The organism is Pseudomonas gingeri (assembly GCF_013385635.1).
GTDB classification, from domain to species: Bacteria; Pseudomonadota; Gammaproteobacteria; order Pseudomonadales; family Pseudomonadaceae; genus Aquipseudomonas; species Aquipseudomonas gingeri_A.
In genome coordinates, this window is sequence record NZ_JACAPR010000021.1 from 154,376 (window position 1) to 211,360 (window position 56,985).

56 protein-coding genes (1 of these 56 running past the window's edge) are annotated in these 56,985 nt (G+C 64.3%); 24 read left to right on the forward strand and 32 right to left on the reverse strand.

What is annotated here, in order from left to right:
* Window positions 1-297: 297 nt before the first annotated feature.
* Window positions 298-1,194, reverse strand: a complete 897-nt coding sequence (locus tag HX851_RS25030) for a LysR substrate-binding domain-containing protein (protein ID WP_177059366.1) — start codon at window positions 1,192-1,194, stop codon at window positions 298-300.
* Between the two features lie 59 nt (window positions 1,195-1,253).
* Window positions 1,254-2,021: a sulfite exporter TauE/SafE family protein gene (locus HX851_RS25035; protein WP_177065467.1), complete on the reverse strand. Its 768-nt coding sequence runs from the start codon at window positions 2,019-2,021 to the stop codon at window positions 1,254-1,256.
* An 82-nt stretch (window positions 2,022-2,103) separates the two neighbouring features.
* Here HX851_RS25035 and HX851_RS25040 point away from each other — a divergent pair, with 82 nt between their 5' ends.
* Window positions 2,104-2,988, forward strand: a complete 885-nt coding sequence (locus tag HX851_RS25040) for a LysR family transcriptional regulator (protein WP_177059370.1) — start codon at window positions 2,104-2,106, stop codon at window positions 2,986-2,988.
* Between the two features lie 104 nt (window positions 2,989-3,092).
* On the forward strand, window positions 3,093-3,440 hold the full coding sequence (locus HX851_RS25045) for a cupin domain-containing protein (protein WP_017126724.1): 348 nt from the start codon (window positions 3,093-3,095) through the stop codon (window positions 3,438-3,440).
* Window positions 3,441-3,520: 80 nt separating this feature from the next.
* On the opposite strand, the gene HX851_RS25050 is transcribed toward HX851_RS25045, so the two are convergent.
* From HX851_RS25050 to HX851_RS25060, 3 genes are all read right to left on the reverse strand, one after another.
* Window positions 3,521-4,987 carry a hypothetical protein gene (locus HX851_RS25050; protein ID WP_177065469.1) on the reverse strand — a complete coding sequence of 489 codons (1,467 nt, stop codon included), beginning with the start codon at window positions 4,985-4,987 and terminating at the stop codon, window positions 3,521-3,523.
* A 151-nt stretch (window positions 4,988-5,138) separates the two neighbouring features.
* A complete protein-coding gene (locus tag HX851_RS25055; protein ID WP_177059374.1) occupies window positions 5,139-7,406 on the reverse strand; it encodes a type III effector HrpK domain-containing protein in 2,268 nt (755 codons plus the stop codon).
* A gap of 79 nt (window positions 7,407-7,485) precedes the next feature.
* Entirely contained in the window at window positions 7,486-8,022 is a 537-nt protein-coding gene (locus tag HX851_RS25060) for an RNA polymerase sigma factor (RefSeq protein ID WP_177059376.1), read from the reverse strand.
* Window positions 8,023-8,270: 248 nt separating this feature from the next.
* Here HX851_RS25060 and sctW point away from each other — a divergent pair, with 248 nt between their 5' ends.
* The 14 genes from sctW to HX851_RS25130 all read left to right on the forward strand — a co-directional run bounded on the left by sctW (window position 8,271) and on the right by HX851_RS25130 (window position 21,161).
* Window positions 8,271-9,365, forward strand: a complete 1,095-nt coding sequence (gene sctW / locus HX851_RS25065; RefSeq protein ID WP_177059385.1) for a type III secretion system gatekeeper subunit SctW — start codon at window positions 8,271-8,273, stop codon at window positions 9,363-9,365.
* On the forward strand, window positions 9,365-11,467 hold the full coding sequence (gene sctV / locus HX851_RS25070) for a type III secretion system export apparatus subunit SctV (protein WP_177059387.1): 2,103 nt from the start codon (window positions 9,365-9,367) through the stop codon (window positions 11,465-11,467). Before sctW ends, sctV begins: the two co-directional genes overlap by 1 nt.
* Window positions 11,468-11,485: 18 nt before the next feature.
* Window positions 11,486-12,445, forward strand: a complete 960-nt coding sequence (locus tag HX851_RS25075) for an FHA domain-containing protein (protein WP_177065471.1) — start codon at window positions 11,486-11,488, stop codon at window positions 12,443-12,445.
* Window positions 12,442-13,791, forward strand: coding sequence for a FliI/YscN family ATPase (locus HX851_RS25080; RefSeq protein ID WP_177059389.1), 1,350 nt, complete (start codon window positions 12,442-12,444; stop codon window positions 13,789-13,791). Before HX851_RS25075 ends, HX851_RS25080 begins: the two co-directional genes overlap by 4 nt.
* A gap of 2 nt (window positions 13,792-13,793) precedes the next feature.
* Window positions 13,794-14,237, forward strand: a complete 444-nt coding sequence (locus HX851_RS25085) for a type III secretion protein (RefSeq protein WP_177065473.1) — start codon at window positions 13,794-13,796, stop codon at window positions 14,235-14,237.
* A gap of 7 nt (window positions 14,238-14,244) precedes the next feature.
* The gene (locus HX851_RS25090) at window positions 14,245-14,802 is read left to right on the forward strand and encodes a type III secretion system HrpP C-terminal domain-containing protein (protein ID WP_256262462.1); all 558 of its coding nucleotides are present in this window, start codon (window positions 14,245-14,247) and stop codon (window positions 14,800-14,802) included.
* Window positions 14,799-15,530, forward strand: coding sequence for a type III secretion system protein (locus tag HX851_RS25095; protein WP_177059393.1), 732 nt, complete (start codon window positions 14,799-14,801; stop codon window positions 15,528-15,530). Before HX851_RS25090 ends, HX851_RS25095 begins: the two co-directional genes overlap by 4 nt.
* Complete coding sequence (locus HX851_RS25100; protein WP_177059401.1) at window positions 15,520-15,840, forward strand: FliM/FliN family flagellar motor switch protein; 321 nt, start codon at window positions 15,520-15,522, stop codon at window positions 15,838-15,840. Before HX851_RS25095 ends, HX851_RS25100 begins: the two co-directional genes overlap by 11 nt.
* Window positions 15,837-16,490 (forward strand): type III secretion system export apparatus subunit SctR, encoded by a 654-nt coding sequence (gene sctR, locus HX851_RS25105; protein ID WP_177059403.1) that lies wholly within the window; start codon window positions 15,837-15,839, stop codon window positions 16,488-16,490. Before HX851_RS25100 ends, sctR begins: the two co-directional genes overlap by 4 nt.
* Window positions 16,491-16,498: 8 nt before the next feature.
* Window positions 16,499-16,765 (forward strand): type III secretion system export apparatus subunit SctS, encoded by a 267-nt coding sequence (sctS, locus tag HX851_RS25110; protein ID WP_017126713.1) that lies wholly within the window; start codon window positions 16,499-16,501, stop codon window positions 16,763-16,765.
* Window positions 16,765-17,559 (forward strand): type III secretion system export apparatus subunit SctT, encoded by a 795-nt coding sequence (sctT, locus tag HX851_RS25115; protein ID WP_177065475.1) that lies wholly within the window; start codon window positions 16,765-16,767, stop codon window positions 17,557-17,559. Before sctS ends, sctT begins: the two co-directional genes overlap by 1 nt.
* Window positions 17,556-18,632 (forward strand): type III secretion system export apparatus subunit SctU, encoded by a 1,077-nt coding sequence (gene sctU / locus HX851_RS25120; RefSeq protein ID WP_177059407.1) that lies wholly within the window; start codon window positions 17,556-17,558, stop codon window positions 18,630-18,632. Before sctT ends, sctU begins: the two co-directional genes overlap by 4 nt.
* A 76-nt stretch (window positions 18,633-18,708) precedes the next feature.
* On the forward strand, window positions 18,709-19,671 hold the full coding sequence (locus HX851_RS25125; protein WP_177065477.1) for a type III secretion system chaperone: 963 nt from the start codon (window positions 18,709-18,711) through the stop codon (window positions 19,669-19,671).
* Window positions 19,662-21,161: a hypothetical protein gene (locus HX851_RS25130; protein ID WP_177065479.1), complete on the forward strand. Its 1,500-nt coding sequence runs from the start codon at window positions 19,662-19,664 to the stop codon at window positions 21,159-21,161. The genes HX851_RS25125 and HX851_RS25130 overlap by 10 nt, the downstream gene beginning before the upstream one ends.
* A 6-nt stretch (window positions 21,162-21,167) precedes the next feature.
* On the opposite strand, the gene HX851_RS25135 is transcribed toward HX851_RS25130, so the two are convergent.
* The 12 genes from HX851_RS25135 to HX851_RS25190 form a co-directional block, all read right to left on the reverse strand.
* Window positions 21,168-21,527, reverse strand: a complete 360-nt coding sequence (locus HX851_RS25135) for a type III secretion protein HrpV (protein WP_177059413.1) — start codon at window positions 21,525-21,527, stop codon at window positions 21,168-21,170.
* A 5-nt stretch (window positions 21,528-21,532) separates the two neighbouring features.
* Window positions 21,533-21,748, reverse strand: a complete 216-nt coding sequence (gene hrpT, locus HX851_RS25140) for an HrpT family type III secretion system protein (protein WP_177059415.1) — start codon at window positions 21,746-21,748, stop codon at window positions 21,533-21,535.
* Window positions 21,745-23,829, reverse strand: a complete 2,085-nt coding sequence (gene sctC / locus HX851_RS25145) for a type III secretion system outer membrane ring subunit SctC (RefSeq protein WP_177059417.1) — start codon at window positions 23,827-23,829, stop codon at window positions 21,745-21,747. Before sctC ends, hrpT begins: the two co-directional genes overlap by 4 nt.
* 1 nt (window position 23,830) lies before the next feature.
* Window positions 23,831-24,262, reverse strand: a complete 432-nt coding sequence (locus HX851_RS25150) for a type III secretion protein (RefSeq protein WP_177059419.1) — start codon at window positions 24,260-24,262, stop codon at window positions 23,831-23,833.
* Window positions 24,249-24,473 carry a hypothetical protein gene (locus HX851_RS25155; RefSeq protein ID WP_017126704.1) on the reverse strand — a complete coding sequence of 75 codons (225 nt, stop codon included), beginning with the start codon at window positions 24,471-24,473 and terminating at the stop codon, window positions 24,249-24,251. The genes HX851_RS25150 and HX851_RS25155 overlap by 14 nt, the downstream gene beginning before the upstream one ends.
* Window positions 24,474-24,569: 96 nt before the next feature.
* Window positions 24,570-25,145 (reverse strand): type III secretion system stator protein SctL, encoded by a 576-nt coding sequence (gene sctL, locus HX851_RS25160; protein ID WP_369680902.1) that lies wholly within the window; start codon window positions 25,143-25,145, stop codon window positions 24,570-24,572.
* Between the two features lie 22 nt (window positions 25,146-25,167).
* The gene (locus HX851_RS25165; RefSeq protein ID WP_177065481.1) at window positions 25,168-25,698 is read right to left on the reverse strand and encodes a type III secretion protein; all 531 of its coding nucleotides are present in this window, start codon (window positions 25,696-25,698) and stop codon (window positions 25,168-25,170) included.
* Window positions 25,695-26,498, reverse strand: coding sequence for a type III secretion system inner membrane ring lipoprotein SctJ (sctJ, locus tag HX851_RS25170; protein WP_177065483.1), 804 nt, complete (start codon window positions 26,496-26,498; stop codon window positions 25,695-25,697). Before sctJ ends, HX851_RS25165 begins: the two co-directional genes overlap by 4 nt.
* 8 nt (window positions 26,499-26,506) lie before the next feature.
* Window positions 26,507-26,761 (reverse strand): type III secretion system inner rod subunit SctI, encoded by a 255-nt coding sequence (gene sctI, locus HX851_RS25175; RefSeq protein ID WP_244861881.1) that lies wholly within the window; start codon window positions 26,759-26,761, stop codon window positions 26,507-26,509.
* Between the two features lie 162 nt (window positions 26,762-26,923).
* Window positions 26,924-27,958 (reverse strand): hypothetical protein, encoded by a 1,035-nt coding sequence (locus HX851_RS25180; RefSeq protein ID WP_177059440.1) that lies wholly within the window; start codon window positions 27,956-27,958, stop codon window positions 26,924-26,926.
* A 58-nt stretch (window positions 27,959-28,016) separates the two neighbouring features.
* On the reverse strand, window positions 28,017-28,343 hold the full coding sequence (locus HX851_RS25185; protein ID WP_177059442.1) for a type III secretion system major pilin HrpA: 327 nt from the start codon (window positions 28,341-28,343) through the stop codon (window positions 28,017-28,019).
* A 32-nt stretch (window positions 28,344-28,375) separates the two neighbouring features.
* Window positions 28,376-29,359 (reverse strand): sigma 54-interacting transcriptional regulator, encoded by a 984-nt coding sequence (locus tag HX851_RS25190; protein ID WP_177059451.1) that lies wholly within the window; start codon window positions 29,357-29,359, stop codon window positions 28,376-28,378.
* Between the two features lie 868 nt (window positions 29,360-30,227).
* Here HX851_RS25190 and HX851_RS25195 point away from each other — a divergent pair.
* The 3 genes from HX851_RS25195 to HX851_RS25205 all read left to right on the forward strand — a co-directional run bounded on the left by HX851_RS25195 (window position 30,228) and on the right by HX851_RS25205 (window position 34,743).
* Complete coding sequence (locus tag HX851_RS25195; protein ID WP_177065486.1) at window positions 30,228-30,725, forward strand: CesT family type III secretion system chaperone; 498 nt, start codon at window positions 30,228-30,230, stop codon at window positions 30,723-30,725.
* On the forward strand, window positions 30,722-32,890 hold the full coding sequence (locus HX851_RS25200) for a hypothetical protein (RefSeq protein ID WP_177065488.1): 2,169 nt from the start codon (window positions 30,722-30,724) through the stop codon (window positions 32,888-32,890). The genes HX851_RS25195 and HX851_RS25200 overlap by 4 nt, the downstream gene beginning before the upstream one ends.
* 230 nt (window positions 32,891-33,120) lie before the next feature.
* A complete protein-coding gene (locus tag HX851_RS25205) occupies window positions 33,121-34,743 on the forward strand; it encodes a methyl-accepting chemotaxis protein (RefSeq protein WP_256262463.1) in 1,623 nt (540 codons plus the stop codon).
* A 464-nt stretch (window positions 34,744-35,207) separates the two neighbouring features.
* Here the strand turns inward: HX851_RS25205 and HX851_RS25210 are convergent, their stop codons facing one another.
* The 7 genes from HX851_RS25210 to HX851_RS25240 form a co-directional block, all read right to left on the reverse strand.
* Window positions 35,208-36,437 (reverse strand): cytochrome c biogenesis protein DipZ, encoded by a 1,230-nt coding sequence (locus tag HX851_RS25210; RefSeq protein ID WP_177065489.1) that lies wholly within the window; start codon window positions 36,435-36,437, stop codon window positions 35,208-35,210.
* Window positions 36,438-36,530: 93 nt separating this feature from the next.
* Window positions 36,531-36,779, reverse strand: coding sequence for a DUF2790 domain-containing protein (locus tag HX851_RS25215; protein WP_177059459.1), 249 nt, complete (start codon window positions 36,777-36,779; stop codon window positions 36,531-36,533).
* Window positions 36,780-36,995: 216 nt separating this feature from the next.
* The gene (locus HX851_RS25220; RefSeq protein ID WP_177059461.1) at window positions 36,996-39,359 is read right to left on the reverse strand and encodes a DNA polymerase II; all 2,364 of its coding nucleotides are present in this window, start codon (window positions 39,357-39,359) and stop codon (window positions 36,996-36,998) included.
* A gap of 68 nt (window positions 39,360-39,427) precedes the next feature.
* Entirely contained in the window at window positions 39,428-40,411 is a 984-nt protein-coding gene (locus HX851_RS25225; protein WP_177065491.1) for a phosphoribosyltransferase, read from the reverse strand.
* A 60-nt stretch (window positions 40,412-40,471) separates the two neighbouring features.
* Window positions 40,472-41,008, reverse strand: coding sequence for a GNAT family N-acetyltransferase (locus HX851_RS25230; RefSeq protein WP_177065493.1), 537 nt, complete (start codon window positions 41,006-41,008; stop codon window positions 40,472-40,474).
* A 109-nt stretch (window positions 41,009-41,117) separates the two neighbouring features.
* The gene (gene mmsB, locus HX851_RS25235; RefSeq protein WP_177065495.1) at window positions 41,118-42,005 is read right to left on the reverse strand and encodes a 3-hydroxyisobutyrate dehydrogenase; all 888 of its coding nucleotides are present in this window, start codon (window positions 42,003-42,005) and stop codon (window positions 41,118-41,120) included.
* 13 nt (window positions 42,006-42,018) lie between these two features.
* Entirely contained in the window at window positions 42,019-43,542 is a 1,524-nt protein-coding gene (locus HX851_RS25240) for a CoA-acylating methylmalonate-semialdehyde dehydrogenase (protein WP_177059471.1), read from the reverse strand.
* Window positions 43,543-43,687: 145 nt separating this feature from the next.
* Between HX851_RS25240 and HX851_RS25245 the strand changes: the two genes are divergently transcribed.
* Window positions 43,688-44,635, forward strand: coding sequence for a LysR family transcriptional regulator (locus HX851_RS25245; RefSeq protein ID WP_017126687.1), 948 nt, complete (start codon window positions 43,688-43,690; stop codon window positions 44,633-44,635).
* Between the two features lie 22 nt (window positions 44,636-44,657).
* Here HX851_RS25245 and HX851_RS25250 read toward each other — a convergent pair whose 3' ends face one another.
* The 7 genes from HX851_RS25250 to yfiR all read right to left on the reverse strand — a co-directional run bounded on the left by HX851_RS25250 (window position 44,658) and on the right by yfiR (window position 49,972).
* Complete coding sequence (locus HX851_RS25250; RefSeq protein WP_177065497.1) at window positions 44,658-44,909, reverse strand: BrnA antitoxin family protein; 252 nt, start codon at window positions 44,907-44,909, stop codon at window positions 44,658-44,660.
* Complete coding sequence (locus tag HX851_RS25255; RefSeq protein ID WP_369680903.1) at window positions 44,887-45,144, reverse strand: BrnT family toxin; 258 nt, start codon at window positions 45,142-45,144, stop codon at window positions 44,887-44,889. Before HX851_RS25255 ends, HX851_RS25250 begins: the two co-directional genes overlap by 23 nt.
* A 429-nt stretch (window positions 45,145-45,573) precedes the next feature.
* Complete coding sequence (locus HX851_RS25260) at window positions 45,574-45,858, reverse strand: hypothetical protein (RefSeq protein ID WP_017126684.1); 285 nt, start codon at window positions 45,856-45,858, stop codon at window positions 45,574-45,576.
* A gap of 515 nt (window positions 45,859-46,373) precedes the next feature.
* Window positions 46,374-47,495 carry a GNAT family N-acetyltransferase gene (locus tag HX851_RS25265; protein WP_177059477.1) on the reverse strand — a complete coding sequence of 374 codons (1,122 nt, stop codon included), beginning with the start codon at window positions 47,493-47,495 and terminating at the stop codon, window positions 46,374-46,376.
* A 125-nt stretch (window positions 47,496-47,620) separates the two neighbouring features.
* Window positions 47,621-48,124: an outer membrane lipoprotein YfiB gene (gene yfiB / locus HX851_RS25270; protein ID WP_177059479.1), complete on the reverse strand. Its 504-nt coding sequence runs from the start codon at window positions 48,122-48,124 to the stop codon at window positions 47,621-47,623.
* 4 nt (window positions 48,125-48,128) lie between these two features.
* The gene (gene dgcN, locus HX851_RS25275) at window positions 48,129-49,400 is read right to left on the reverse strand and encodes a diguanylate cyclase DgcN/YfiN (RefSeq protein WP_177059489.1); all 1,272 of its coding nucleotides are present in this window, start codon (window positions 49,398-49,400) and stop codon (window positions 48,129-48,131) included.
* On the reverse strand, window positions 49,397-49,972 hold the full coding sequence (gene yfiR, locus HX851_RS25280) for a regulatory sequestration protein YfiR (RefSeq protein WP_177059492.1): 576 nt from the start codon (window positions 49,970-49,972) through the stop codon (window positions 49,397-49,399). Before yfiR ends, dgcN begins: the two co-directional genes overlap by 4 nt.
* A 321-nt stretch (window positions 49,973-50,293) precedes the next feature.
* Between yfiR and HX851_RS25285 the strand changes: the two genes are divergently transcribed.
* From HX851_RS25285 to HX851_RS25300, 4 genes are all read left to right on the forward strand, one after another.
* Window positions 50,294-51,145, forward strand: a complete 852-nt coding sequence (locus tag HX851_RS25285; protein WP_177065499.1) for a sugar phosphate isomerase/epimerase family protein — start codon at window positions 50,294-50,296, stop codon at window positions 51,143-51,145.
* A 12-nt stretch (window positions 51,146-51,157) separates the two neighbouring features.
* Entirely contained in the window at window positions 51,158-52,216 is a 1,059-nt protein-coding gene (locus HX851_RS25290) for an isopenicillin N synthase family dioxygenase (protein ID WP_177059496.1), read from the forward strand.
* 37 nt (window positions 52,217-52,253) lie between these two features.
* On the forward strand, window positions 52,254-53,042 hold the full coding sequence (locus HX851_RS25295) for an ABC transporter substrate-binding protein (protein WP_177065501.1): 789 nt from the start codon (window positions 52,254-52,256) through the stop codon (window positions 53,040-53,042).
* Between the two features lie 275 nt (window positions 53,043-53,317).
* The gene (locus HX851_RS25300; protein ID WP_177059500.1) at window positions 53,318-54,859 is read left to right on the forward strand and encodes an amino acid ABC transporter permease/ATP-binding protein; all 1,542 of its coding nucleotides are present in this window, start codon (window positions 53,318-53,320) and stop codon (window positions 54,857-54,859) included.
* Window positions 54,860-54,982: 123 nt separating this feature from the next.
* Here HX851_RS25300 and recD read toward each other — a convergent pair whose 3' ends face one another.
* A protein-coding gene (recD, locus tag HX851_RS25305; RefSeq protein ID WP_177065503.1) for an exodeoxyribonuclease V subunit alpha crosses the window boundary here: on the reverse strand, window positions 54,983-56,985 show its 3' portion. It continues 85 nt past the right edge of the window; 2,003 of the gene's 2,088 nt are visible here — the last part of the coding sequence; its start codon lies beyond the right edge, outside the window; the stop codon is at window positions 54,983-54,985.

A 56,985-nucleotide genomic window follows, 5' to 3' on the forward strand; every position in this document is an offset into this window, starting at 1 on the left:
GCTCCTACAGGGGGGGCGGGGGCACAACAATCATCGGTGTTGCACCGCCGAACTGTGGGAGCCGGCTTGCCGGCGATGGCGTCCGTTCGGGCAATGCATGGCTTATGGGCCTCATCGCTGGCAAGCCAGGCCCCTAAAGGGGCCGTGTGTGCCTTAACTGATCGGTATTATCCACAGGGGGCTGCCTTTATTCAGTGGGACTTGTGAGAACGATGAGCGCTCCGTGTGGGAACGATCAGGCGTGTGGAACGGCGCAGCCATTGGGTCGTTACCATTCTGCGCGTGGGAACGCTCCGGTCAGTTGGCATAGCCCGCCAGCTTGCCCTGGATAAAATCGAGAAAGCACTGGATGCGCAGCGCCAGTTGCGAGTTGCGGTAGTACACCGCATGGATCGGCTGGCGATAGCCGCTGTTGGCCTCGGGCAGGATCACTTGCAGGCGGCCGGAGCGGATGTCCTGGTGGGTCATGAAGTGCGACAGGCAGGCAATGCCCTGCCCTTCCAGTGCCAGCTGGCGCAGGGTCTCGCCGCTGGAGGCGCTGATGCCCGGCTGGATCTGCCAACGATCACCCTGGGCATGACGCAGCGGCCAGTGGTTGAGGCTCTCGGTCTGGGTGAAACCGAGCAGCGTGTGCGCGGATAATTCACTGACACTGGCCGGCACGCCATGGCGCTCCAGGTAAGCAGGGCTGGCGAGGATATTGAGCGGGCTACTGCCCAGCGAGCGGGCGTGCAAGGTCGAGTCCGCCAGGTTGCCGATACGGATGGCGATATCGGTGCTCTGCTCCAGCAGGTCGATGATCAGGTCATTGCTGTTGAGCTCCAACTGGATATCCGGGTACAGGCTGCGGAACTCGGCGATATACGGCACCACCGCATGCAGCATGAACGGCGACGCGGCGTTGATGCGCAGGCGTCCGGCCGGTGTCTGCTGGCGCAGGGACAGACGCTCTTCCAGCTCGTCCATCTGCTCCAGGATCTGCTTGGCCCGCTCGAAGAAGAACTTGCCTTCCTCGGTCAAGTCCATGCGCCGCGTGGTGCGGTTGATCAGCGTGGTGTCGAGCTTGGCTTCCAGCCGCGACAGGCTGCGACTGACCGCCGACGGCGTCTGGCCGACCTGCTCCGCCGCCGCCGAAATCGAACCGCACTCGATCACGCAGACAAAGATCTGCAACTCATCGGATCTGGCTTTCACCTTGGCCCCTCATCTGGAAACAGGCCTGATAGTAGCCGTATGCGGGGTAAAAGGAACCACTAGCCGCTGATCAACAAGTGCCCGCCGAGCAGCCCCATGCCGATGAAGAACACCCGCTTGAACAACACGGCACTGATCCGCTGGCGCAACCATTGGCCCAGCCACATGCCGAGCAGCGCCGGCACCAGCGCCAGCAGCGAGGCACCGAGCGCGCCCTCGCCCAGGGCGCCGCGCCAGAACAACCCTGCCGCCAGGGCCAGGGTCGAGACCGTGAACGACAGGCCCAGCGCCTGCACCAACTGATCCTTGTTCAATCCCAGGGCTTGCAGGTAAGGCACCGCCGGAATCACGAACACGCCGGTAGCCGAGGTGATCACGCCCGTCACCACGCCGCACAGCGGCCCCAGCCAGCGCTCGGTGCGGCTGCCCACTCGCAGGGTCGGCAGGAACAATCCGCAGCCGGCGTACAACAGCAAGGCCGCGCCCAGCCCTCGCACCGCCCAGCCGCCGCTCTCGACGCCACCGAGCCACAGGGTGCCGGCCGCCGTACCGAGGAAAATCGCCAGCAACAACAGCCACAGGCGCTTGAGCAGCTCCGCCAGGTGCCCGCCTATCGCCAGTTGCCAGACATTGGTCAATGTCGCCGGAATGATCAGCAAGGCCGCAGCCTGCGTCGGAACCATAGCCAGGCCGAGCAAGCCCATGGCGACCGTCGGCAGCCCGAGGCCGATCACCCCCTTGACCGTACCGGCCAGCAGAAAGGTGCCCAGCACCAGCAGGGAAAGGGCCAGGCCCAGTGTTTGGTAGAACTCGATATAAGTATTCATGGGCCCATGCTGAACCCGATCAATCCGTTTGAAAATCTGCGATTACCTGAGCTAGCCTCTGTCATAACAAGAGGCTGAAACCATGCACTTCGACCTGACCGACCTGCGCCTGTATCTGAATATCCTCGATGCCGGCAATATCACCGCCGGCGCGGCCCGCAGCCATTTGTCCCTGGCGGCGGCCAGTGCGCGGATCAGAGCGCTGGAAACTTCCCTCGGCACGCCGTTTTTTCAACGCGGTCGCCGCGGCGTTACACCCACTCCGGCGGGCAAGGCCCTGGCACAACATGCGCGGCTGATCCTGCAACAGAGCGAGCGCCTGCGCCAGGACCTGGCCGACTACGCCAACGGCGTCAAAGGCCAGGTACGCCTGCTGTGCAACACCACCGCGCTCAGCGAATACCTGCCGGAACGCCTCGCCGACTTTCTGCGCGAACACCCGCCCATCGATATCGACCTGCAGGAATTGCCCAGCCTGCGCATCGTCCATGCCATCAGCCAGGGTGCCGCGGAACTGGGCATCGTCTCCGATGCCGTGGACACCCGGGATTTGCAGACCCGACCCTTTCACGACGATCCGCTGGTGCTGGTGATTCCCCGCGACCACCCCCTGGCCGAGATCGACCAGCCGCGCTTCAGCGATGCCTTGCGTCATGAGCAGATCGGCCTCGCTGCCAGCAGCGCGCTGGCGGTGTACCTCGAAGAACAGGCGTTGCACCTGGGCCTGCGCCTGCAACTGCGCATTCGGGTCGACAGCTTCGACGCGGTGTTGCGCATGGTCGCCCGCGGGGCCGGTCCGGGGATCGTGCCCCAGGCCACTCTCGACCGCTGGCCGGCCGATGCGCGACTCCTCAGTCGCCCGCTGCCCGAACCCTGGGCCCGGCGCAAACTACTGTTGTGCGCGCGCTCGTTCGAACACCTGCCGTCTTATGCCCGAACCCTGGTGGATGCGCTGACGCCGCCATGATGTCGTGCGCGCATGGACAGGTGGATGTCGACCCTGGACATTCGCCGGGTCGCCGCGACCGCTAGGGTGCAGGCTTCATTCAGAACCTGCGCCCGGAGCCCAGCATGTCCAATCCACCGATTACCGTTCTGCGCGACACCCACCCGCTGCCAGTGCTCGATGCCTGCAAGTGGGAAAAGCTCGAAGGCGACCCGCACACCGTCAACCTCAACGCCTACACCAGCGAAGACGGCAGCAAGATCATGGGCACCTGGATCTGCACCCCGGGCAAATGGCGGGTCGAATACGTGAAGTGGGAATATTGCGACTTCCAGGAAGGCTACTGCGTGATCACGCCCGATGGCCAGGAGCCGATCCACCTCAAGGCCGGCGACAAGTTCATCATCGAGCCCGGCATGAAAGGCACCTGGGAAGTGGTCGAGACCGTGCGCAAGTACTTCGTCTTCGCCTGAGACCTGCGACGGATAACCGCTACAGATAAAAAAGCCCCCGGCTGCGTTGGCAACCGAGGGCTTTTTCATTCAGCGGCGGATCAGACCTGCGAGCTCGGGTTGGGGTTGGTGCTACTGCTCGCCACGGCGTTGGTCTGGGTCGGCGCCGGGGTGTTGACCGGCGCGGTGGCGTTGGCGGTCGCCGCGGGACGACGACGCAAGGTATTGATCGCGCCTGCCAGCATGTCGGCCCCGGACGCGGCGGCATCGCCAATTCCGTCCATCGCGCTGCTCACACTCTGCTTGGCCCCGGCATAGCCCGAACTGATCTGCTTGCCGGCGGATTCGGCCGTGGACGCCACCTTGGACGGCACGTCCTCCTGCAATACCTTGACCGCATGATCGCTGGCCGGGCCGGCCAGGGTCGAGGTCACGCTGAGGCCGGCAAAGGCCAGGGCCGACATGCCGAGGTTGGTTGCCTGGTCCACCGCGACCTTCGCCACGGGCGAGAAACCGGCCCGGGTCGCGGCTTCCTTGACCAGGCCACGGACCTGGGACGCCACGGCGAAACCACCGCCCAGGGCCAGGCCGTTGTTCGCCAGGCTGGTCATGGTGGCGGCACCGGCGATGGCTTTCAGGCCGTCGGTCATGACATCCAGCGGCAACTTGGCCATGCGCTTGGCGCCATTGATCAGCGGGTCGCGGGTCGGATTGCAGTCCTTCAGCGTCTCGTACTGTTTCTTCCAGTCCTGGCGCCCGAACAGGTACTCGGGACCGGCGCGGTGGGCCCGCGTGTCATGCCCACGCATGATGCTGGCGAAACCGGCACCCGCGGCCATGCCGCCCAGCGCGGACATGCCGGTATCCACCGCCGCCGCGGTCTTCGGCCCCGAAGTCGCGGTCAGGGTGGTATTGAGCACACCGCGCACCGCGTTGCGCAGGGAAAAGGTCTGGGTCGCCACGGCGTTCTGCAGTGTCTGCGTGCCGAGGTTTTCCGAAGCCTTGGCTTTCTGCGCATCCTGCATCACCGGTTCGAGTTCTTCAGCCGGGGCCTTGAGCCAGAAGGTGTCATGGGTCGCTTTCGACAACAGGCCGCCACCGACCACGTCCGCCGCACCGGAGAACGCGCCGGAGAGAAAGCCGCCATAGGCCGGACTGTGGGCCGCATCGGCCGAGATATCCGGCACACGGTCGAGCACCACCGAGGCGACGCCAAACGGAATACCGCCCACCGCGCCCTGGGCCGGCACCGCGACCCGGTCCATGCGCGCGGCCTTGTCCAGCAGGCGCTCGACGTCATCGGCGGTCTGGCCCATGGCGTGCAGCTCGTCGGCGCGGTTATTGATCAGGGTCTTGAGGGCGTCCTCGTTGGCCTCGGTCTTGTGCGGTTCGAAAATGTCGGCCATTTTCTGTTTCAGCCCTTCCAGGGCCTGTGGCGTGCCGGGCTGTACCCGGCCAACATGGGACAACGGCCCCTGCGGCTGCATTTCCACATCGTGCGAGGCATTGGCGAGCCGTTGCGTAGTGGTCAGGTAATGAGCCCCTGAAGTCGAGGATGGAATAGTCATTGGCGTCTTGCCTCGCTGATATCCGAAATTTCCGTTAAATCAATGGGTTGAAGGCAGTTGCAGAATCTTGCACAGCTGTGCGGATCGGTGAAATCGATAAACTCACGGTCTTGCTCCTCTGCTCGATGGCATCAGTCACTGGCGGTTTGCATCAATGCGCCCGGGGAATACCGAACTGGTCCAGGGTCGGATCGACGTTGTGATCGAACTGTTTCTGCGCGTGGTGTTTCTTCACCGCTTCGATGATCGCGGCGATGCCGAAGCCCAGGCTCATGGCCGCATCGATGACCCAGCCCACCGGCCCGGCCGCCGCACCGATGGCGGACGCCGCCGCCATGCCGACCGCTTCACCGGCCACGGCCCCGGCAATCCGCCCGCCGATGGAACCGGCCAGCCGCCCGAGCCCGACCGAGACTTCGCGCCCGGCCAGCTTGCCGGCGGTCTCGATACCATTCTTGGCGGCCGACAACCCGGACTTGGCGTTGTCGTAGCCGTCCTTGAACTGTTGGGCCTTGCTTTTCGGCGACGCGGCATCGGCGCCGGCCCCCGGATCGAGCATGCCTTCGAGCAGTTCGCGGCCCTTCTTCGACTGCTGCAACTGACCGACCGTGGTGTTCATGTAACTGTCCTGCTGCCCGCGGACGAAATGCTCCGGCAGCACGCTGTCATAGGCCGCCTTGCGCGCATCGACGGTCTGCACGGAGGCGCCGACATCGGCCTTCTTCTGCCCCAGCAGTTGCTTGAGGGCGCCGCCCTCGCTGAAGTTGGCTTCATAGGATTGCTTGAGCCGCGCCTGTACCTGCGGCTGCCCGCCGATCACCTGTTGGGCGCTGGGCAGTTTGGTGTCCGGACCGAGCAGGTCCTGTTGCATCTGCAACTGTGCCGACAGGCCACTGATCGCACCGCTGTAGTCGGCCTTGCTGCTGTCGCCGTTGGCCTTGCGATCGGCCGTGCTCATGTCGTTGCGCAGCGCCTGGCCGCTGGTCACCTGTTGCAACTGTCCCTTGACCGCCTTGGCCAGGGCCGGATCGCTGGCCACCAGGGCGCGCTCCTGGCTCGGCACCGCCTGTTTCATGTAGGCCTGGACATCGGGGTCGGCCTGCAACTGGGCGATTTTTTCCGACAAGGCATCTTCGGTCTTGCCGGTCTTGTGCAGGTCGCGACCGGCCACCACGCTTTCCTGGGTCTGTTGCAGCTTGACCATGACCGCGGCTTTCTGCGCGCCGGTGTAGTTCTGCGGCTGCTCGAAAACCTGTTTGTCGAGCTTGCTGATGTCGGTCCCGGCCACGGCGTTCAAGGTCGCCGCATCACTGAGCATGGAGGCGAATTCGCCACCGTTGGTCGGGGCCTGCTTCTTCACCCAGTCACCGATATTCGCCGGGTTGAACAGCTTGTCCGGACCGTGGGTGGCCAGGCCGCGACCGGACAGTCCACCCTGGTCGAGCATATTCAGGAAGCCCGGCTGGGAGAAGGTTTTCGCCGACTGCTTGAGCGCACCGGACAGGCCCGGGTTGCTCTTCTGCAAGGCCTGCAGGCCGTCGGCGCTGGTCAGGTTGTCGACCTTGGTTTCGCCCTCAGTACCAGCGGCATGCTTGGGATCCGCCGCCGCGGTGAGCGGTGCGTTGGCCTTGAGCAACAAGGCCGAGCGGACCATCTGCAACGACTGCGGATCGGCGCCGGGATTGTCTTTCTGGTACTGGGCAAGATCCTTGGCCGCGCCATCGGCGGCGCCCTGCATCTTCTTGGCGAACGCCTTGAGGTCGCCGTCGCTGATCTTGCCGTCGGCCTTGCCACCATGCTTGGCGGTATCGATGGCCGTCTTGAGGGCCGGGTTGTCGTTGATGAACTTCATCGCCTTGGCCCCATCGGGGCCTTTCTCCAGCGCCATGCGCGCGGCGGCGATCGGTCGATTGAGCTCTTTCTCCGCCTGCACGCGCTGGTCCGGCGGCAGGTTCGCGACCATCGGTGCCCAGCGCTCCAGGTCCTTGGGCGAGGAGTATTTCGAATCATCGAGGAAGCTGGCTTCCGCGCTCGGCTTGGCCGCCGGCGCCGAACAATCGTTGCCCGCGGCAGGTGCCGCGGGAGGCGCGGCCTGCACCGGCGTCGCCGGGCAAGCGCCGCTCGTCTGCGGGGTCTGCGTGGCGGGTGCGCTGCTCGCGGGCTTGTCCGGAACCTGGCCCTCGGGCTTCGTATCGCCGCCAAACAGCCGCTTCAACAGCTGGCTGATCATGGCTTTCAGATCATCCGCCGAATCGGTGCCCGGGTGCTGCTGCAGGGCCTGCTGCGCAAACTGCACGCCGAAATCGAATGCCGACTGACTATCGAGCTTGGGCTCCTTCGTCGAAGGAGCTGCCGCCGCCATGTCGCCGCCCAGCATGGGAGAACCGGTACTGGAAAAGGGTGTATTGGAAATGCGCATGAAAGGTCGCCATAGTCAGTCGAACATATCGCTGTGTGGCGCGGTCGGCGCAAGTGGTTCCAATCTGATGGCAAATGCCTCAGAAAACGCTGGGCACGCTGCGCTTGAGTTGCTCGCGAGCCCGCGACAGCCGAGAGCGAACCGTGCCGATCGGCACACCCAGGCTCAGGGCGGTGTCCTGGTAATTGCCGTCCATTTCCAGGCTGACGTGGATCACTTGCTGCATGGTCAGCGGCAAGGTACCGATGGCCCGCACCACCCGAGCCAGTTGCCGATGGCCGTCGATCTGCGCGCCGATATCGACACCATCGGCTATTTCCAGATCCTCGCGGTCTTCCCAGCGTTCCTGGAGCGGCTGCTTGTACTGGCGGCGGAAATGGTTGCGGATCAGGTTCAGGGCGATGCCGCACAACCAGGTCTGCGGCCGGGAATCGAAACGGAATTTATGCTCGTTGCGCAGCGCCTCGAGAAAGGTGCACTGCATGATGTCTTCCACATCGTCGGGGTTCATCACCCGGCGCTTGATGAAAGCCCGCAGCTTTTGCACCTGCTCGGTATTGAGCTGACGGATGCCGGAGGTCTGGGATGAATGGGTAATCGAATCGCTGGCAAGCATAGAGATAAACCATTTCAGGATATGTCCAATGCCTATAGCGATATGTATGCCACCTGATACATAAAAATAACTACATGATTTTTATGAATTTTATTTTTTGTTACCTAAGGTTTCTTTGCAATTAGTTGCACAAACCGCCTGGCGCCGTACAACCTTTCTTGCACAAATCTGCACGGGTCGCCGGCACCGATGGAACCGGATGACGCACCTGACCACTCATGGGTTATCGCCCCTCGAAGTCATGCGCCATGAAGATCGCCGCTCCGACCCTTTCGCCTATCCAGGCACCGGTTATCAACGCTCCGGCCAAGCCGGCGGCGCTGATTGCGCAGAGCACGCCACACCAGGACAGCTCGGCCCAGCAGGTCACCCGCTTCGCCTCGGCCCTGGTGCTGCAGAGCCGCAGCCTGAGCCAGCGCGACCTGATGGCCAGCAGCACCGCCCTGCAATCGAAGGCGGTCAAGCTCGGCGAGCTGTATCAGTTGCTGATGGGCACCCAGGACAAGGGCCTCGACGAGGCCGCCCGGGCGCTGCGGCGACAGTTGAAAAACCAGGCGGCGACCCTCGCGCAAGTTCTTGCATTCAGCGATGGCGACGCGGCCAAGGCCCATGTGACGCTCCAGGCCGCCGCCAAGCAGGCCCAGGACGAAGGCGACGACAACGAACATGTGGTGCTGAGCCAGCAGCTCAAGTTGCTGCGTCGCGAACATGGCAGCCGTGCCCAGGCCGGCATGAACACCGCGCGGGCCTTTGCCCGTTCCACCCTGAACCCGCGACGACGGCAGAACCTGCGCGACCTGTACTACTCCGGCGTGGTCGGCCAGCAGACCATCTCCAGCCTGATCGACACCCTGCTGGGCCTGGACGAAGGCGAACGGCAATTCGAACCGACCCTGCGCGACCTGCGCGGCGCCATCGCCGATGACCTCGCGGCCCTGAGCCCGTCCAGTACCCAACAGCAACTGCGCAACCTCATGCACGGCCTGAACACCGCCCGCCATGTCGCCACGCTGCTGCAGAACAGCGAACACCTGCTGGGGCGCATGCGCGGCAAGAACCCGACCCTGCAACTCAGCGCGCCGTCCTTTCTCAAGCACCTGCTGACCCTCTCGGGCAAAGGCATGAACCTGCAGGAAACCCTGCAACTGACGCAATACATCGGCGGCCCGAAACTCAAGCACCAACTGGCCTTTCTCAATGGCCTGCGGCCGATGCTGCAACAGTTGCCGATCCTGCTCTGGCGTGACCTCAAGGCGCGCCAGAACGCCCTCGGCAACCTGCTGTTGCTGATGGCCGAGCTGACCCGCCAGGAACAGAGCCTGCCCAAGGGAAAAAGCGCCTGATGGATCACCTGATCAACCTCCTCAACCAGGTCGCCCTGGCGGCCATGCGCCGCTCGGAAGTCGTCGGCGCCTTCGTCGTGCTCGCCATCGTCTTCATGATGATCACGCCGTTGCCGACCGGCCTGGTGGATGTACTGATCGCGATCAACATCTGTATTTCCTGCCTGCTGATCATGCTGGCGATGCACCTGCCACGGCCCCTGGCGTTCTCGACCTTTCCCTCGGTGCTGCTGATCACCACGATGTTCCGCCTGGCGCTGTCGATCTCCACCACGCGCCTGATCCTGCTGAACCAGGATGCCGGGCACATCGTCGAAGCCTTCGGCCAGTTCGTCGTCGGCGGCAACCTGGCGGTCGGCATGGTGATCTTCATGATCCTCACGGTGGTCAACTTCCTGGTGATCACCAAGGGTTCCGAGCGGGTCGCCGAAGTCGGCGCGCGCTTCACCCTGGACGCCATGCCCGGCAAGCAGATGTCCATCGACAGCGACCTGCGCGCCAACCTCATCAGCGTCCACGAAGCCCGTCGCCGACGCTCCGAACTGGGCAAGGAAAGCCAGTTGTTCGGGGCCATGGACGGCGCGATGAAATTCGTCAACGGCGACGCCATCGCCAGCCTGATCATCGTCGCGATCAACATGATCGGCGGCATCGCCATCGGCGTGGTCCAGCACGGCATGAGCGCCGGCGACGCGGTGCAGCTGTACACCGTGCTGACCATCGGCGACGGCCTGATCGCACAGATCCCGGCGCTGCTGATTTCGGTGACCTCGGGGATGATCATCACCCGCGTTTCCAACAACGACACGCCGGGCGTGGAGGCCAATATCGGTCGTGAGATCGCCGAGCAGATCACCAGCCAGCCCAAGGCCTGGATCATCGCCTCGGTGGCGATGCTCGGCTTCGCCGCCCTGCCCGGCATGCCCACCGCGGTGTTTGTCGTCATCGCGCTGATCTGCGGCTGCGGCGGCATGCTGCAACTGCAACGGGCCAAGCCCAAGGCCCCGCAGGCCCAGCCGATCTTCGTCGCGCCGGAAAACAACGGCAAGGAAGACCTGCGCACCTTTATCCCCAGCCGCCAGTTCCTGTTGCAGTTCCACCCGCAACAGAACACGGCCCTGATCGAAGAACTGGTCAGCGAAATCCGCCAGCGGCGCAACCGCCTGGTGGTGCAATACGGCCTGACATTGCCGTCCTTCATCATCGAGACCGCCGAGCACCTGGAACCCGACGAGTTTCGTTTTTCGGTCTACGAAGTGCCGTTGCTCAAGGCCACCTTCAACCAGACCCACGTCGCCGTGGACGCCCAGGTGCTCGACGCGACCGAGGTCGAACAGGCCGTGGCCGGCAGCCTCGACCGCCAGGAAAGCCAGTGGGTATGGATGCCGGCCGATGCGCCGCAGTTGCAGGCCGAGCGACTGGAAACCGTCAGCGCCAGCACCCTGATCGTCGAACGCATGGAGCGCGCCTTGCAGGCCTGCGGTCCGCAGTTCATCGGCTTGCAGGAGACCAAGGCGATTCTCGGCTGGCTGGAGTCCGAGCAACCCGAGCTGGCCCAGGAGATGCAGCGGGTCCTGCCGCTGGCGCGGTTCTCCGCCGTGCTGCAACGCCTGGCCTCGGAGTGCGTGCCGCTGCGGGCGATCCGCGTGATCGCCGAAACCCTGATCGAACACGGCCAGCACGAACGGGATATCACCGCCCTCACCGACTACGTGCGCATTGCCTTGAAGTCGCTGATCTACAACCAGTACAGCAGCCCCGCCGGCCTGCTGGTATGGCTGCTGACCCCGGAAAGCGAAGGCATCCTGCGCGACGGCCTGCGCCAGACCCAGACCGAGACCTTCTTTGCCCTGAGCAGCGAAACCAGTCTGTTGCTGGTGCAGCAACTGCGCATCGCCTTTCCCCTGCGCACCAGCGAGCGCGCCGTGCTGCTGGTGGCCCAGGACCTGCGCAGCCCGTTGCGCACGCTGTTGCAGGACGAGTTCCACCACGTGCCGGTGCTGTCGTTCGCCGAAATCAGCAACGCCGCCGAAGTCAAGGTCCTGGGTCGCTTCGACCTGGAAGACGATATGCAACCGCTGGAGGACGAGTATGCGGCCTGATGATGCAGGGAGCCCCGCATGATGTACGAACTGCGGGTACTGAACGGCCTGCACCAGGGTGCCGCGTTGCCCCTGGTGGGCGAGCAGTGGTTGATCGGTGCCGATGCCGATCACGACCTGGCCCTCTACGATCCCGGTGTGGCGGCCCGTCACTGCCGGCTGACACGTAGCGCCGACGGCTGGACCCTGAGCGCCGAAGACAGCCTGATCAACGATGATGAGGGCCACGCCCACAGCATCACCGAACTGGCGCCGAACCAGACCTTCGCCCTGGGCAATGTCTGGCTGTGCCTGGCGCCTGCCGAAGACGCCTGGCCGCTGGTGCCGGTGTCCCATGAGCATGGTCCGCGCTCGGCGACCTTCGACCCACAGGCCGACGACTTCGCCGCGCCCGCACCGCCGGACAAAGCCGGCGCGGGCTGGTTCAGCCGGCGCAATGCCCTGCTGATCGGTGTGCTCCTGAGCCTGCTCGGCGGCGCCTGGGCCTGGAACCGCAGCAGCGTCAGTCAGCCCGCCGCACCTCCGGCGCCGCCCATCGCCAGCCCGGCCAAGGCAGCGAATGTCGAACCGCTGGCGCCGGGCAAGACCCGCCTGGCCAGCCGCGACGACGCCCGGCGCCTGCTCAACACCCTGCTCAGCGATCGCCTGCTGGCCGACGTGCGCATCGAAGACAGCGCCACCGGCCTGACCCTCGAAGGCGGCCTCAAGGGTGACGCCATGTCGGTGTATCAACGCATGCTCCAGCGTTTCCACGAACGTTATGAATCAGCCGTGCCGATCGTCGACAGTGTGGTCCCGGTCAGCAGTGGCCTGCCCTTCGTCATCGTCCAGGTGATCTCCGGGGCCAACGGTCATCTGGTCACCGACGACGGCCATCGTATGTATGTCGGTGACGAATTCAACGGGCTGCGCCTGACCCGCATCGACGACCAGCGCATCGAATTCGAAGGCGACCAGCACTACGAGGTGCGCTGGTGAGTGCCGCTCTCGCCCACTGGACCCGCGAGCAGACCCGCCGCCTGGCGCAACTGTCGGCGGTGCAGGTCAGCGGCCGGGTCTCGGCGGTCAACGGCATCCTGTTGGAGTGCCAGATTCCGGCGGCGAAGATCGGCGATCTGTGCGAAGTGAGCAAGGCCGACGGCAGCAGCATGCTCGCCGAGATCGTCGGTTTCACCACCCGGTGTACCCTGCTCAGCGCCCTGGGCACACCCGATGGCATCCAGGTCGGGGCGCAGATCCGGCCCCTGGGCATGGCCCACCGCATCGGTGTCGACGACAGCCTGCTCGGTTGCGTGCTCGACGGTTTCGGTCGGCCGTTGCTCGGTGATGGCGAAGGCGCGTTCGCCGGGCCCTATGACACCCGCGACACCATGCCGGTGATCGCCGATGCGCTGCCACCGACCCAACGGCCACGGATCACCGCCGCGCTGCCCACCGGCATTCGCGCCATCGACAGCGCGATCCTGCTCGGCGAAGGCCAGCGGGTCGGCTTGTTTGCCGGCGCCGGTTGCGGCAAGACCACCCTGCTCGCGGAAATGGCCCGCAACATGGCCTGCGACGTGATCGTCTTCGGCCTGATCGGCGAGCGTGGCCGCGAACTGCGCGAGTTCCTCGACCATGAACTGGACGACACCCTGCGCCAGCGCTCGGTGCTGGTCTGCGCCACCTCCGACCGCTCGAGCATGGAGCGCGCCCGCGCGGCGTTCACCGCCACCGCCATCGCCGAGGCCTTCCGCCAGCGCGGCCTGAAGGTACTGCTGCTGATCGACTCGCTGACCCGTTTCGCCCGCGCCCAGCGCGAAATCGGCATTGCCGCCGGCGAGCCGCTCGGTCGTGGCGGCCTGCCGCCATCGGTCTATACCCTGCTGCCGCGCCTGGTGGAACGCGCGGGCATGAGCGAGAACGGCTCGATCACTGCGCTCTACACCGTGCTGATCGAACAGGACTCGATGAACGACCCGGTGGCCGACGAGGTCCGCTCGCTGCTCGACGGGCATATCGTGCTATCGCGCAAACTCGCCGAGCGCGGGCACTACCCGGCCATCGACGTGCCCGCCAGCATCAGCCGGATCCTCAGCAACGTCACCGGCCGTGCGCACCAGCAGGCCAACAACCGCCTGCGTCGGCTGATGGCCGCCTATCGCCAGGTGGAGATGCTGCTGCGCCTGGGCGAATACCAGCCCGGCGCCGACCCGGTCACCGATTGCGCGGTGCAACTCAACGACGCCATCAATGATTTCCTGCGCCAGGACCTGCGTGAGCCGGTGCCGCTGGAAACCACGATGGAACTGCTGACCCGCCTGACCTCGCAGTTGCCCGAGTGACCATGGACGAAGAACTCGAAGCCGACCCCAACCACGTCGCCCTGACCCAGGTAATCCAGATCCTCACGCCGTTGCGCCAGCACCGCCAGGCCAGCGCCGAACGCGCACAACGGCGCTTGCAGGAAGAGCTGGAGACGATGCGTCAGCAGTTGCTGCACAGCGAGCAGTCCTGGGTCCAGGAGCGGGATAACCAGCGGGTGCGTCGCCAGCAACTGTCCCAGGCGCACCTGCGGCAGACCCTGGAATTGAACGAGGTCGAGCGCTGGCATGAAAAGGAACGCCGCATGCTCGACCGGCTGGCCTTTATCCAGCAGGACGTCAGCCAGTTGCGCCAGCAGATCGAGCTGCAGCAACAGCGCCTGGAACAGGCCCGAATGGAAGCCAGGGCCCGCCAGCGCGCCGTGGAAAAACTCGCCTGCATGAGCGAGAACCTGAATGAGGAATGAATCCGCGATGACCACTCCGATCAAGCCCACCGCCCCGCACCCGGCATACCGACCGGCACCCGCCGCGCGCGCGCCACAGGCCGAGGACCGCTTGCCGTCGCCCGCTCTCCAGCGCCGCTCCGACGCCGAGCGCTCGCGCCAGACCGGCAACACGTTCGGCGCCGGCCGTGACAGCAGCGAGATGACCGCCGATGGCCTGTTCTTCGAGCAATTGCTGGTGCCGTCTTCTACCGACCAGGGCGAACAATCGGAGCAACACGGCGGTTCCGGCTTCAACCTGTTCTCTACAGCCGAAGTCATCCCCACGCAGTTGATCGACGAACTGGCGATGCAACTGCCGGCCCGCGGCGACCGCCCCTTCAGCGCCACATTGCTGATGCCCAACCTGGGCAAGGTCCAGGTCCGCGCCGGCAAACGGGACAACCAGTGGACCATCGACCTGGGCTTTGAACGCGCCGATGTCCTCAGTCGCCTGCGCAACAACCGGCAGGCCTGCGAGGACGCCTTCAGCCAGGCCCTGGGCCAGGACGTGAGCTTGTCCCTGCACGGAGCCGAGGCAGCATGACGCCCCTGGCATTGCGCCCGGTGTCCCGGGCACTGGCCGACGCCAGCCGCCTGCTCGGTCGTGGCCGCTGGCTGGAGTATCCGCTCCGTGGCGCCATGGCGCGGTTGAGCCTGAGCCCGTTGATCGAGGCCGATCGGCTCGCCTCCGACGATCACGCCTGGACCACCCTCGACAGCGCCCAGGGTCCGTTGCACCTGACCCACGCCGACGCCGTGTTGAGCCTGTTCGGCGAAGTGCCCGTGGTGACCGGCGGCCCGTTGCAGGGTTGGTACTGGCAGTACGTGAACCAGCATCTGAGCCCGCCGCTGGCCGCCTTGCTGGCGCCCCTGGAACCATGGGCGCAGGCGGACAACGACCACGCCGGGCACTTCGCCTGCCGACTCGCGGTGCATGGGGCCGACGAGTCGGTGCATGCCCGCCTGGCTTGCGATGCACAGACCCTGGTCCGCCTGCTAGACGCCCTGCCCTGGCAGGCCATCGAACAACCGTTGCCCGAGGATTGGCCACTGCCCATACCGCTGCTCCTCGGCGAGCTCAGCCTGACCCTGAACGAGCTGCGCTCATTGCGCCCCGGTGATGTGCTGCTGCCGGGCCGGGCGTACTTCGACTGCGCCGGGCACGGCGTGATGCACCTCGCCACGCAGACCTGGCGCGTCGCTACCGGCGTCGCCAACGACACGTTGTTTGTACAGCTCAACCATGAGGAAACCCTGCACGATGGACAATGATGCACTGTACGAGGACGTGCCGGTCGCCCTGGACGGTCACGCCGAAGCCCTGACACCGACACAGGCACAAGAGCAGGAGCAGGAGCCCCTCGCCGGCCTCAGCCTGGACCTCACCGTGCGCAGCGGCAGCATCAGCCTGCCCCTGTATGCCCTGCAACGCCTGGCACCGGGCGTGGTGCTGGAAGTCACCGGCGTGGTCCCCGGCGAAGCGACCCTGTGCCATGGCGAACGCGTGGTGGCCCATGGCGAGTTGGTGGATGTGGAAGGCCGGCTCGGCCTGCAGATCACCCGGATGGTATTCGACCGATGATCCTGGATGGCATGAACCCGATCATGCTCGCGCTGTTCCTCGGCGCGTTGTCCCTGATCCCGCTGTTCCTGATCGTCTGCACCGCGTTCCTGAAGATTTCCATGGTGCTGCTGATCACCCGTAACGCCATCGGCGTGCAGCAGGTGCCGCCGAACATGGCGATGTACGGTATCGCCCTGGCGGCGACGATGTTCGTCATGGCGCCGGTGGCCCACCAGATCCAGCAACGGGTGCATGACAACCCACTGGAAATCGGCACCACGGAGAAACTGCAATTGAGCGCCAATACCGTCATGGAGCCGATCGAACGCTTCATGATCCGCAACACCGATCCCGATGTGCAGGCCCATCTGCTGGAAAACACCCACCGCATGTGGCCCGCCGAAATGGCCGACAAGGCCAGCAGCAGCGACCTGTTGCTGGCAATCCCGGCGTTCGTGCTGTCGGAGCTGCAGGCCGGGTTCCAGATCGGTTTCCTGATCTACATCCCGTTTATCGTCATCGACCTGATCGTCTCCAACCTGCTGCTGGCCCTGGGCATGCAGATGGTCTCGCCGATGACCATCTCGCTGCCCCTCAAGCTGTTGCTGTTCGTGCTGGTGCAAGGCTGGTCGCGCCTGCTCGACAGCCTTTTCTATTCCTATCTGTGAGACCTGCCGTGGAAGCGTTGGCACTGTTCAAGCAAGGCATGTTCCTGGTGGTGATCCTCACCGCGCCGCCCCTCGGCGTGGCGGTGCTGGTGGGGGTGATCACCTCGCTGTTGCAGGCGTTGATGCAGATCCAGGACCAGACGCTGCCGTTCGGTATCAAGCTCGCCGCCGTCGGCCTGACCCTGGCCGCGACCGGGCGTTGGATCGGCGTCGAACTGATCCAGTTCATCAACCTGTCCTTCGACCTGATCGCCCGCACCGGTGGCGCCCATTGATGCCGTTCAACGCCGAGAGCGCCTTCGAGCTGATGCTCGGCATGGGCCTGGCCATGGCGCGGATCCTGCCGTGCCTGATCCTGGTCCCGGCGTTTTGCTTCAAGCACCTCAAGGGGCCGCTGCGTTATGGCGTGACCTGCGCCCTGGCGCTGATTCCCGCGCCGAGCATCGGCCGCGCCCTGGCCCTGGAAAACGACGCCTGGTTCACCATCGCCGGGCTGCTGCTCAAGGAGTCGGTGCTGGGCATCCTCCTGGGCCTGTTGCTGTATGCGCCGTTCTGGATGTTCGCCACCGTCGGTGCCCTGGTCGACAGCCAGCGCGGCGCCCTCAGCGGCGGTCAGCTCAACCCGTCCCTAGGGCCGGATGCCACGCCGCTGGGCGAGTTGTTCCAGGAAGCGCTGATCATGCTGGTGATCCTCAGCGGCGGGCTGTCGCTGATCACCCAGGTGATCTGGGACAGTTATGAAGTCTGGCCGCCCACCGTCTGGTTGCCGGGGCTGAATATCGGCGGGCTGAACGTCTTTCTCGGCCAACTGAACCAGACCCTGCAGCATGCACTGCTGTACGCCGCGCCCTTTATCGGCCTGCTGCTGTTGATCGAAGTGGCCTTCGCCATCATCGGCCTCTACGCCCAGCAACTGAACGTCTCGGTGCTGGCGATGCCGGCCAAGAGCATGGCCGGCCTGGCGTTCCTGCTGATCTACCTGCCGACCCTGCTGGAACTGGGCAACGGTCAACTGCGGCAACTGCTGGATCTCAAGCATCTGCTCGGCTTGCTGGTGCAGGTGCCATGAGCGAAAAAACCGAAAAGGCCACGCCCAAGAAACTGCGCGACGCCCGGGAAAAAGGCCAGGTGGGACAGAGCCAGGACCTGGGCAAGCTGCTGGTGCTGATGGTGGTCAGCGAGGTCGCCCTGGGCATGGCCGACGACAGCGTGGCGCGCCTGGAGCACCTGATGTCGCTGACCCTGCGGCGCATCAACCAGCCGTTCCTCAGCAGCCTCACGGAAATGACCGGCGAAGCCACCTGGCTGCTGATCAGCTTCATCCTGATGAGCGTCGGCCTGGCAATGCTGATGCGCATGGTCGGCAGCTGGGTACAGATCGGTTTCCTGTTCGCGCCCAAGGCGCTGAAGATCGACTTCGGCAAGCTCAATCCGCTCAGCCACCTGAAGCAGATGTTCTCCGGGCAGAACCTGATGAACCTGCTGTTGAGCATCCTCAAGGCGGTGGCCATCGGCACCACCCTCTATGTCTCGATCAAGCCGGTGCTGGGCACCCTGGTGCTGCTCGCCGATTCCGACCTGAACACCTACTGGCATGCCTTGCTGACATTGTTGCGCAGCGTCCTGCGCACCACCCTCGGCTTGCTGCTGGCGATCGGCATGATCGACTTCGCCCTGCAGAAGTACTTCCACGCGAAGAAAATGCGCATGAGCCACGAAGACATCAAGAAGGAATACAAGGAGTCCGAAGGCGATCCGCACGTCAAGGGCCATCGCCGCCAACTGGCCCACGAGCTGCTCAACGAGGAACCGCGCACGCCGCCCAAGCCGGTGGAAGACGCCGACATGTTGCTGGTCAATCCGACCCACTTCGCCGTGGCGCTCTACTACCGCCCCGGCCAGACGCCGCTGCCGCTGATCCATTGCAAGGGCGAGGATGCCGACGCCCTGGCACTGATCGAACGCGCCCGCCGCGCGAAGATTCCGGTGGTGCAGAGCATCTGGCTGGCGCGCACCTTGTACAAGGTCAAGACCGGCAAATACATCCCCCGCCCGACCCTGCTCGACGTGGCCCATATCTACCAGGTGATTCGCCAGCTCGATGAAGTCACCGACGAGATCATTCAGCTCGAAGAACGCTGATCCAGGGCCTTTCGATTCATCAAACTGACATGTTATTGCGCTCAAATGGGCTTCAAAAGCCCTACAGGTAGAGCCCATGCAATCACATGTTCGCCCACCCGCTGCAAAAGGCCCGCAAAACCCCATTCCAGACGCTGCGGCGAACTGGCTCCTGAACGCGGCGAAGCAGCTCGGACTACCGGATCCACAGGCTCGCGACTTCGCCCGCAGCGGTGAGTTGCCCCTGCCGGGATTGACCCTGCAACTGGTGCAATGGCAGCAGCAACCGGTGGCGCAATGGCTGGCACTGGGCTGGTTGCAGCGGCCCCTCGATTGCACGCCGGCGCTGTGGAGCGAACTGCTGTTGCGGGCCAATTGCGCCACCAGTGCCATGAGCGCCTGCGCCGGTGCGCTGGATGATGGCGGCAACGCGGTGCTGGTCACGCGCCTGCAATACCAGCCGTACTCGGACACCTGCTACCTGGCCGCCGAACTCAGTCACTTGCTGGCCGTGGGCGAAAGCCTGATTGCCGGCGCCACGGCCTTGAGTTCGCCGCTTGTCGGCAACGACACCGCCAGTGGCCCGCCACCGGCGGCCAGTCCCGCCGCACAGGCGCAGGCGCAAGCAGCCATGACGCAAACCTGGCATCGCCCGCTGCTGGAACAGACCCTGCACCACCTGGGCATCGCTCCGCCCGCGGCCGCCCCGGAGACCGTCGGTGTGATCCGGCTCAATGGTCGTTCTCTGGAAATCATCGCCGACAGCGACCAGCGCCACTTGCTGGTCAGCAGTCGCATCGATGCCCCGCTGCACGGCAGTGATCAGCGCGAACTGGCCCTGCGCGCCAACCTGCAACTGATGACGCTGACCGGTTGCGCCATCGCCCTCGCGCCGCTGGGTGCCTGCCTGCAGGCCCGTTGGGACAGCCAGGGCCTGGACGCCCAGGCCTTTGTCGACTGGCTGCTGGACTTCGCCGCGTTCGCCGACAGTTTTGCCACGCCTTCCGTCCCCGCAACCACGCTCCCCAGAACCAGCCTAAGGAACCCGACATGGTCTTGAGAACACAGGCACCCACGGTCAACGCCACGCCGCCGACCGCGGCCATCGAACTGGCGGTGCGCACCCCGGGCGAAGTGGAGAATGCCCAGGTTGCCGCCGCGCCACCCGGCTTCACCGCCCGTGCGGCGCAGGCGGCGAGCGGCATGGGCCAGGCGTTTCACCGCCAGTGCCTGGCGCCCGCGTGGAAGGGCATGAGTGCCGCGGGAACAGCGGTGTACCAAGGTGGCGTCAGCGCCGGCAGCAGCATCAAGCACACCGCCGTACAAAGTTGGGCCGACACCGCCGCCAACCTGCCGTCCGGACGCAGTACCCTGGCCGCCGCCGGGCAGACCCTGCAACAGATGGTCACCTGCGGGCTGCCGACCTACGCCCGCGAAGTCGCCTTCATGCACACCTACAGTGCCCTCGCCGAAGGCCTGGCACAGAAGAGTCCGGGTGGTGCGCTGGCCTTGCAGGCGGCGATCTCGCTGGCCACCGTGGCCAGTCATGTCTATGTGCGCCAGCCGCGCCTGGAGCGCCTGGGTAGCGAATCCACCGTTGCCGTGCGCGGGCATTTCGCCCTCAGCGAGCGGCAATGGAACGCCCTCGGCGCCGACCAGCAACAAGCCCGACGCGAGCAGATGCAGCGCGATTCGCGCAATGTCACGCGCAACCAGATTGCCGCCGAAGCGATCTACCTCGGGCTCGGCGCCCTCGGCGCAAGCCGTGGCGACGGCGCCCTGAGCGCAAGGATCCTGGCGACCCAGCTGCGCAACGTGATCTATGCCCTGTCGCGGGAAACCATGCAGGCCAGCCTGAGCATGACCGGCAAGCACGACAACACCAAGACCCATGGCGTCAACGAAGACAACATGGCGCTGCTGGGCTGGGCCTACGGCACCATGACCCTGACCATGGGCTTTATCCAGGACTCCATCAGCCCCAAGACCCTGCCACCGGGCCAGACCCTGTCGAGCCCGGCCCTGACCGGCGCCGACCACCAGCCGCTGCACGGCGACGCCCTGGCCCGCTCGATCCAGACCCTGGCGGGCACCCGCGCGGCCTTCAACACCGTCACGGCGATTATCGACGGCCACCTGCAAAAACACTTCGACACTCGGCAGGCGGGCACCAGCCAGAAGTTCGAAGCGAGCCTGCCGCTCAAGGACTATGGGCGCCTGTTCGATCAGTCGCCGGCACGGGTGGCCTGGACCTCGCTGGCCAGCGCCATCAACATGGCCATGGGTGAATTGACGCGGGGTGGGACGACACCGGCGCTGTCGAGCTTCCTCGGCAACAGCGGCACCGCCCTGGCCATGGGCCTGGCCTATCGCACCATGAACCAGACATTCCAGGCCCATGGCAGTGTGCGCAAGGCCATCGACGCCCCGCCAGCGGCCACCGTAGCGGTGGAACCGGTGCAAGCGCGGATAGAGGCTCAGGCAGGGTTGGTCAATCGGCGGGGCAACGCACAAGCCGCCCGCGCCGCCCTGGCGGACGACGCGGTGTAGACCGCGTCAGCGCGGAGGATCGTTGAGGTGTTCAAGTCCCGCCAGCATCAGCTGATGCTGGCGGATCTGATCGAGTGACGGGCTCCCCTCGCCACTGTCCGGCACCGCGTGCCAGACAACAAAGTTGCGCTGGGGATCGAGGAACAGGAAATAGTTGGGGAACCGATGGGATTGGGTGAAACGCCGCTCGAGGGTTTCACGCAGTTGTTGGGGTTTCAGCGCACGCTTCTCGATATGCAACGCAATGCCCCAGTCGTGATGCTCACGTCGACTGAGGAAGGACACCCCGCTGACCAGAGGCCAGATCGCATCCTGCTCTGCTGCTACCCGCTCGTAAAACGCCGCCTTACCGGAAACGCGAATCATGACGCTCAGTCCTTCAATGGCACGACAGTAAAATCGAGTACTCGTTCGGGGCCTTCCAGACCGTGGCGCATCTCCTCGGGCCACCAGATCACCAGGCTGCGATCGGTGGAATCCGGCCGGCTGCACGCCAGGCCCGTACAACCGACAGGCGGCGGTGCGGTACTGCAACCGGCCAGCATGATCCCCAGCCCCGCCAGCGCGAGACAGACGAATTTGTTCATGGTTTCGCTCCCTTGAGCAGTGAAGCGCGGACCTGGGCATTACCCTGGGCAGCCTTGGGTTGGCGCAGGGCGATAAACACTTCGCTTTCCTCTCCCGGCTGCAGCCAGGCATGGGGCCAGGCTGCCACCCCGAGCACCCAGCGCCCACCGCAACCGCTCTCGTCGACACGCACCGGCTGGGTCCCGGTGTTGCGCGCCACCACCACCGCCACGCCCCAGGTCTTGTGGCCGTACCACTGGGCACGCTGGCGGTCGATGACCAGGCCGCCGCCGGAGTCGCAGAGACTGTCCGGCACGAACGGCAAGGCACCGCCGCTGCTGAAACCGCTCGGCTGCAGGCCGTCGAGCAACTGGGTAAACGTGTTCTGCACCTGGATCCGCGTCGGTTGCGCCTCGCTGCGGCGCTTGTCGATACGCTGGCCGGCGGCGTCGATATCGTCGGGATTGCCGTTCTCGACATAACGCGCCGGGTCGACCTGGTCGCCGATCAGCCGTGGCGTGAGGATGAACAACCGCTCGCGCTTGGTGGTGCGGTGACTGGTGGAGGTGAACAGCACTTTGCCGATCACCGGGATATCGCTGAGCCAGGGAATCCGGCTGATCTTGTCGTTGGACTCCAGGCCGTGAAAGCCGCCGACCACCAGCGAACCGCGCTCGGCAACGATCGCCTGGGTGCTGACATTGCCCTTGCGCACGCTGGGCTGGGTGACATTGAGCACCGACTGGTCGATCTGCCCGTCCTCGATATCGAGGATCAATTGCACCTGTGACTTGCCATTGCCGGTCAGCGAGCGCGGGATCACCTGCAGGCTGGTGCCGGCGGTGATCGGCTGGATGTCGGCGACCCGCTCGCCGGTGGCGGTGAGGTATTCGGTGCGGCTGAAGTCGATGACCGCCGGCTGGTTTTCCAGGGTCAGGATCGACGGGTTGCCCACCACCGTTGCCGCGCCCTTGGCTTCCAGGGCATGCACCGCCAGGGCGAAGCGGCCGGAGTTTTCCGCCGACAGGGTCGCTCCCGAATCCAGCAGCGAACCGCTGACATTGGTTCCGCCGGCCCAGACGTTCCAACTGCTGGACAGCTCGGCCAGGTCATCGCGGTTGATGTCGAGAATCACCGCGTCGATCTCGATCAGGTTGCGCGGCTGGTCGAGCTGCTTGACCAGTTCCTGATACAGGGCCTTGCGCTTGGGCAGATCGTAGATCAGCACGGCGTTGTTGCGCACATCGGCGCTGACGCGGATCCGCGACTTGCTGCCGCCCGGTGTTCCGCCGTGGGTGTTCTTGGCCCCGGCGGTGGTGTTGGCCAATACCCGGTCCAGGCCTTGCTGAAGACTGTCGCCATCCAGGCCGCCGAGCAGGGTCGACGAGGCACCGTAGGGATTGCCGCCTTGTCCGCCGCCCAGGCCCGCGCCCTGCAACAGGTTAGCGGCATTCACCGGCTCGCCGCGCGAGCGGCTTTCCAGCAGGTCCTGGAGAATGGTCGCCACGCCGGCCACCGTCAGTTGCTGGTCTCGGTAGCGGATGGTGCGGTCGGCGGCGTTGGCGTAACGCAACGGCAGCACCACGACGTCCTGCTTTTCGTCCGGGGTGTCGACCTTGCGGCTGTAGTCGCGGATCATCTCGACGTAGCGCGGCGGCCCGCTGACCAGCACCACGCCCTCGTCGGGCAAGGCCCCCCAGCCGAAACGCGGGTCGAGCAGGCCGACATCGGTCAGGGCACTCTTGAGGTCATCCGCCGCGTCCTGGGACACCTCGATGCGCGCCGAGGTCTGCTGGTCGGTCGGGCTGACATACAGGGTTTCGTTGTACACGAACCACTGGAAATGGTGCTCCTGCCCCAGTCGATCGAGAAAGGCCTGGGGACTGGCGGCGCGGATACGACCGTCGACCACGCCATCCAGCGGGCCCATTTCCAGGCCGATGCCGAACTCCCGGGCAAAGTCCTCCAGGGTCGTCGCCACATCGGCCTGCTTGGCATCATAGGCATACGCCGTGTGCTTCCACGCCGGCGGGACCACCGCCAGCGCCGAGGCACTGGCCCACATCAACAACCACGGTAACCACCAGGCAACCTTGCGCATTTCAGACTCCCGGCTGCCAGCTGTGAAGGGTCGGACGCCCGGAGGCGCTGGCCGCCAGGCTGTCGAGGGTGGTGCGCAACAGGCTGAGCATCGCCGCCCGTTGGTTGGCCAGGTTTTCCAGGCGTTCGAGCAGGCGCTGCGGCGGACACGGCAGCGCCTGCCAGCTGACCAGGACCAGGCAATGGCTGTCGGGGTCGATGGCCAGTGCCCCTTCGCAGTGACAGGCGACGCTGGCCGCGCCCTGGCCGAGGAGTGCCGTCACCCGTTCCGGGTCGGCCGCATCATAGGGATCCAGCACATCGATACTGCAGCGCACGCCGCCTTCGGTGGCGACGAGCCGGGCGTTCGCGTCATCGATCCAGCAGTCCAGCGGGGCGCCGGAAGGCTGCTCGCACCACTGGACGACGATCGCCGTGAAATCACTGTATTCCATCGATAATCGACTTTGTCAGGCCATGTTGGGCGCGCAGCCCTTCGCTCATCACCGAGGTCGCGGTGGCCATTTTCTGCGCGGCATCGGTAAACGCCATCATGTCCTCTACCGAACCACTTTCGGCAGCCGCCATGGCGGCATCGTCGGTGCCGGTCTGGTTGTGGGTAAACGAGTGATCGAGGCGATGCTGCAAGGCTTTGAAACTGATCATCGAGGTCGCTCCAGCGAGGTGATGCCTGTGAGTGGAGCAAAGCCGCCAGTGGGTTCCACTTTTTCCACAGGGGATAACGGCCAGGCGCACCCGCCGTCATTCACCGCGCAGCGCCAGGCAACGCACCAGGCCGGCCCAATCCAGCTCGAAGGTCCCGGTGTCACTGCTCAGGCGCAAGGCTTCGGGCCCGAGAAAGGCATCTTCGCGCAGCTGCCAGAGCTCCGCGAAGCGACTGCTCGCCAACCACGCCTGGACCTCGTCGAACAGTCCGGGAGAACAGCTCAGCACCGCGCTGACCGCCTCGCGCTGGCTGCCCGCCAGGTGGCCGACCAATGCCCGCACCCGCTCGGCGGGACCGGCTTCGCCGAACAGCCGGGTCATGGCGGCAACCAGCACGCTCTCCGCCGACACGACCACTTCCTGGTGCAGGGCCTCACGCTCGCGGTCGAGGGCCTGGAGAAAACCGTTGGCCTCGTCCCAGAACTGTCCCAGGGCCTGGTCAAGATAGCGCTGGCATTGTTCGCGGGCGTCCGCCAGCAGGCGCTCGGCCTCTTCCCGGGCCGCCGCCAGGACATCGGTGGCTTCCTGCGCCTGGGCCAGCTGTTCAAGGCGTACGATGGGCGAGTGCGGCAGCGCCGAGGCGCCGAGGGACAAGCGTCTGAGACTCAGCACAATGACGGGCTCCGGGGATGGTTCATGGTGTAGCGACCCGCCAGAGCACGGCGCGCCAGAGGGTATCGAGTTTCTGCCGTGGCAGGTCGGCCAGGGGTTCCAGCGACTCCCCCGGCGCCCAGGCCAGGCGCAAGCGTGACCAGAACGGCGCGCCCAGCCAGCTGGCGAGCAACACCCGCGCATCCACCGTCGGCTGATCGAGCCACAGGCCCGGGCGCAGGGCTTTCGCCAGGCTGCGGCACCATTGCCCGTGGCGTTCGGCAACCGTGGGCTGGTGCGGGAACGGTGCACAGCAGATGGAACGGGCAAGCAACAACGCCTGCTCGCGCTGCTCGGCGGTCAACGACAACCACAGGGCGACATCGGCATCGACGGGCGGCGGCTGACTGGGCATCACCCCCAGCGCCTCCAGCAGCTCGGCATGCCGGCTACCGGCCAGGGCCGACGCATGGCCGGTGTCCAGCCCGTGCGCCGCGAGGAGTTGCAAGCGCCAGCCCGGGTGGGCCCAGCGCCAGGTGCAACACCACCAGTTGATCCAGTCGAGTTCGTTCACAGCCGTGCAGGGTAGCCGGAAGTATTACGCCGCCCCGGACGCAAGCGTCCCAGCAGTGCCCGACGCCAGTCGCCCCGCAATGCCAGGACGATCAACAGCAACAGCAGCAACCCGCCGACCGGCGCCGCCAGCAGCGCCGAGTTCCAGAAACCCTGGTCACGGCTGTCCACCAGGAACGGTCCGAACGCCACCAGTTTCTGCTTGTCTTCGTACTCCACGGCAGGCACGAAGACGATGGCGAATTTTTTCGAGTTCAGGGTTTCCTGGGACATCCCGGGAATGCTGCTGGCGACCATCTGCTGGATGCGCCCGCGCACACTGTCCGGGTCCAGCGCCGAGGTGTGCTTGATGAATACCGCCGCCGAGGCCGGTTGCACCGGTTCGCCCGGCGCGATCCGCTCGGGCAGCACCACATGGACCCGGGCCACGACCACCCCGTCGATCTGCGACAGGGTCGACTCCAGTTCCTGGGACAAGGCGTAGATATAGCGCGCACGTTCTTCAAGTGGCGTGGAGATCACCCCTTCCTTCTTGAAGATTTCCCCCAGGCTGGTCCGTGTTCGCCGGGGCAGGCCTGCGGCATCTAGGATACGCACCGCGCGATTGATGTCGTGGCTGGAGACGATCACCGTCACGCCGACCTTCTCCGCCTGTTTGTGCGCCTCGATATGCTGGTCGGCCAGTTGCGCGATCACCTCGTTGGCATCCTGCTCCGACAAGCCGCCGAAGAGCTTGCTCTCATCACTGCAGCCGACGAGCAGCGACAGGCAAAACAACAGGAGCGGCCAGAGATACCTCACACGCGGTCCTATTGCAGGTTGGTGAGCTTGTCGAGTGCCTGGGCACCCTTGCTCACCACCTTGGTGGTCATCGCCATTTGCAGGGAGTACTGGGACAGGGAGCGGCTCATCTTGACCACGTCCATCGGGTCGGCCGAACCGGCGGCGACTTTCATCGCCCGCATGGCTTGCTCGGACAGGCGGCCCTGGGACTGCAGGCGGTCGGAGATGGCATTGACCATGCCGTCGGCCAGGTGCCCGGAGACCCCGTGGTCCTGGCGCATGGCGTTGCTGAACAGGTCGACATCCGCCTGCGCGGGCCCGGAAACCAGCCCTTGCTCATGGTCGACGGGCAAACCCTTGAAGGAGTGGATGGGGGCTAGGCTCACGGGACTTCTCCGGCAGACGATGTCGAATGGTGGAATAACGCAACAGCGACCCGGGCCTCAGCCCAGGTTGCTGGTCATCACGTCGAGGATGTTTTGCGCAGCCTGGGCAGCGGAGTTCTGCAGATCATGCTGCTGCAGATGATGCCCCAGGCCACCGCCACCGGACTGCAAGCCACTGGCCAGGCCCATGCCCATTTCCAGGCCCTGCTTGAAGATATCCATCGGATTCTTCGCGCCCAGCAACTTCTCCAACTGGTCTTCGAGGCTGTGCACGACCTTGGCCAGATCACCCCGTGGCGATGTCTGCTGGGGGCTACCCAGGCCGCCGTTGTCGGCAGGCTCCTGCTGCGGAGTACCAAGGCCGCCGTTGCCGGACAGGTCCTCTTGCGGGCCGCCAAGGCCGCCGCCATCGGACGCGCCCTGCGGGCTGCCCAGGCCACCGGCATTGGCCGGCTGGGTCGAGGCATCGCCGGCGTTATCGCCGCCGTCCAATTTCTGGGAAATCTGGTCGAGCGCGGCCCTGAATTTCGCCGTTTCACCCTTGTCGAGGTAGTTGTCCTCGTCCAGCTCCTTGCTCCATGAACCGGAATCGGGCGCACCGAACACCGCCTTGTTCTTGTCCATGTAGTCGGCGACCTGTTGCAGGATCGGCTTGTCGGCACTGGAGAATGTCGAGCCGTCGCCCTTGTCGGTCAGGGCGTGATCCAGGGACGCCTTGCCCAGGCCGCGCATGACCTGCGACAGCAGGTCAGGACCGCCTTTGCCGCCACCGATACCGGCGTCGGCGGCAGCACCGAAGTTGCTGCCCAGCTTGTCCTTGATAACTTCACCCAATGCTTTTTTAACCGCACCGATATCGCTATTGCCCGTTAATGCCGCCAGCGGATTATCTTTCTTTAGTTGCTGTTCAACCATCTTCCCCAACGGCGAATCGGTGGAAAGATGGCCTCCTGACATTAAGGCATTGCTTAACTTTTCGATAACGCCCTTGAGGGTCTGGGGCGAAGCGGAAGCGTCCGAAGTTGAAGCTGACGGAATGACAGTGCCTATCCGCCCGAATGCACCGGCAGAGCTGGAAACAGAATTTAGCATGGAAGAATCTCGCTAACGATCACAATGCCCCCTGAACAATCAGGGGGCCGGGGGATGATTAATAGCTGATGCCCTTGGCGGTTTGTGCCACGTTCGAGATTTCTTTGTTCGCGGCGTCAGTCTGAGCGGAGCTGATGGCCTGCAGGGTGTTGCGCTGCTCGGTCTGCATGGCCGCCTGGCCTTGCAACATGATATTGCGCGCGGACTGCTCGTCCTGCATCTGCATCATCTTCATTTGTGCGTCAGCGGCCTTGCCACCACCGGACATATCCGCCGCCGCTGACTGGTTCTGCGCGTTACCCTGGATAGAGTTGGCGGTTTCCTTGACAGAGTTGAAACCATTGACCGCCGAATTCACCATACCGCCGATACCTGGAAGTTTCATAATCTTCTACAACTCCTGATTGGTCACCCACGTCAGTGCGGGATATCCATGAGTGGAACCCCCAGCGATTTGAGTTCCATCTTTTTTTCCAGGCCGTCGTTCTTCAGGAAAATATCCAGGGTCTTGATCCGGTGGTACAGGGTCCGCCGCGGCACGCCCAGCTCCATGCTCACCGCGTCCACGGACTGCCCGTGGCGCTTGAGCGCCTCCTGGATCAACGTACGCTCGATCACTCGCATCTGCGCCTTGAGGGTCTGCCCCTCGACATCGTCCGGCGCATCGCCACCCAGCAACGGGAAGCCCAGTACAAAGCGCTTGGCCGCCGATTTCAGCTCGCGGATATTGCCCGGCCAGGAATGACTGAGCAGCATCTGCGCCAGCGAGGCGTTCAACGGCTTCTGGCCCCGGCCGAGATCGCGGGTGGCAGCACTGGCGAACTTGGAGAACAGCGGAATGATCTGGTCGCGGCGCTCACGCAACGCCGGCAACTGGATGGTCAGGACATTGAGGCGAAAGTACAGGTCGCGGCGAAACAACCCGTCTTCGACCATTTTCCCCAGGGGCCGCTGCGCCGAAGCGATCACGCACAGATCCAGCGGAATCACGGTGGTCGACCCCAGGCGCTCGATGGCTCGCACTTCGAGCACACGCAACAGCTTGGCCTGAAGGCTCAGCGGCATGCTGTCGATCTCGTCGAGGTAGAGAGTGCCGCCCTGGGCCGCCTCGATGTAGCCCATGCGCGACCGGCTGGCGCCGGTAAAGGCGCCGCTGACCACACCGAACAATTCGCTCTCGGCCAGGGATTCGGGAATCGCCGCGCAGTTCATCGCCACAAAGGGACCATTGCGCCCGGAAAGCCCGTGGATACGCTGGGCCAGGGTGTCCTTGCCCGTGCCTGTCTCACCCGAGAGCAACAGATCGATGCCCAGTTGAGACGTACTTTGCGCAATGATCTTTATATTGGGAATCTCCTTCTCGGAGTCAAGCTCACAATCAAAGCAATCGTACACACCCATCTACGATCTCCAGATCGGTCCGCTCAATTAAATTCCCCGCCAGGCAGGGCCGTCGCTTCCTTTGTAACCACCTGGTGACATTTCCATCACACCGGCAGCTGTTGCGAACAGAACCCCGCACTCGGAACAAGTTACCGAGCAGAAAAATCCATTATGTTTTTATTTTCCACAACGCCAAAAAAACATCAGAACAGGCTTTAAGTGCCCAAAATTTGGCAAGCCGCTTATTTAAGACAACATGATTGCCCTATACTTGAAACAGAACCGACGAGTACTGATATTCAGCGAATTCGTTTTCCGCTAACACCATTCGAAACTCGGATCTATTAACAAAGTATTAAAACAAGAACGCGCGCACAAAAAATTCTGACTGGTCCTTTTTGAACATTTCGTACAGACGTTTGAAAGGCCACCTTATCATTCACGCTCCATTTACCGATAAAGATCGGCATCACACGATAACAGAGGCCAGCCGAGCATGCTGGTGCCCGGTAGTGGGCGAAAGAATACATTCGTACTTATGCCTGTCAACCGTAATCTTAAATTAACAGATCCCAGTGCGAGTTATTCTCTTCTTGCCCCGTTTTCGAACACCGAAGTTCAAATACCGGGCAACGGACAAAATACTGGTGAAACCCCGGGCAATGTCAAAGCACTGGCATTACAAACTTTAGAGTGCCAGCACTAAAGATACCATCGCGTCGATCCGGGAAGTGCCATGGGGATTTTTTATGGAACCCATTTCACCTGGCGAACCACTCATCTGCGAGCAAGCCGGTTTTCCCATCGGCGAGGCCACCACCACCCAAGCCCGCCCCATCATGCGCCGGCACCAAGGTACGCGCGTGATGCCCGGAGAACAAGAAACATGGCCATCGAGAACTACCGGCAACTGGTCGACGAGATCTGCCGACTGAGCCTTATCCCGCCCACCGCCGTGCTATACGAGAACACTCGACTGACGGTCAGGGACGTGGACTTTTCCCTGCACTACGTGGACGCCCCCGGCCCAGGAAACGTGGTGCTTCACGGTGATTTCGGGCCATTGCCGGCACGTCGGCGCGAGGCGGTCCTGCTGCGCCTGCTCGAGACCAATTTCTATCTGTTCGACGGTCGCTACAGCAGCAGTTTTTCCCACAACGAACAGACCGGACGGGTCCTGTTGAACAGCTCCCTGGCCCTGGCGGACACCTCGGCAACGCACCTGCTGGGCCTGATGGGACACTTCGCCGAATACGCCCAGGCCTGGCGCCAGACCGGTTTTCTCAACGATGACAGCGACCAGGACAACCGCCCGCAAACACTGCCGGGGCGCTCCACCACCCTGGCCACAGGCCGCCTGACATCCGGCGCGAGGGCCCTATGAGCAGCATTTACGGTCCATCCTCAAGCACTGTCCACCGCCCTTTGGAGCCTCGGCCAGAGGCGATTGCCGAGGCACCGGTGGATGCGGCGAACAGCAACGACATCCCCCTCGCCCGGCTCTCGTCCAACCGCCAGGCGCCTCCCGCCCTGGCACCCGCGGGTGATACGCGGCAGCCCAGCGCCACGCTGAAAACCTATTCGGAGCAACTGCGCCCGTCGCCGTCCCTGGCCCGCCAGGCCCAGACCCTGGCGCACGCCCTGCACACGGGTAAGCCGGTATTGGACAATCTGGACCAGTGCCAGGCGCGGATGATCCTGGAAGGCAAATACCTCGAAGAACATCCCCGGGCCGCGTTCCCGATCATCAACGCCCAGCTGTTTCCCGAGCGCGACGAGCAAGGCCGTTTCCTGCTCCCCGATGCCCTGGCCGACAGTGCGCGGGACACCCGCCTGCAACTGCACAAGGCCCTTGGCGAACTCGGCAAGAACCCCGGCGCGCCGGACCTGGCGGCGTACGGCCAGGTTCTGGAACAGGCGATCACACAACAGACCGAGCTGTTTGCCGGCAAGGCCGCGCAATACGCCGAAGTGCTCGCCCGGCCCGGTCTGCCCGAGGCCGACCGCGCCCAGGTACTGCGCAGCGAACAGGCCTTTGCCCGCCACGCCGCGCAGGTGGCCAACGAAATCCCCCAGGCCCTGAAACAAGCGCAGAGCAAGGCCCAGGCCACGGTCGACGCACTGCGCCACCTGAACCAGCCCGCCGCTGAGTGGGAAGGCATCAACCAGCAGCTCAAGGAACTGGTGAAACAGACCAGCCAGAATGGCGACTTCAAGGACGCCCTGGACAACGCCCGCCTGCCCGTAACCCTCGCCGACCTACATCAGGCCAACGACGGCTGGGCCGCGACCACCAAGGCCTTTGTCGCCGGTGCGGTGCCGCAGATGCTCGCGTCCGGCCTGGCCTTCGGCTTCGCCCGGGCCGCCGTCGAGGCGGCGATTCCGGACAATCTGCCGGTGCAGTTGTTCGCCACCGGCGCGGTGATGGCCGCCGCCCACGAAGTGGGCACCAACCTGCTCAAGCCCATGGGCCAGGAACTGGTCGGCGGCTGGAGCCTGGCACCGGTCAAGGCCAGTGAAGTGATCCCCAACCCCAACCCGCGCATCAGCATCGGCGGGGTGATCCAGGCCCCGGACGCCGAAGCGAAGGCACAGGCCAAGACCGCGGTCGAGACACTGCGCGGCCAGCACAAGAATGCCCAGCAGGCCAACAAGAACGGTACCGGCCTCGGTGAACTGCAGGCCTATGGCTCCTTCGCCACGGCCCAGGCCATTCGCCGCGGCCTCGGCTTCGCCGCCCCGCAACTGCACGTCAACAATGTCGGCCCGCGGACACTCGCCTCGATGGGCGGCGGCGTGCTGATGGGCGGTGTGCAATCGAGCATGCAACTGCGCAGCACGGCCACCGACGAGCGGGGCCGCGAGCTGCCCACCCACACCTTCAAACAGGTCGACAAACCACTTTCACAACGCCTGGCCAAAGCCGCCGGCGACGCGGTACTGGCCAGTAATCCAAGCGATACCGAGGTGCGCCAGAGCTTGCTGAGCAAGACGTTCGGCTCCTATCTGGGACTGGGTTCGGCAGCCCTGGTCGGCGCCGCCGGGCGTGCGGTCGGCGCTGCCGGCCCGGCACAGAAATTCGGCCAGGTGATGCTCGCCGCCATGGGCTCGCCGGCCTTGCTGATTCCGGCCTACGCCAGCTTCCAGTCCGGCCCGGAATCCAAGGCCCACAGCGCCGCACTCAAGGCCAGGGCGGACAGCCAGGCCTTGCCGGGAGCGCCCGCTGAATCGACCGCGAGCGCCTTCCCGCGGACACGCTCGGCCGTGCAGAACATCCTCGATCCCGACCGGGCCGACCTGGCCCACGGCACGCTGCCGGGCACCGCCGGACGCGTCGCCGAGAACACCTTCCACCGGGTGCGTGGCGGCCTGCAGGTGGCCTCGCAGGTACCGACCGAACTGATCGAAAACGCCCCGCAACTGATCAAGACCGCCCCTGCGGCACTGGCCGGCCTGAAGAACAGCGTCCAGCAGGCCTTTGCCGCGACACCGGCAACCACCGAGGAGAGCGACGACCCACAACCGCCGGGTGCCTATCCAGCCACCTGAACATCGACAAGCAACCTCTGGACATAGCCGCCGCCGACCCGCTTAAGGGGGACAGCGGCGGCTATTTCGTTTCGGGCACCTAGCCCGACCCCCGGCAACCCCACGAAAAAACTATGGAAGGCATTAGTTAATACAATGAGCACCGCCCCGAAACGGCAACATTATCGTGCCATCATTGAAACATCCCGTAATACCCACTTTCACTTGGCGCAGTCCAGGAGCCGGTTGTCATGCTGTTGAGGAATCTGAAGATCCCTGTCCGCTCCGCCCTCAGCTTCGCCGTCATCACTGCGCTGCTGATCGTGCTGGGACTGGTGTCCCTGTGGAACATGAGCGCCATCCGCACCCTGGCGGCCCAACTCGAGGAACGCTCGATGGCCAGCGTCATCGCCGCCGACCGGGTCAACTCGACCGCCTTGAAGCTGCTGCTGGAAAGTCGTCGGCTGATCGCCCAGTCCAATGCGTCGACCAAGGACGCCACCATCGAGAACATCCGCGCGTTTCGCACCACCCTGCTCGGCCAGTTGCAGGACTACAGCGCCTATATCAGCGACGAGCACGAGCAACAGTTGTTCAAGGTGGTCAGCGACGGTATCCAGCGCCTGACCCGGCTGGCCGACAGCTGCATCGATTTCAGCCAGAAAGGTCAGTACGCCGAAGGCGCGTTGCTGCTGGACGAACAGGTGCCGCTGAACAAGCTGATGCAACAGGCCATCGACCAACTGGTGCAGTTGAATATCGACAAGGCCAGGCAGTCCGGGCTCGACTCGGCGCACACCTACAACGTCAGCCTCGACTTCACCATTGCCATGATCATCTTCGCCTCGCTGGCCACCCTGGTCCTGGCGTACTGTTTCACCCGCAGTATCACCGTGCCGTTGAAATATGCCCTGTCGATCAACGATACGATTGCCCGTGGCGACCTGCGCAGCGAGATCGTGATCGAGGGCAAGGACGAACTGTCGGCCCTGCTCCAATCGGCCCGTACCATGCAGGGCAACCTGCGCGATACGATCCGCCTGATCGGTGACTCGTCGACCCAACTGGCCTCGGCGGCGGAAGAAATGAGCGCGGTGACCGGCGAATCCAGCCGCGGCCTGCAACGGCAGAACCAGGAGATCGAACAGGCCGCCACGGCGGTGAACCAGATGACCGTGGCGGTCAACGATGTGGCACGCAATGCCGCCTCGGCCTCGACGGCGGCGCGCTCCTCCGGCGAGTCGAGCCAGACCGGTTCGGACCGGGTCATGCACACCGTCGTCGCCATCGAGAAATTGAGTTCGACAGTGCAGAACACCAGCGCTGATGTGCAGCAACTGGCGACGCAATCGCAGGACATCAGCCAGGTCCTGGAGGTGATTCGCACCATTGCCGAACAGACCAACCTGCTGGCCCTGAACGCCGCTATCGAGGCGGCGCGGGCCGGCGAACAGGGTCGCGGTTTTGCCGTGGTCGCCGATGAAGTCCGCGCCCTGGCCGGGCGCACGCAGCAATCGACCGGGGAAATCGCGCAGATCATCGAGCGCATCCGCCAGGGCACCGAGCAGGTGACCCGGGCCATGCAGGACAGCTGCGAGGAAGCCCGGGACACCTTGCGCATCGCCCATGAGGCCGGCGCGGCACTGACGGAGATCGCCGGCGCCATCGGCCAGATCAACGACATGAACCTGCGCATTGCCGCCGGTTCCGAAGAACAGGCCGAAGTGGCGCGCACCGTGGACCGCAACCTGAGCAGTATCCGCGACCTGTCGATGCACAGCGCCAGCGGTGCCCAGCAGACTTCGGTGGCGAGTGCCGAGTTGTCGCGCCTGGCGGCGGACATGCACGGGCTGGTGGCACGTTTCTCGATCTGAGCCACGTATCGGACTGTGTACGCAGTACCCCGCCATACACTGAGGCACGTTGTCGAATGTCGCTTCGGCCAATGTCCCGCTGCCGAATTCAGCCACGTCAACCCGCAGCAACTGGCAAAAGGCGGTTCTGATCGATTGCTGGAGCGGCGCGTGGCCGAAGGCGGTTCTGATCGGTTGCTGGAACGTCGCATGGCGGCCGGCGATGCGGATCATCACGCTGATCGCAGTGCTTGAAACCTGCAATGCCCTGAACGGTTTCTCAAGAAAAAGCCCCGATCATTCGACCGGGGCTTTTTCATTTTCGACCGAAACACACGCCTTCACGCCGAAGCACACATTGATCGTTCCCACGGTCCCCGTGGACATGCAGCCCGTGATGCTCCGCGTCACAAGAGCGGACGCGGAGCGTCCGGAGAGGCGTTACCACGCGGAGCGTGGGAACGATCGGTACAACCCTGCCGGGCTCAGCCGGCGCCGCTCGCTGGCGCAGCACCCCTGGCCTCCTGCAGCAAGGTCTGGATCACCTGCTCCTGCTCGTCATAACGGCCCTCGCCGAAATGGCTGTAGCGCACCTGCCCCTTGGCATCGATCAGGTAGTGGGCCGGCCAGTACTGGTTGTCGAAGGCGCGCCAGATCTTGTAGTCGTTGTCGATGGCCACCGGGTAGCCGATACCGAGCTTGACGACCTGCTGGCGCACATTGCCGATGATCTTCTCGAAGGCGTACTCAGGCGTATGCACGCCGATCACCACCAGCCCGTCCTTCTCGTACTTCTTCGCCCAGCCGTTCACATACGGCAGGGTGTGCAGGCAATTGATGCAGTCGAAGGTCCAGAAGTCCACCAGCACCACCTTGCCGCGCAGGGACTCGCGATCCAGCGGCGGTGAGTTCAGCCACTCCACCGCACCCGCCAGCGACGGCATCGCGCCCTTGGACTCCAGGTCGACCGCCGTGGCGGCATTGGCCTTGCTGATCACATAGTCGATGGCCCGGGGAATCTGCTTCAGCAGGTTCTGCTCCACCGTGGCGGCGCCCTGGGAAGAGGTGCCCGCCAGTAGCGTGTTATCCGCGCCGGTGGAGATCACCACGGCCGACAACAGCACCGCCACGCCAGCGCCACGCCGCAGCCAGCCGGTCAGCGGAATCGACGGCCGGAGCCGGTTGACCAGGCCGCGACCGGCAAAGATCAGCGTGCCCAGGGACAACGCACTGCCCAGCCCATAGGCCAGCAGCAACAGGCTGGTCTGCGCATTAGCGCCTTGCAGCATCGCGCTGGTGAGAATGACGCCCAGGATCGGCCCCGCACACGGCGCCCACAGCAATCCCGTGGCGACACCGACCAGCACGGAAGCCAAAGGCCCGGACAACTGGCGAGCCGCCGGATCGATGCGATTGCCCAGCATGACGAATGGCCGTGACAGCCAGGCACCGGCGCGGGCGGAAATCAACGACAGGGCGAACAGCGCCATCACCACCAGGGCAATCTGGCGTCCGGCATTGTTGGCCTCGATCACCCACTCGCTGCTGACCACCGCCAGGCTGGAGACCAGCGCGAAGGTCAACACCATGCCGAGCAGCGTCAGCAGGACCGACGCGCGCGAACGGTCCGCGCGGGCGAATAGAAAGGGTACAACCGGCAGGATACAAGGGCTGAGGACCGTCAGTATCCCGCCCAGAAAAGCGATAAGCAGCATGGCGTCACCCGATAGAGGCGAGCGTGAAACCGGTTGTCGTGGAAGCCGATTTCACGCGTGGACGAAGAGAATCACAAACAGGACGGCCGGGGATCAATTGCCCTGGTCGCAGTCCGCGAACTTGCGGTAGTCGAAGGTGCCCTGCTGGCCGCGGGAGTCCAGGTAGGTCATATGAGCGTTGACCACACCACAATTGCCGGTGCCGTCGGTGACGACCGACAGCACGTGCTGGATATCCGGCTTGGCGCTGGCAGAGTGAGCAGAGGCCTGGGCCGGTGCGACAACGGCCAGGATGCTCAGGGCGCTGAAGAGGCCGGCAGTGCAGAGGGCCTTCAGTTTCATGGGGATTTCCTCAAGGTTGGATTCAATAGGTTGGCGACAGTGATGCCTGTCTCCCTGGAACCTATTGAATGCCCTTGAGGTATCTCCAATGTGTTCGCGAGCCGGGTCGCAGAAGTAAGCACGTATCGCGGGCGGGCCCAGATACATTGCAATACATATCTACCTGGCGTTGATCGTTCCCATGCTCTGCGTCGGAACGATCGATATCGGCCGGCCTCAGAACAACCCGAGCTGGCCGCCGATCAGGGTGCTGAAATCGTCCTGCACGAACGGCAGGATCGCATCCGCCACCGGTTGCAGTTGCCGGGTGATGTAGTGGTCGTAGTCGATCGGTGCCCGCCTGACTTCCAGCGGCTCCGGCCCGGCCAGGCTGATCACGTAGCTGATCCAGCCACCGCTCTGGTACTGCCGTGGGCGGCCCTGGGCATCGTTGTATTCATCGGCCAGCCGCGCCGCCCGCACATGGGGCGGGACATTGCGCTGATAGTCGCCCAGTTGCCGGCGCAGGCGCTTACGGTACACCAGCAGCGGGTCCAGCTCGCCTGCCAGGGTACGCCGCACATAGTCGCGCACATAGTCCTGGTAGGGCTGGCGATTGAAGATGCGCAGGTACAGTTCCTGCTGGAACTCCTGGGCCAGCGGCGACCAGTCGCTGCGTACGGTTTCCAGGCCCTTGTAGACCATCTCCTCGGTGCCGTCGGCCCGCGTGACCAGCCCGGCATAACGCTTCTTGCTGCCCTCTTCGGCACCGCGGATGGTCGGCATCAGGAAGCGGCTGAAGTGGGTTTCGAACTGCAGTTCCAGGGCGCTGGTCAGGCCGTGCTCCTGGTGCAACTGCTCGCGCCACCAGTCATTGACCCCGGTCACCAGCGAGCGGCCGATCCGCGCGGCGTCTTCCTGGTCATGGGCGCGCTTGAGCCAGACGAAGGTCGAGTCGGTGTCGCCATAGATCACCGTGTAGCCCTGGGCCTCGATCAGTTGCCGGGTGCGGCGCATGATCTCGTGCCCGCGCAAGGTGATCGAAGAAGCCAGCCGGGTATCGAAGAAGCGGCAGCCGCTGGAGCCGAGCACGCCGTAGAAGGCGTTCATGATGATCTTCAACGCCTGGGACAGCGGTGCGTTGTGCTCGCGCTTGGCCGCCTCGCGCCCCTGCCAGACCGTCTCGACGATCGCCGGCAGGCAATGCCGCGTGCGGGAAAACCGCGCGCCGCGAAAACCCGCCACCGACTCGCTGTCCTCGGGATGGCGCAGGCCCTCGATCAGGCCTACCGGGTCGATCAGGAACGTGCGGATGATCGACGGGTAGAGGCTCTTGTAGTCCAGCACCAGCACCGACTCATACAGGCCGGGTCGCGAATCCATGACAAACCCGCCGGGGCTGGCCTCGGGCGTACGTTCGCCGAGGTTGGGCGCAACGAAGCCCTGGCGATGCATCAACGGCAGGTACAGGTGGGTGAAAGCCGCCACCGAACCACCACTGCGGTCGGTCGGCAGCCCGGTGACGGTGGCACGTTCGAGCAGGAAGGTGAGCAACTGGGTCTTGTCGAAAATTCGTGTCACCAGCTCGCAGTCCTTGAGGTTGTAGCGCGCCAGGGCGGGCTTGTCCTCGGCGAACATACGGTCGATCTCGTCCATGCGCTGGTAGGGGTTGTCGATCGACTTGCCTTCGCCCAGCAGGTTCTGCGCCACGTATTCGAGGCTGAACGAAGGAAAACTCCAGGTTGCCGAACGCAGGGCCTCGATACCGTCGATGATCAGGCGCCCGGCGGCGGCCGCGAAATAGTGGGTGTTGCGCGCGCCGTTATCGCGCCAGCCCATGACATCGCCGCCGCGCCCCAGGCGTAGCGGCACCTTCAGGCGCTGGGCATGTTCATGCAGGACCCGCAGATCGAACTGCACCAGGTTCCAGCCGATGATCGCGTCGGGATCGTGGCGGGCCAGCCAGTCGTTCAGCGCTTCGAGCAATTCGCCACGGCTCTGGCGGTAGTCGAGCTTGAAATCCAGCTCGCCGGCCTCGCCGTTTTCCGGGCCGAGCATGTACACCTGGCGCTCGCCGCAACCTTCCAGGGCGATGGAATACAGGTCGCCCTGCATGGTCGTCTCGATATCCAGGGACACCAGGCGCAACCGTGGCCGATAGTCCGGCGCCGGCTTCATCTGCGTGTCGAGCAACGGTCCGTCACTGTTCGCGGTGCCGCCGAACAGCACCGGTGCGGTGATAAAGCGCTCCATCAGGTAACGCTCGGGCGGGCGGATATCGGCTTCGTAGACATCCACGCCGGCCGAACGCAGCAGTTTCTCGATATTTATCAACTGCCGGTGCTGCTGGCAGTAGACGCCGAGCACCGGGCGATGATGAAAATCCAGCAGCTCCAGCGGACGCAACTCGACGCCGCGTTCGTTGCGCAACAGGGCTTCGGCGCGTTCGCGCTGGGCGGCGGGGATAAAGGCGACCGAGGGTTGCGGTGGCAGGCGCACCTGGCGCGGCCCGTCATCGGTCGCCAGCCAGAACTCGACCTGCGTCCCTGCGGGGGTGTCGCGCCAATGCCGGGTCAGGACAAAACCCTGCTGTAGATCCACCACCGCTACCTCGAAACTGATTCTGGGCGGTAATTCTACTCGTCATTGCCCGCCGGGGCGCCTTTCTCTCACGCCCGTTGTGCGCCTTCCTGCCACTTTGGGGCGTGGCTCCATTCATGGGCACCGATCAACCGCCCCCGGCGCACCAGGGCATCCCACCAGATCACCCGCAACAGCGGCAGGCGCGTCGAGATCAGGATCGCCTGCTGCGCATCGCTTTCGACAAAATGCGTGCAGCCCTGCTGCAAGGCCGCCGTGGCCTTGTGGGTAGCCACCTGTTCCGGGCTGTCGTCGTAGGTGGAAATATCGCGCATCAGCAGGGTGATCCCGGCGTAACCGTGCAGGTCGAGCCAATGCTGGGTACGCTCGCGGTCCATCTCCGGACGCCCGGTGACGATCGCCCTGACCCGTGGCAAGGCCAGCCAGGCCGGGCGTTCGAAGGGTTCCAGGCGGTCGCGCTCACGCAAGGCCTGACCCAGGTCGGCGGCATAACGCTGCGGGGCGATATCGGGCAGCAGGATGCCGTCGAGGTCGATGCCGTAGGTTTCGTATTCATGGTCTTCGCCCACCCGGCCGGTCAGGCCGCCGCCGGTGGCCTGCCAACGGGCGCGGTATTCGGTGGTGTGGGAATGGCGCTCCCAGGGGAACAGCAGGAACGCGCCCCGGCCATCGATGCTGTAGTCGGGGCGGATACGGCTGAGATCGTCGAAGCCGGCTGTCATGGTTTTCAGGGTCAAACCATGGCCTTGCAGGAACGCGATACAGTCGGCGAGGGTATGCCCGGCACCGGCGATGTCCTCGCACAACAGCACCTTGCTGCCCGGCGCGGGCAGCGGCAGCGACGAGTCCCAGGTCACGGTGCGACTGGCGCGCTCATAGCGCAGGAAGGCCGGCGCCAACCCGGTGGTATGCGACACCATCAGCGCCAGCGGCGCCCCGCCGCGCAGAATGCCGATCACGCAGGCAAAGGCCTCGTCCACCAGGCGGGAACGCAGCGATGCGACCCAATGATCCAGTTGTTCATAGGAGAACGGCAGTACGGGCTTATCCATGAGCGGGGTCACATCGAGTCTCGGGGCAGGTCGAGGCCGCTGCCTGACGGCACGGCACATTCAGACGTCCGCAGTGTGCGGCACCGTCTTGTAGAGCGTCTCCAGGGCCAGTCTAGACACTTTCGGCACACCGACTCCGGCGTCCAGCGGAAAATCCTGCAGCTTGCCGCTGCGGACATAACCGCGTCGAACATAGAAGTTGATCAGTTCCACACGCCCCGACAGCACGCTCATCACCAGGCGCGAGGCCTTGAGCTGCTCGATGGCATAGGCCTCGGCCGCGCCCAGCATCATCTTGCCGATACCGCTGTTCTGCTGCCCCGGCAATACAGCGAGGGTACCGATATAGGCGTCGTCGCCCTGCTGCTGGACCTCGACACAGGCGGTGAGCACATCGTCGATTTCCATCACCAGCAGGACCACGCCCTGGGTGGCGAGGGATTCATGCAGTTGCCCGGCGTTGATACGCGGCCCGTCGAGGATGGCGCCCTCATGGGTCCAGCCGGTGAGGTCGGCGGCAGGGCGATACGCAGCATTGATCAAGTGGACCAGGGTGTCGACATCCTGATCGGCGGCCAAGCGGAAGTGATAGTGCATGACGTGCTCTTTATGTCGGGTGTTGAGCAGTTAACGTTTGAACGCGGCGTTTATTCCATACACGGAAAAAACCGGGGGCCCGCCCGACGCGAGCCCCCGGAAAAACCCCTTATTCGGGTTTGCGATAGCTGTTGATGATCGCCGAGAAGTCCTTGCCGCCTTCACCGCGCAGGCTCATGGCCTGGTACAGCTGTTGCGCCACGGCCCCGAGCACCACCGGCTGGTGGGCCTGGCGGGCGGCCTCGGTGGCAAGCCCCAGGTCCTTGAGCATCAGCTCGGCACCGAAACCACCGGTATAACCCCGGGAAGCCGGCGCTGTCTCGATGATCCCCGGCCACGGGTTGTAGGTGTCGGAACTCCAGCAGCGCCCGGTGGAGCTGTTGATCACGCCGGCCAGCACCTGGGTGTCGATCCCCAGCGCCGCACCGAGGGCCATGGCTTCGCTGACGCCGACCATGGAAATACCCAGCAGCAGATTGTTGCAGATCTTGGCGATCTGCCCGGTACCGACTTCGCCGCAATGGACGATATTACGGCCCATCTGCGCCAGCACCGGCTGCAGGGTGGCGAACAGTTCAGCGGAGGCGCCGACCATGAAGGTCAGGGTCCCGGCCGCGGCACCGCCGGTACCGCCGGACACTGGCGCATCGGCCATGGCCACGCCCTGTTTCGCGGCGGCGGCGGCGACATCCTTGGCGGTCTGCGGGTCGATGGTGCTGCAATCCACCGCCGGTACGCCACTGGCGATCCCGGCCAGGACACCGTCCTCGCCCAGCCACACACTGCGCACATGGGCAGCGGCCGGCAGCATGGTGATCACCAGTTCGCAGCCCTGGGCCGCGGCTTTCGGCGATGCGCTGATCGTCCCGCCGAGGGCCGCCAGCTCTTCCAGCACGGTCTTGTTCAGGTCGAACAGTTTCAGGCTGTGCCCGGCCTTGATCAGGTTGCGTGCCATCGGCGCGCCCATGTTGCCCAGTCCGATAAATGCGATCTTCATGGCCCGTTCCTCCTCAGCGCAGGTTGATGGTGGTGTTCACACCGTGGTTGACGCTGTCATCGTCGAACCAGCGACTGGTGACGGTCTTGGTCTGAGTGTAGAACTGCACCACCTGCTTGCCGTAAGGGCCGAGGTCGCCGAGCTTGGAACCGCGCGAACCGGTGAAGCTGAAGAACGGTACCGGCACCGGGATCGGGATATTGATGCCCACCTGGCCGATGTCGATTTCGCTCTGGAACTTGCGCGCCGACGCGCCGCTCTGGGTGAACAGGCCGGTGCCGTTGCCGAAAGGGTTGGCGTTGACCAGGGCAATCGCCTCGTCGAGGGTGTCGACCTCCAGCACCACCAGCACCGGGCCGAAGATTTCCTGGGTGTAGATCTGCATGTCGGTGCTCACCCCGGAGAACAGGGTCGGGCCGACGAAGTTGCCGTGCTCGAAGCCCGGCACCTGGATGTCGCGACCGTCCAGTTCGAGCCTGGCGCCTTCCTTGATACCGCTTTCGATCAGGCCCAGCACACGCTCCTTGGCCCGTTTGGAAATCAGCGGGCCGACATCGGTGCCCGGCTCGCTGCCGGCATTGACCTTGAGTTTCTGCGCCAGGGCCTTGAGGTCCGGCAGCCATTGCTTGGCCGCGCCCACCAGCACCACCACCGAGGTGGCCATGCAGCGTTGCCCGGCCGCGCCGAAGCCGGCGCCGACCAGGGCGTTGAGGGTCTGTTCTCGGTTGGCATCGGGCAGCACCACCGCATGGTTCTTCGCGCCCATCATCGACTGCACGCGCTTGCCGTGACGACCGGCGAGGTCATAGACATGGGTGCCGACCGCGGTCGAACCGACAAAGGACACCGCCTTGATGTCCTTGTGGGTGCACAGCGCATCCACCACTTCCTTGCCGCCGTGCACCACGTTGAGCACGCCCGGCGGTACCCCGGCTTCCAGCGCCAGCTCCACCAGCAGCAGCGTCGACAGCGGGTCCTGCTCGGACGGCTTGAGCACGAAGGTGTTGCCGCAGGCGATTGCCATGGGGAACATCCACAGCGGAATCATCGCCGGGAAGTTGAACGGGGTGATCCCGGCGCAGACACCGATGGGCTGGCGCAGGGTGTAGGTGTCGACACCGCCGGCGACGTTTTCGGCGAACTCGCCCATTTGCAGGGTGCCGATGGAACAGGCGTGCTCCACCACTTCCAGGCCACGGAAGATATCGCCCTCGGCGTCGGCGATGGTCTTGCCCTGCTCGGCGCTGAGGACCACGGCGATGCGCTTGGAATGTTCGCGGATCAGCGCCTGCAACTTGAGCATGATGCGCATGCGGGCGCCGATCGGGGTCAGTTTCCAGGTCTGGAAGGCGCGCTGTGCGGCGGCGATGGCGGCGTCGACTTCATCGGCGGTGGCGAACGGGACCTTGGCCAGGACTTCCTGGGTAGCCGGATTGACGATGTCATGCCATTCACTGGTCTTGGATTCGACCCACTCGCCGTCGATCAGCAACCTGGCGGTCTTGAGGGTGGCGTCGGACTTGAGAGAAACGTTCATGGAAGTCTCCTGAATTATTGTAGGGGCGAATCCTGGGCGACGTGTCCGGGGCGGGCGAGGCAGCGCCCGAGCATGGTGACTGGACTGTTTTTGGAGTATAGATGTGCATTCTTCTAATAAGAACGCACATAAAAACCGGACCAACATGCAAAAAAACATCACGTCTTTAGGTTCATTGAACTGGGACGACCTGAAGTTTTTCCTTGAGGTCGCTCGTACCCGCAAGGCCAGCAGCGCGGCCAAGCGCCTGGCGGTGGACTACACCACGGTGTCGCGGCGCATCAGTTCGCTGGAAGCGGCGCTGGGCACCTTGTTGTTCGAGAAATCGCGGACCAACGGCTTTGTCCTGACCGCCGAAGGCCAGCGCCTGCTGGGTTATGCCGAGTCCATCGAAAGCACCCTGCACATGGCCTGCGAGCAGGTTTCCGGGTCTGGGGTGGCGCTTTCGGGGCATGTGCGCATGGGCTGCACGGAAGGCTTCGGCAGCTTCTTCATCACCCCGCAGTTGAGTCATTTCGTCGAGGCCTACCCGGCGATCTCCGTGGATATCCTGCCGTTGCCGCACTTCATCAGCCTGTCCAAGCGCGAAGCGGATATCGTCATCGCCCTGGAGCGCCCGGAGCACGGGCCTTATGTCTGCTGCAAGCTGTGCGATTACCGCCTGCAGCTGTACGCGACCCGCGAATACCTCGACCAGCACCCGGCGATCCGCCGTGCCAGCGACCTGGGCCGGCATCGGTTTGTCAGTTATGTCGACGACCTTGCCTTCAGCAACGAGCTGCTGTACCTGGCGAACGTCCTGCCCAGCGCCACCGCCAATCTGCGCAGCACCAGCGTGATAGCCCAGTTCGTCGCCGCGCAGCAGGGCCGCGCGCTGGCGATCCTGCCGTGCTTCCTCGCGGCCCAGGACCCGAACCTGCTGCCCGTGCTGCCCGATGAGGTGAACATCACCCGGCAGTTCTGGATGTACTGCCGGGAGGACTTGCGCAAGTTGAAGCGGATTACCCTGCTGTGGGATTACATCCGCGAAGTGACGGAGCGCAACCAGGCGCTGTTGATGGGGGAGACGCGGAGCATGGTGTTTCACGATTGAGGGCGAGTGTGGGGCGCTAGCCCTATCGGCTCTGATGAGCCTGCATATATTGGCGCAGTAGCTGGTTGATACGCGTCTGGTAGCCGGTACCTTGGCCCTTGAACCACTCCAGCACATCAGCGTCCAGACGGATGGTGACCGCCCGCTTCACCGGCACACGCAATTCGGCGCGGCGGAAGAAGTCTTCGCCCAGTTCGGGAATTTCGCTGGTATCGATTTCCTGGTCGCTCAGCTTGTCCAGGCGCCTCCAGTCAGTTTTCGATTCTTTCGGCATAGTATTTGGCCTCCTGCTTGGTAGCTTTTCGGGCAGAGATAATACGGATCGCATCGCCCCGCCGTTCGGTATAGACGACCACGCCAAGCAATATCTTGATCCATCCAATGCTGATCCAGCGCTCCTCACCGTAATCCGTTCGATCATCGCGCAAGGCCAGCATTGGATGCTGGAAAATATCCGGCACGTCGTTGAAGTCAATGCCGTGCTTACGGATGTTGGCCTGGTTCTTGATCTCGTCCTATTCAAAATGCATGGGACATCCTGTATTTACTTTTGTACATACACTATAGTCCGTTTGATGATGTGTGTGTAGCCCTTGGCAGTTCGCTGGTGCAGAACCACCGCAGCGGGATTTATTCAGCCCCGTCGATAACCACTGGACATCAAAAAAATAAATGCGCGGTGTTTCCACGAAACAGCGCAATGGCGATCCACAAACGCTCACGAATATCGTTAAACCCAAGGAATTCTGGAGGCCGGATACCGACAACACGCATTGAGGCCTGGCGCTCAGCAAGGCCGGGCGCGGCTCCTTGTAGGAGCGGGGCTTGTCGGGGCGCAGCATCGCCGCGAAGGGGCCCTTGAGATCGCTAAAAGCTTCGCGGGCAAGCCCGGCTCCTACAAGTCAGGTGGCGTTTTCAGCGTTTTGGGGTGTACCCAATCAGGCCCGCAACGCGTCGGGCTGGGGATCGGGGATCCGCCGCTGCAACGCATCCAGGGCGTCACAACCGTCCTGCAACAGCAGATAGGCCGCGCCGGCGAAGTGATAGAGGTCACGGTCACAGGTATTGCCGATGCTCATGCAGGTCAGGCTGTGGCTCAGGTCGCGAGCCGCCTTGATGCGTTGTACGGCCAGCTCGTAGAGATCGCGCACCGGGGCGTCGAGGTTGAGGTAGAGCACGGGGACTTGGGTGAGATTGCTTTGTAGCGGGCGGAAATTGGTCATGGTGTAACTCCGTAATAGTTATGGAGTCACCAACATCTGCGGCTAAACAAACGAAGGTGGCAGCTGTACGCGGGTTAGCCGACCGGGACTATTACGAAACCCGGCACACCCGAGGGTGTCCCACGCACAGCCGCCATGACAAAAAGCCAGACAGCAAAAAGCGCCAGTATCATAGGGCGCTTCTGCGTTTCGTAATAGTTTCAGTCGGCTAAGACCGGTCACCGATTCGTCGATGACTGCCGAACTATAGTCCAGCGATCTGCCGCATAGCTGCCACTTTTACACCCTGAAACAGGTGCCATTACGGTGACGGCTGATCGTTCCCAGGCGCAGCAAAGGAATGCCTCACGGGACGCGCTGCGTCCGCTCTTGTGACGCAGAGCGTCACGGGCTGCATTCCCACGCGGAGCGTGGGAACGATCGTGACTAACCTGGTAGGAGCTGGCTTGCCAGCGATGACGATGCCAGCCACGCCGCCGCTTTCGCGGGCAAGCCCGCTCCCACAGGTCGCGGTGCTATTCAGCTTCAGCCATCTGCCGCAGGTCCGGGTCGAGGTTCTGCCAGTTGATGCCCTTGGCCACCGCGCCGAACACGCGGTGCAGCAGCGGATTACGGTGCCGGCAGTAGCAGTCCAGCGGTACCAACTGGTGGCCGACCTCGCGTTTGGCGCTGTAGCCGGTCTGGCCGCTTTCCAGGCGGGTGGCGCCGACGCTGCAGGCCCACTTCACCGCCTGTTCCCACAGCTGGAAGTAAAGGTGCGACTGCATGCCCACGGCATAGTCGATGCCGATGAATTTGTTGATGGCCTTGTCGCCCACCAGGAAGCACAACATGAACGCTACCAGCTTGCCGCTGTGCGCATCGGTCATCAGGATGAAGTGGGACTGGGGCTTGGCGGCGATCTGGCGAAAGAACTCGATATTCAAACGCTCGAACTTGGTCTTGCCCTTTTCATAGGTCTGCTGGAACAGCGCGAACACCGTGTCCAGGGTCTGCTCGTCCGGCTGCTGCAGCACGCGCACCTCATGGGCGCCGTGGGACAGGCCGTCCTTGAGTTTCTTTTTCAGGCGATAACGGTGGCGGCTCTTGAGCCCCTTGAGGTAGCCCTCGAAACCGCCCGCCGCCAGTTCCACCGCCGTGCCGGGAAAGCTGACCATGGGAAACAGCCGGCGGGCCTGGCTGAGGGCTTCGAGCGCCGGCTTCTCGGCCTCGCCAAAATCTTTCCAGACCGTCATCGCGACCTTTTTCTCCCGGCCACGACGGGTCAGCGCATCTTGCAGCGGCAACAGGATATCGCCAAGCGAATAACCGGGCATCACGCCGACGGCGCCTTCGTCCGAACAGGGCGAACCGACGAACAGGGTGCGCTGATAACGCAACGCCGGGATCACCCGCATCAACCGGGCGATCAGCGGCGGCACCACCAGTTCCATCGGTACGTCCATGATAAAGGTCGGCGCCAGGCCGATGGGCTGGCCGTCGCGCTCGACCAGCGCGTAGGCGAATTCGAACTGGTCATCGAGGCCACTGGCCTCCAGCGCTTCGTACCACCAGCGCCCTTCCACATGGTTGAAACAGGTGTCCCATAACACGGACGGGATCAAGGCTGCCCGACTGACCCATTGAACAGTTGCCATTCAAACTTCCTCTCAGTCGACGCCCCTGCCTGGCAGGGCCATCACTTATACCCGCATGGGGACAGCTCGAGAAAGAGCGGCGTATGTTATTTCATAATGTGTCTGGATTGTCGGGCGCAGGATACTCAGTCGGCGATCACCACGATCGACACCCGGCGGTTCTCCGTACGACCGGCGACCGTATCGTTGGGAGCCACCGGCTCGCGGCTGCCGAGCCCGCGGATCTCGATGTTTTCCTTCTTCATGCCGGTCTGCTCCAGCACCGTCGCCACGCTGTTGGCGCGCCGCACCGAGAGTTGTTCGTTGTAGGCCTCCTTGCCCGACGCATCGGTGTGACCGTCGACCCGCACACGCTGGATATCCACACCGAGCAGCGCCTTGGCGATGCGCTCGACGATGTCATGGCTTTCCTTGTTCAGCACTTCCAGGTCACTGCCGAACAACACCTTGCCCGACAGGCCGAAGGCCCAGCCCTCGTCCGTCAACTCAAAACCCTGTTGCTTGAGCACGGCGATCTGCGCCGGGCTCAGGCCTTTTTGCGGGGCGGTCTGGCAGCCGGCCAGGGCCAGCAATGCCATGAACAGGACGACGCTGAAGAATCGCAGGGAACGCTGGGTCAAGGTGTACAAGGGTTCAACTCCTGATCTGAACAGAGGCTACGGAGTGCTCCGACTCCGCCGTGTGTTGACCGCCTCGGGAAAGGCGCTTGGCTTGGTACATCGCGGCATCGGCGGCGTTGAGCAAGGTGCCGGGCGTGACCCCATGATCGGGGTAGACGGCGATGCCGATACTGAGGGAGGTCACGACCTGGGCCTGACCGGGCACGGCAATCGGCATTTCCATGCTGGCGATGATCTTGTCGGCAATGCGCTCGGCGTCTTCGATCTTGTGCAGCGGCGTCAGCAGCACGGCGAATTCGTCACCGCCCAGGCGCGCCACCAGATCGTCCTCGCGCAGTTGTGCACGCACCCGCGTGGCCACGGCCACCAGCACCGCGTCGCCCGCCGCATGGCCGAAGTTGTCGTTGATTTCCTTGAAGCGGTCGCTGTCGAGAAACAGCACGCCGACCCGCTCGCCCTGCTTGGCGCCGTTGCGCAGCGCGCGCATCAGGCGGCCCTCGAAAAACGCCCGGTTGGGCAGGCCGGTCAGGCTGTCGTGGCTGGCCTGGTGGGCGAGGGATTCGTTTTCGTTCTGGATATGGGTCTGCCAGGCTTCCAGTTCGTCGAGCAAGGCATTGAAGTCGGTGCCGAGGTTATCCAGCTCGGCGATCTCCGCCGGCGGTACGCGGCGGTCGAAGGCCCGCTCGCTACGGGCCGCATGGGCCACTTCGGCCAGGCTGCGCAGCGGCCCGATGATGCCGCGCAACAGCCGACGGGCCAGGTACAGGCCCAGCCAGGCGGCCAGCACGCTGCAGACCAGGATCCCCGCCAGACCGCTGAGCAGGAAACGCAGCAGGCTGCCGCCATGGCCGGTCAGGCGGACGCTGCCGACCTCGCGGTCCTGGTGCAGGATCGGCAGATCGATGGGCTGTTCGAGCAGCGTGCGCGCCAATTGCATTTCCAGGTGCGAAAGCAGGCCGGTTTCCGGACGCTGCCAACGCGCCAGTAACTGGCCGTTGGCCGTGAACACCTGGGCATCGGCCACTTCCTCGGTCTCGGCGATCACCGCCAGGGCCTCATTGGCCGCGCTGCTGTCGTTGAACACCACCGCCGCTTCGACGGTGTAGCTGATGGAGCGGGCGATCAGGTGCAGGTTGTGGTCGGCATAGACCCGTAGCGCCAGCACGCCGAGAAAGGTCAGGGACACGCTGACCAGCCCGACCGCCGCCAGCGCGGCCATCAGGTGCCCACGCCCCAGTACCGAGCGCAGGCTGCGACGGCTTTCCGGCTTGTGCAGGCCGATCATGGCTGGACGGCCCGGCGGCGTGACAGTTGCAGGACGCTGGGGTGGATGCGCACACCGCTGCGGGCCACCGAGTCCAGGTTGACCTCGAACGACACCTGGTTGTCCGCCACGCGCAGGCAGAACAGGCTGCCGACGGTGCATTGATCGCCGCCTTCGCTGATGCTCAGCACGGCATGGCCGTTGAGGGCATTGAACAGGCGGCCGCGTTCGTCGCTGGTGAGCTTGCCGATATACACCGCGTCACAGGCGCTGGCGACGGCCGTGCTGTCGGCCAGCAGGCGCTGCACCAGCACCGGCCGACCGGTGGCCTGGGTCGTGCCCTTGACCAGGTCGTCGGTGTATTCGGTGGGACCGATGATGCACAAGCGCAGTTGTGGGGGCTCGACCGGCCAGCGTGCATAACTGAGGATGCCGAGCACCACCTGGGTGACGGCCTGGGCGCGCTGGTCGGCGGCGCCAGACGGGACGGCGTCCTGGGCAATACTCAAGTGCGTGAACAAACAGAGCACGGCGGACAGCCCGAGCTGCCTCCAGCCAAACCACCGTCCTGTCATCCAGACAGCCACGTTCATGCAGGGATTCTCTTGAAACTACGTAGGAATAATGCCGCAACGATAGCATATCGCTCGCTCGCCAGCGTCAAACCGGGGCAGTAGATAGCAGGCTAATAGTTCATGAATAGCTGAAGTAACGATTTGAGGTTTCCTATTCTTCTCCTCGCCCGTGGCTGCCTAAGATCGACCCCAGCGTGATTGAACCCTCCCCGCCCTGCGGTGAGACCGGCTCCACAGAGCGCCGGCTCGACGAAACCTTTTGCTACTGCCGTAACCGCCCGCCCTGGCCTTGTGCCGTGGCGTGCTTCGAGCAGCTCAAGGTTTGGTTGAGGTTCACCGATGAAACTGGAGATTTTCCGCACCCTCTGGGGCTATACCGCGAGCAAGGCCCAGGCCCTCGACGAGTTGCTGGGCGCCGGCTTCGACGGCATGGAGGCGCGCCTGCCGCTGCAGGCCCGGGAACGCGCCGAGTTCGCCGCCTTCCTGCGGGCCAATCGACTGGACTATATCAGCACGGTCTTCACCGCCTACGATGTGCTCCCCGAGCAATCCGCACCGCCCGCCGAACACCTGCGCGACCTCGAACAGAAACTCGCCTGGGCCGCCGAGCTGGAGCCGCGTTTCGTCAATGTGCTGGCCGGCAACGACCGCTGGCCCCTGGCGCAGCAGGTGGAGTTCTTCGGCGCCGCCATGGCCCTGGCTGGCCAGTCGGGGCTGACCTGCTGCTTCGAAACCCACCGCTCGCGCTCGCTGTTCAATCCCTGGCTGACCCTCGAACTGATCCGACAATTGCCCGACCTGCGCTTCACCAGCGATATCAGCCACTGGATCGTCACCTGCGAACGCCTGCTGGACGATCCCGCCGATGACCTGAGCCCGTTTGTCGAGCGTGTCCACCATATCCAGGCCCGGGTCGGCTACGACCAGGGCCCGCAGGTGCCACACCCCGGCGCCCCGGAGCATGCCCGCGAACTGGCCTTCCACCAGGCCCACTGGGAAAGCATCTGGCGTGCCCAGCAGGCCCGCGGCTATGCCGTCAGTACCCTGACCCCGGAGTTCGGCGCCGACGGCTACCTGCATCACCTGCCCTTCACCAATGTCCCGGTCGCCGACCTGTGGTCGCTGAACGTCTGGATGGCAAGGACCGAGCGCGAACACTTCGACCGCTTCAGCCAATCAACCCACCCGTGAGGTGTTTGCGTCATGCCTGAGAACAGCCATAACAGTCCGGCCCAAGCCAACTTCAAGAGCATTCCGGTGGTGAATATCGCCGGGCTGTTCAGCATCGAGCTGGAACATCGCCTGGCGGTCGCCGAGCAACTGGGCGCCGCCGCCAGCGAGGTCGGCTTCCTCTACATCACCGAGCACGGCATCGATCCGCGACTGATCGCCAACCTGCGCCAGGCGGCGAAGGACTACTTCGCCCAGCCGCTCGCAGCCAAGATGCAGCATTACATCGGCACGTCGCAGAGCCACAAGGGTTTCGTGCCCGAGGGCGAAGAGGTGTACGCCAAGGGCAAACCGGACCACAAGGAAGCCTTCGATATCGGTTTCGAAGTGCCAGCGGACGATCCGCTGGTATTGGCCGGCACGCCCCTGCTGGGTCCGAACGAGTGGCCGTTGCTGCCGGGATTCAAGGAGGCCGTGCAGGCCTACTATGCCGCCGTCTTCGCCCTCGGGCGCAAGCTGTTCGGCGGTTTCGCACTGGCCCTGGGACTGGAGGAAAACACCTTCGACAGCCTGGTCACCCGGCCGCCGTCGAAGCTGCGGCTGATCCACTACCCGTTCGACGATGCCGCCCAGGACGCTCCCGGCATCGGTGCCCACACCGACTACGAGTGCTTCACCATCCTGCTGGCCGACAAGCCCGGCCTGGAGGTGATGAACGACCTGGGCCAGTGGATCGACGCGCCGCCGCTTCCCGGCGCGTTCGTGGTGAACATCGGCGACATGCTCGAAGTGATGACCGCCGGTACCTTTGTCGCCACTGCTCACCGCGTGCGCACCGTGAGTGAGGAGCGCTATTCCTTCCCGCTGTTCTACGCCTGCGATTTCCACACCCTGATCCAGCCGCTGCCCAGCTTCGCCCGTGCCGGCCAGGAGTACGAACAGATCGCCATTGGCGAGCACATGTATGGCCAGGCCCTGCAGACCTACCAGTACCTGCGCAGACGCGTGGAGAACGGCGAGATCGCCCTGCCGGAAAAAGCCCGCAAGCCGTCGAGTTTCGGTCATCTGAAAAACCAGGCGCAGCCTTCCTGAACCTGCCGCTTACCTTCTCATCCTGGAGTTACCGCATATGCTCAAGCACTTCTCTCGCCTGACCCTGATCGCCACCGGCCTGCTCTGCGCCGGCAGCGCTTTCGCCGCGACCGCCACGCCCGGCCAGTTGAAAGTCGGCATGGAAATCACTTACCCGCCGTTCGAATCCTATGACGCCGAGAAGAACGTGGTCGGTTCCGATCCGGAGCTGTCCCATGCCCTGGCCAAGCACCTGGACAGCAAGGCGGAATTTATCGACACCAAGTTCCCGAGCCTGATCATGGGCCTCAATGCCGGGAAGTTCGACGCGATCATTTCCGGCATGTACATCACGCCCGAGCGCCAGACCCAGGCCATGACGATTGCCTATGCCAAGACCGGCGCGGCGATCATGGTGCCCAAGGACAGCGCGCTGAAACCGACCACCCCGGAAGACCTCTGCGGGCTGAAGGTCGGGCTGGAGCAAGGCACGACCTGGGTCGCGCAGTTCCAGAAGCTGTCCACCGATTACTGTGTGCCCAAGGGCAAGGGCGCGATCACGGTCAGTGAGTATCCGTCGGCGCCGGAAGTCACCCAGGCGCTGCTGTCGAGCAATATCCAGGCGCAGGTGGAGATCGCCGGCGCGGCGAAGATGATTGCCGAGCGGACCAAGGGCCGGGTGGTGGTGACCACCGAGCATCCGATCTACCAGCAGACCCTCGGGATCTTCGTGAAGAAGGGCAATGACGCGGTGTACCAGGCCTTGCTCAAGGCGTTCGAGGAAACGAAGAAGAGCGGCGAGTATGCGGCGATCCTGAGCAAATACAGCCTGGAGGCGGCGGAGTAACAACCGCCCTGATCGTTCCCGCGCGCGACAAGGGAATGCCTCGCCGGGCGCTCGCGTCGGCGCTTGTGACGCGGGGCGTCACGGGCTGCATGCCCACGCGGAGCGTGGGAACGATCGATTCGTACGCGCTCACTGTGGGAGCCGGCTTGCCGGCGATAGCGACCGGTCAGGCGATGCAAGGCTCGAGGGCCTCATCGCCGGCAAGCCGGCTCCTACAGGGATAGCGGATGCAAAGGATCCCCCGCAACCTGCGATACAGCCACACCGAGGTTCCCATGCAATTCGATTGGCCCTATTTCTTTTCGCTGTTCTCGATGCCGGCCTTCTGGCAGGCCTGTGTCACGGTGGTCGAGCTCAGCGCCCTGGCCTGGTTCATCGGCATGCTGCTGGGCTTTGTCCTGGCCTCGGCCAAGCTCTCGAGCGCGACGTGGTTGCGTCTGCCGGCAGCGGTGTATATCTGGTTTTTCCGCAGTATCCCGCTGCTGGTGCTGGTGGTGTTCGTCTACAACCTGCCACAGCTGTTTCCGTTCACCGGTCGTGTACTGTCGAACCCGTTTTATTCCGGGTTGTTCGCCCTGGTGGTCACCGAAGCGGCCTATATGGCCGAGATTCATCGCGGCGGGCTGATCTCGGTCGCCAAGGGTCAGAAGGAAGCCGGTCGCGCCCTGGGTGTCGGCCTGCTCGGGTTGCAACGGCTGATCGTGATTCCCCAGGCCTTCCGTATCTCGCTGCCGACGCTGATCAACGAATACATCACGGTGGTGAAGCTGACGTCGCTGATCTCGGTGATCTCCCTGACCGAGATCCTCACGGTCGGCCAGCGCCTCTACGCGCAGAACTTCCTGGTGATGGAAACCCTCGGCGCGGTGGCGGTGTACTACGTGCTGATCGTCAGTCTGTTCGGCTGGCTGTTGCAGCGCCTGGAGCAGCATCTCGACCTCAGCCAGCGCAAACCGCAGACCCTGGTCGACAGCGCCGCTGCCAGCCTGAGGGCGCGCTTGCCGCCGCTGACGACGACGGCCCGGACCAAGGCCGTCGCCGGTGCCGCGCCGGCGCTGCAACTGCAGAATATCCACAAGCGCTACGGCGACCATGAAGTGCTCAAGGGCATCGACCTGAACGTGGGCAGCGGCCAGGTGCTGTCGATCATCGGCCCGTCCGGCTCGGGCAAGACTTCGCTGATCCGTACCATCAACGGCCTGGAAAGCATCGACCAGGGCGAGATCGTACTGTTCGGCGAAAGCTTTATCAGCGCCGCCGACCACCCCAACAGTCCGCAGGTTCGCCGGGGTGTGCGACGCATCGGCATGGTGTTCCAGAACTTCAACCTGTTCCCGCACCGCAGCATTCTCGACAACATCACCCTGGCCCCGCGTTACCACGGCGCTGCCCGCGCGCCGAGCGAGCAGCGGGCCCTGGCGCTGCTAGACAAGGTCGGCCTGCTCGCCCATGCCCACAAATACCCGCATCAGTTGTCCGGCGGACAGCAGCAACGAGTGGCGATCGCCCGGGCGCTGGCGATGGAGCCGGAAGTGATGCTGTTCGACGAACCGACCTCGGCACTGGACCCGGAGTTGGTGGGCGATGTGCTGAAAGTGATTCGCGACCTGGCCGACGAAGGCATGACCATGCTGATCGTCACCCATGAGATGGATTTCGCGATGTCGATTTCCGACCGGGTGATCTTCATGGAGAACGGCGTGGTGCAACTGGATGCCAGCCCCTGGGCGATTCGTGAAGAGCATCGAGGCGAGCGAGTACGGCGGTTCATGGGGATAGAAGCAGCCGCGAAGGAGGTAGCGGCGCAGCTCAACTGAAGCGAACACGGTCCCCTGCAGGAGCTGGCTTGCCAGCGATGGCGATCGAATAGTCGCTGCAGAGCTTTCGGCCCCCATCGCCGGCAAGCCGGCTCCCACAATGCCCGAGCCGCCCCCGAACGGCTATCCCAACGCCAGCATCAACCCGCTCAACCGCTTGACCTTGCGCCGCACCGCCTCTTCGAACACGCCGCCGCGTGGCTCGATCAGGCTGAACCAATCCTTGGCCCGGGTGATCCCGGTGTAGATCAGTTCCTTGGTCAGCACCGGGTTCAGCACCTCCGGCAGGATCAGCGCGGTATGGGCGAATTCCGAGCCCTGGGACTTGTGCACGGTCATGGCGTAGACGGTTTCCACATCGTTCAAGCGGCTCGGCAGGACAAACCGCACCCCGCCCTGGCCATCGTTACGCGGAAACGCCACGCGCAGCACCTGCTCGCCCGCCGCCGGTCCGTCGCGTTCCGGCAGGCGCAGGGCGATGCCGATATCGCCGTTCATCAGGCCCAGGCCATAGTCATTGCGGGTCATCAGCACCGGCCGACCTTCGTACCAGTGCTGGTCGCTGTCGATCAGGCGGTTGGCGAACAGCGCCGCGGTAATGCGCTGGTTCAGCCCCTCGACACCCCAGGGGCCCTTGCGCACGGCACAAAGCAACTGGAACTCGTCGAAGGATTGCAACACGGCACGGGCCCAGTCCGACCAACCTGGATCGTCAAGATCGACGCCCGCCGCCGGGCGCTGGCTGCGCATCACCCCGAGGTAGTGCCGATAACCCTTGCGCTCGGTGCCCTGGCCGTCGAGCACCAGCTTGTCGAACTGGCGGTCCTGCTCGCCCTTGAGGGCCAGCGCGAACAGGTCGACATGACTGCCCGCCGCCAACAGGGCGCGGGCTTCATCCGCCGCCTGCTGGTTGACCAGCCGCGACAGTTGGCCGATACCGCTGCCTTCGCCAAAGCGCCGCGAGTGACGCAACATCACCACTTGCTGGGCCAGCGGATGGTCGTGATCGAGGTCTTCGCGCAAGCCGCTGGCGCTCAGGTCCTCACCGCTGACCGCTTGCAGCCAGCCGCGGGTCTGCGCGCTGTACCAGCCCTCTTCGGCGTCGCGACACAGGTCGCCGAGCACCGCGCCGGCTTCCACCGAGGCGAGCTGGTCCTTGTCACCCAGCAGCACCAGGCGCGCATGCATCGGCAGGGCATCCAGCAGATTGGCCATCATTTCCAGGTCGATCATCGAGGCTTCGTCCACCACCAGCACATCCAGCGGCAGGCGATTGCCGGCGTGATGGCGGAAGTGCCGGGTACCGGGACGACTACCGAGCAGACGGTGCACCGTGGTCACTTCGCTGGGGATCCGTGCCCGCACAGCCTCATCGATACGCAACGAGCGCACCTGGGCACTGATGGATTCGGTCAGGCGCGCGGCGGCCTTGCCGGTCGGTGCGGCGAGACGGATACGCAGTGGTTTCCCGGCCTCCACCGCCGGGGCCTGGAGCAAGGCCAGCAGGCGCACCACGGTGGTGGTCTTGCCGGTGCCGGGACCGCCGGTGACGATGCTGAAGGCGCCCCGGGTCGCCAGGGCGCAGGCCAGCTTCTGCCAGTCGATGCGCTCGCCGGCCCCTGCCGCGCCGAACAGTTCGGTCAGGCGCCGGGGCAGATCGTCGGGGCTGGCTTCGTGTTCGGCGAGGCGCTGGCGCAAGGCGTTGTCGATGCGTCGCTCATAACCCCAGTACCGTCGCAGGTACAGGCGCCGGCCACTCAGGACCAACGGCCGCTGCCCAGCCTCGATGCGGTGATCGTCGGCCAGCGCCACCAGCGAACTGGCCTGCAAGGCCCGGCACCAGGCGTCACCGTCCAGAGCCACCAGCAGTTGCGACGGCAGCAGCATCGCGCCGCTCTGCACATCGCCTTCCGGTGGCAGCGACAGGGCGAAGTCCGGCTCCTTGAGGGTTTCGAACAGGTCCAGGCAGACATGCCCGTGACCCAGTTGGTGGCTGGTCAGGGCCGCCGCCAGCAGCACCAGCGGATCGCCGCTCGGGTCGAGCTCATGGAGAAAGGCCACGAAGGCCTTGTCCAGTGCCCGCACCCAGCCCCGTTCGAGCCAGCGTTCGAGCAACAGCAGCAGGT

Coding starts and splice junctions, on each gene's coding strand:
- sctR (WP_177059403.1), top strand. CDS start 15,837: ATGATCCTGGATGGCATGAACCCGATCATGCTCGCGCTGTTCCTCGGC.
- sctW (WP_177059385.1), top strand. CDS start 8,271: ATGAAGATCGCCGCTCCGACCCTTTCGCCTATCCAGGCACCGGTTATC.
- HX851_RS25185 (WP_177059442.1), bottom strand. CDS start 28,343: ATGAAACTTCCAGGTATCGGCGGTATGGTGAATTCGGCGGTCAATGGT.
- HX851_RS25225 (WP_177065491.1), bottom strand. CDS start 40,411: ATGGATAAGCCCGTACTGCCGTTCTCCTATGAACAACTGGATCATTGG.
- HX851_RS25095 (WP_177059393.1), top strand. CDS start 14,799: ATGACGCCCCTGGCATTGCGCCCGGTGTCCCGGGCACTGGCCGACGCC.
- HX851_RS25250 (WP_177065497.1), bottom strand. CDS start 44,909: ATGCCGAAAGAATCGAAAACTGACTGGAGGCGCCTGGACAAGCTGAGC.
- HX851_RS25295 (WP_177065501.1), top strand. CDS start 52,254: ATGCTCAAGCACTTCTCTCGCCTGACCCTGATCGCCACCGGCCTGCTC.
- HX851_RS25285 (WP_177065499.1), top strand. CDS start 50,294: ATGAAACTGGAGATTTTCCGCACCCTCTGGGGCTATACCGCGAGCAAG.
- HX851_RS25195 (WP_177065486.1), top strand. CDS start 30,228: ATGGCCATCGAGAACTACCGGCAACTGGTCGACGAGATCTGCCGACTG.
- HX851_RS25190 (WP_177059451.1), bottom strand. CDS start 29,359: ATGGGTGTGTACGATTGCTTTGATTGTGAGCTTGACTCCGAGAAGGAG.
- sctT (WP_177065475.1), top strand. CDS start 16,765: ATGCCGTTCAACGCCGAGAGCGCCTTCGAGCTGATGCTCGGCATGGGC.
- HX851_RS25155 (WP_017126704.1), bottom strand. CDS start 24,473: ATGATCAGTTTCAAAGCCTTGCAGCATCGCCTCGATCACTCGTTTACC.
- HX851_RS25200 (WP_177065488.1), top strand. CDS start 30,722: ATGAGCAGCATTTACGGTCCATCCTCAAGCACTGTCCACCGCCCTTTG.
- HX851_RS25180 (WP_177059440.1), bottom strand. CDS start 27,958: ATGCTAAATTCTGTTTCCAGCTCTGCCGGTGCATTCGGGCGGATAGGC.
- HX851_RS25040 (WP_177059370.1), top strand. CDS start 2,104: ATGCACTTCGACCTGACCGACCTGCGCCTGTATCTGAATATCCTCGAT.
- HX851_RS25210 (WP_177065489.1), bottom strand. CDS start 36,437: ATGCTGCTTATCGCTTTTCTGGGCGGGATACTGACGGTCCTCAGCCCT.
- sctI (WP_244861881.1), bottom strand. CDS start 26,761: ATGCGCCAGGACCACGGGGTCTCCGGGCACCTGGCCGACGGCATGGTC.
- sctU (WP_177059407.1), top strand. CDS start 17,556: ATGAGCGAAAAAACCGAAAAGGCCACGCCCAAGAAACTGCGCGACGCC.
- HX851_RS25060 (WP_177059376.1), bottom strand. CDS start 8,022: ATGCTTGCCAGCGATTCGATTACCCATTCATCCCAGACCTCCGGCATC.
- HX851_RS25035 (WP_177065467.1), bottom strand. CDS start 2,021: ATGAATACTTATATCGAGTTCTACCAAACACTGGGCCTGGCCCTTTCC.
- HX851_RS25205 (WP_256262463.1), top strand. CDS start 33,121: ATGCTGTTGAGGAATCTGAAGATCCCTGTCCGCTCCGCCCTCAGCTTC.
- mmsB (WP_177065495.1), bottom strand. CDS start 42,005: ATGAAGATCGCATTTATCGGACTGGGCAACATGGGCGCGCCGATGGCA.
- yfiR (WP_177059492.1), bottom strand. CDS start 49,972: ATGAACGTGGCTGTCTGGATGACAGGACGGTGGTTTGGCTGGAGGCAG.
- dgcN (WP_177059489.1), bottom strand. CDS start 49,400: ATGATCGGCCTGCACAAGCCGGAAAGCCGTCGCAGCCTGCGCTCGGTA.
- HX851_RS25215 (WP_177059459.1), bottom strand. CDS start 36,779: ATGAAACTGAAGGCCCTCTGCACTGCCGGCCTCTTCAGCGCCCTGAGC.
- HX851_RS25265 (WP_177059477.1), bottom strand. CDS start 47,495: ATGGCAACTGTTCAATGGGTCAGTCGGGCAGCCTTGATCCCGTCCGTG.
- HX851_RS25230 (WP_177065493.1), bottom strand. CDS start 41,008: ATGCACTATCACTTCCGCTTGGCCGCCGATCAGGATGTCGACACCCTG.
- HX851_RS25300 (WP_177059500.1), top strand. CDS start 53,318: ATGCAATTCGATTGGCCCTATTTCTTTTCGCTGTTCTCGATGCCGGCC.
- HX851_RS25125 (WP_177065477.1), top strand. CDS start 18,709: ATGCAATCACATGTTCGCCCACCCGCTGCAAAAGGCCCGCAAAACCCC.
- HX851_RS25130 (WP_177065479.1), top strand. CDS start 19,662: ATGGTCTTGAGAACACAGGCACCCACGGTCAACGCCACGCCGCCGACC.
- HX851_RS25045 (WP_017126724.1), top strand. CDS start 3,093: ATGTCCAATCCACCGATTACCGTTCTGCGCGACACCCACCCGCTGCCA.
- HX851_RS25075 (WP_177065471.1), top strand. CDS start 11,486: ATGATGTACGAACTGCGGGTACTGAACGGCCTGCACCAGGGTGCCGCG.
- HX851_RS25100 (WP_177059401.1), top strand. CDS start 15,520: ATGGACAATGATGCACTGTACGAGGACGTGCCGGTCGCCCTGGACGGT.
- HX851_RS25050 (WP_177065469.1), bottom strand. CDS start 4,987: ATGACTATTCCATCCTCGACTTCAGGGGCTCATTACCTGACCACTACG.
- HX851_RS25055 (WP_177059374.1), bottom strand. CDS start 7,406: ATGCGCATTTCCAATACACCCTTTTCCAGTACCGGTTCTCCCATGCTG.
- HX851_RS25090 (WP_256262462.1), top strand. CDS start 14,245: ATGACCACTCCGATCAAGCCCACCGCCCCGCACCCGGCATACCGACCG.
- sctV (WP_177059387.1), top strand. CDS start 9,365: ATGGATCACCTGATCAACCTCCTCAACCAGGTCGCCCTGGCGGCCATG.
- HX851_RS25135 (WP_177059413.1), bottom strand. CDS start 21,527: ATGATTCGCGTTTCCGGTAAGGCGGCGTTTTACGAGCGGGTAGCAGCA.
- HX851_RS25290 (WP_177059496.1), top strand. CDS start 51,158: ATGCCTGAGAACAGCCATAACAGTCCGGCCCAAGCCAACTTCAAGAGC.
- HX851_RS25240 (WP_177059471.1), bottom strand. CDS start 43,542: ATGAACGTTTCTCTCAAGTCCGACGCCACCCTCAAGACCGCCAGGTTG.
- HX851_RS25150 (WP_177059419.1), bottom strand. CDS start 24,262: ATGGAATACAGTGATTTCACGGCGATCGTCGTCCAGTGGTGCGAGCAG.
- hrpT (WP_177059415.1), bottom strand. CDS start 21,748: ATGAACAAATTCGTCTGTCTCGCGCTGGCGGGGCTGGGGATCATGCTG.
- HX851_RS25245 (WP_017126687.1), top strand. CDS start 43,688: ATGCAAAAAAACATCACGTCTTTAGGTTCATTGAACTGGGACGACCTG.
- HX851_RS25085 (WP_177065473.1), top strand. CDS start 13,794: ATGGACGAAGAACTCGAAGCCGACCCCAACCACGTCGCCCTGACCCAG.
- HX851_RS25260 (WP_017126684.1), bottom strand. CDS start 45,858: ATGACCAATTTCCGCCCGCTACAAAGCAATCTCACCCAAGTCCCCGTG.
- sctC (WP_177059417.1), bottom strand. CDS start 23,829: ATGCGCAAGGTTGCCTGGTGGTTACCGTGGTTGTTGATGTGGGCCAGT.